The organism is Saccharopolyspora sp. MMCC62 (assembly GCF_057736575.1).
This window is the reverse complement of record NZ_JBYKCM010000001.1, coordinates 794,725-851,717: the sequence shown is the minus strand read 5'-3', so window position 1 is coordinate 851,717 and position 56,993 is coordinate 794,725. Positions and strand designations below refer to the sequence as shown.

Genomic DNA, 56,993 nt, shown 5'->3' with positions numbered 1-56,993 from the left:
GACCTCCTCGGTCACGTCGTGGACCACGGCCGGCATCGGAGCATCGCTGACCCGGTCGACCCGCACCAGCGCCCCGTCCGGAATCCCGGCCGAGCGCAGGCTCTCGGTGAGTTCGACGACCCGGCCGTCGACCAGCGACAACCGGTACGACTCCGGCGTCGGCGGCGTCGGGAAACCGAGGATGCGCACGATCTCGGGCAACAACTCGCCCAACGGCGTCTCCGCGGGCAGCACCAGATCGACCCGGCGCCACGGGGCAGCGAGCGTGAGCCGGGTGAGCGTCCCGGCAGCCGACGGCCCCGTCACCTCAACACCTGGCCGACCGTGCTCTGCTGGCGCACCTGCTGCTGGGTCAGCACGTTCTCCAAGAACGCCCACCCGACGCAGCCCGCGCATCCCACCGCCGCGACGACGACACCGACCGCGAACCGCTTCAGGTTGTCGACCATCCCCAACCGGCGATGCGCCTGCCCCCACAGCAACGACTCGCGCAGCCGACCACGCCGAACCGCGACCGACTCCAGAAGCTGAGCGTCATACTCCCGTGCCACTTCCGGGATGCTACCCAGCAGCACCCCGCCGACGGGGAAGGACCGGCGAAACGGTCGCGGACCTCGCGAGCGATCTCCGCAGCCCGCCTCCCCGCACACGCCAGTGCGCTACCGTCCCGACATGCGCCCCTTCCCAAACGCGCAACAGCGTTCCTAAAACCCCAGCTCGCGAAGGTGCTCTCCACGCACGTGGAGGTGGTCCGGGGAAAAAGACGAGCACGGTCTCGTTCCGGGCGTGCTCTCCACGCACGTGGAGGTGGTCCGGAGGCCGGGTTCACCACGATCATGGCCGCGAAGTGCTCTCCACGCACGTGGAGGTGGTCCGGTCCCCCTTTTTTGCTTATCTCGCTCCGCTCCGGTGCTCTCCACGCACGTGGAGGTGGTCCGATGGTCAAGATCGGCGATGCGACGCAGTGGCGGTGCTCTCCACGCACGTGGAGGTGGTCCGTTCCGGCGGTCGATCAGCCGCCAGCGCTGCAGGTGCTCTCCACGCACGTGGAGGTGGTCCGGTGCCCCGCTGGGTGCGATCGCTGACCCGATTGTGCTCTCCACGCACGTGGAGGTGGTCCGGACGCCGGCAACCGGGCCTCCGTGTACGCGCTGTGCTCTCCACGCACGTGGAGGTGGTCCGGTCGACCAGATCCGTAAGCGGCAGGAGAACGAGTGCTCTCCACGCACGTGGAGGTGGTCCGCCGCCACCGGCAGCAGCTACTGCGTGTGGGGCGTGCTCTCCACACGCGTGGAGGTGGTCCGGCCGCGCTTCGCGGCTACGTCGTCCGCTCGTGGTGCTCTCCGCACGCGTGGAAGTGGTCCGGCGCCGGAGTTCGCCGCGTTCGTCAAACGCCTGTGCTCTCCACGCGTTCGGAACAGTTGGTCAATCAAGCCACTGCTCTTCCGACCATCTACGGGCCGACTGCGCAAAGGAGACGCGCGTGTTCCGGCATGGATGCTGCTGCGATGAATGGTGCAAGACCATGCGGATCGTGGTCTACGTGATCCTTAGTCCTGGTTCACGGGCTGGTGCCGGCTAGTACGGCATTGCCGTACTGACCAGCACCCCGAACGGCTCGGCGGCCGGATGTCGCTGCGGGGCAACCGCAGCGTTGATGACTCCGGTCGTCGAGCCACCTCGTGAGGCGTCAGCTTCGTCGAGTCGACGGATGCCGCTCGCAACGCTCGCTTGACCAGGGACGAGGTTGCAGCGCCGCGCAAGGACACTGGCGAAGCCCGTCTCGTTCGTCATTGCCCAACCATGGGCGAACTGGACTGCGTTGGTCGGCGATCTCGCGCGGCCGAAGCTTGTTCCGGCCGATGCGTTCCGGATCGAGCTCATGCAGACCGTTCTCGGTGGGAGCGCATCGGAACCGGTGACCGGGAGGTGCAACGCGCCATTGCGCATCGTCGTGGCTGATGTCGATGCCATGTACGCCGGAATGCGGTTAGGGTCCGATCATGACGTCTGCTGATGACTTCGGCTGGTTGGACGATGATTCGATCGTCGGCTACAGCGTCTCGTTCGTCGAGGCTGTCGACCCGGGTGAGGCGCTTCGGCGGATCGGTGCGGAGGCGGACACTTACCCCGCGTCGTCCGCGGCCGAAGCTGACGAGCTCGCGGGAGATTCCGGTGGCGCCGCGGTGGTGCGGGCCGGTCGGTGCGGTGGGTGGACCGCGCTCGTCGAGCACGATGCGAACGCCGGAGTGAACGAAGCGACCCTGCCCGCGTTGTCGACGGGCACCCGGGTGGTGTGCGTGTTCTCGTCGGCGTCGGGAATGGACTTGTTCTACTTCGCGGAGAACGGCCAGGTGACGACGGTCGTGGAGACCTCGATTCCCGCGAATCGGTTTGGTAGTGAGCCGGATCGGTTCTTGGCGGAAATGGCCGACGTGGGTCTCGTCGCGGGCGAGATCGCCGAGTCCGTGCGTGCGGCGACCATGGCGCTCGCTCGGGAGGTGTGCGGCGTGGAGCTGACCGAGGAGATGATGTTCGACGCTCGGCTGCAGACCGGGCTGGTCAGCTCACCGAGGTGAGGGCAGTGGCGCCGGGCCGCTGCCCTCACCCGGGCGGTCAGGCTGCCGAAACCCAGTAGGGACCGTTGTCGACGATCCGCTGGGCGGTGACGAACCGTCCGAGATCGCCACCGATGTACGTGTTCTGCGTCAACGGGACGTGGACTCGTGCGCAGGTCGTCTCGGGTGCGGGCGCGTGAACCAGGTCGGCGATCGGTGCACCGTCGGGTCCTGTTTGGACTTCGAAGGGAAGGGACAGGAGGTTGACGTGCGGTTTCAGCTCGGCGCAGTCAGGCCCAGGCATGCTCCCGCCTTCCCGGGTGGCCGCGAAGGGATATTCGTCGCAGCTGTCGGTGGGAACGGTGAGGAGATCCGGCGTCCAGCCGGTACCGCAGACGGTGTTGCGGTTCTTGCTCTGCTGGCTGCGATTCGCCAAGCGGTGCAGTGGTTCCCCGCCGGGAACACCAGGGTGGCCTGCCAGGTTCTCCTGAGCCCAGCGGATGCCGAACGCGCCGACCGGGTTGGTCGAGCTGTTGACCTCGTAGGTGGGGATCGCGTCGGTGACGACGCACCCGGCGCTGCGTCCCACCTGGGCGTCACACCGCAACTGCGGGGTCGCCCACACGGCAGGGGCATCGCCGATGGAACCGGGGGAGAGCAGTTCCAAGGTGTAACCAGGCGCGAAGTGGTCGATGCCGCCGCGAGCCTGCGGATTGGAGAACTCGGTCGTGCCGGTCAGCGTCTGACCCGGGCTCAACCACGTTCCGGGAGCGAAGGGGGCCGGCTGAGTGGCTTGGCAGTTCGAGCTGCAGCCCGCGGTCCACGTCGCGGACAGGCCGGCGGCGACCACGTCGTTCGCGCTGTCCATGCGAAGCGTGTCCGTCTCCACCCACGTGGTCCGGTTGTTCGCGAGCTGGAAGTCCTGGGTGATCGTCACATGGGCGGAGCCGACCGGAGCACCGGTGCGGATGTCTCGCGCCGTGTAGGTCAGTCCGGCATGCCAGCACCCGCGGAACCGGTCGATCTGCCACTGACCATCGGGAAAGCCCGCGCACACCAGGTCTTGCGCGTCTACTTGTGCGGCACGACCGCCCGGGGCGGCAGGTTCGTCGAACGCCACCTCGAGCCGGTACGAGTTCTCGGCTCCTGATGGAGCGCTCGTGACGTCGGTCCGTGCTGCGAATGCGGGGGATTCTCCGAATCCAACTACGATCAAGGTCAAGGCCGCTAACGAAGCGGCACACCGTCTCAGGCGCACGTCGTCCCCTCGGATAGCAAGCGATCTTGCCCCGGCAGGCTAAGAGGAGCGCGCGATGTGACGCTGGAGAATTTTCAAACTGAACGAAAACTATCTCGTTTGGAGCAATGCTGCCCAATCTTGCGGGGACGGGCGTTGAAGCGAGGTGCGGAGCCCACAGCGCGGCGCGAAGGTGGGGGCGTTCCTTAGCGATCTACATGGCCGGCTTCCCGCTGGTGAGCTTCGATCCGCGACATAATCGGCGTCCGGCTGTTGCCCCGGGGAGTCGTGGAGGTGCGTTACCGTCGCGGCATGCGCCCCTTCGAAAACGTGCAACGGCCTTCCTGAAACCCCAGCTCACGAAGGGTGCTCTCCACGCACGTGGAGGTGGTCCGGTAGGCGCGCGGGACGGCGGCGCGCAACTGGCGTGCTCTCCACGCACGTGGAGGTGGTCCACGGGAGTGCCGGGGGAGTTGGTAGACGAGGCGGTGCTCTCCACGCACGTGGAGGTGGTCCGTGGACGGAGCCAGCCTGGTCGATGCGAGAACGGTGCTCTCCACGCACGTGGAGGTGGTCCGAACGTCGCCACGTCGGTGCGGATGTGCGTCGCGTGCTCTCCACGCACGTGGAGGTGTTCCGCACGCGCGTGCCCGGGTCGCCGACATCCGCGAGTGCTCTCCACGCGCGTGGAGGTGTTCCGACGGGATCGAGTGGGACTACCTGACTGACGACGTGCTCTCCACGTATGTGTAGGTGTTCCGGGCGATTACATCCGCGGGCAGGACATGACTCGGTGCTCTCCACGCGTGTGGAGGTGTTCCGATCGAACTGGTGATGCAGAGGTATTCGAGGGAGTGCTCTCCACGCACGTGGAGGTGGTCAACCAGCTGGACGGCGGTCGAAACCGGACTCGCGCTCTCCGTACGTTTGGAACGGACTTGTTCTACTTCGTCGGGCGTGGTCAGGTGGCGGCGGTCTTCGAGAACGACGATGCAGCGCAATTACTTCATGGCCCACAACGCCGGGACGTTGCTGTCGGAGCCCGGGAAGGGAAGTTCGAAGAGGGATGAGCTGTGAGTGCGGATGACTGCTCGGTCTCGCTGGAGACGTTGCGTCAGGTGTTCAACGAAGCGTTGGACAACCTCGAGGAGCGCGTCGGAGACGTTATCGAGATCGAGAAGGACTTCTTCTGGTCCATTCCCCGTGAAGCCCGCTACGACCCCTACAACGCCCCAGCCACTGAACAGCTCAGCCGCCACTGTGACCAGCTGGCCGAGCAGCTCGACGAAGTCGATGGCACCGGTCGCCGGAGCTGTCGACGAGCCACGGGCGGACGTGCCTGTGCGCTACCGTCGCGGTATGCGCCCCTTCGAAAACGTGCAACGCCGTTCCTAAAACCCCAGTTCGCGAAGGGTGCTCTCCACGCGTGTGGAGGTGTTCCGGTCGCGGAAGCGTTCGCGGAGCCGTACGTCAGGTGCTCTCCACGCGTGTGGAGGTGTTCCGTGCGGTTCGTGCTCAAGGCGGGCATCCCGTTCGTGCTCTCCACGCGTGTGGAGGTGTTCCGCCCGCTCGGCCGGGATCAGCCTGGTGCTGTCGGTGCTCTCCACGCGTGTGGAGGTGTTCCGATCGCCATCTCGCTGGCTTCCAACGGCCCGCCGTGCTCTCCACGCATGTGGAGGTGTTCCGCAGTACGAGTACTGGGCCGACGGCAACCCGGCGTGCTTCTCCACGCACGTGGAGGTGTTCCGTGGTTACGCATCAGGCAGGTCCACAGTGGAGTGTGCTCTCCACGCGCGTGGAGGTGAGTCGAGCCGTGTCGCTGCGTTCTTGGGCTGGTGGTGGGTCGAGCTTGATTGACGGGGGTGCTTCGCCGACCTAGGTTTCCTCTATAGAGGAAATCGCGTCTCGCGTTCCGCTAGGTTCGGTCCCGTCTTGTGGTGGGCGGCGGTCGATCTTGCGGATGTCCGGGTGGTCTCGTGGTGACCGATCAACGCTGGTTCGGCGGCCGTCGTGGGTTTCCTCTGGGTCCTGTCGGAGGTAGTGACCAGGAGATCTGGATGGCCATCAAGCTCGATCAGCTCGTGGCGGCGCTTCCGCCGGAGTGGGCCGGGTTCGTCCGCGATTGGGATCGTTCGTTGCGGGCGGCCGGGAAACCGGAGACGACCCGGTACAACTACCTGCTCGCGGTGGTGCAGCTCGGTCGGTACCTGGGCGAGCGCGACGCCGATGCGCCGGGTGCTGTCGACCCGACCGAGGTGGTCCGTGGGCAGGTGGAGGAGTTCCAGGCGTGGATGATCGAGACGCGGTCGCGTTCCACGGCGTTGAACAAGCACAAGTGCCTGCAGCAGTTCTTCCGGTGGCTGGTCGAGGACGAGGAGGAGATCGACCGGTCGCCGATGGAGCGGATCCGGCAGCCGAAGAAGGACGTGAAGTTGATCCCGGTCATGGGGCAGGCCGAGACGAAGAAGTTGCTGGGGGAGTGCAAGGGGAAGGACTTCGTCAGCTTGCGCGATGAGGCGATCATCCGGCTCTACTGCAACACCGGCGCCCGGCTCGCTGAAGTGGCGGAGTTGTCGGTCGAGGATCTGGATTTCGGCACCGATTCGGTGGTGTACCGCGGGAAAGGGGCGAAGAGCCGTCGCGTGCGGTTCGGGCACAAGACCGCTCGTTCCCTGAGCCGTTACCTGCGCGCTCGTGCGAAGCATCCGGGGTCCGGGCTACCGAACGTGTGGCTGGCCGCGCGGGGCGGGCGGCCGTTGGGTGCCAACGGCATCAAGATCAGGCTCAAGAGGCTGGGTGAGCTCGCCGGGGTCGCCGACGTGCACGCTCACCGGTGGCGGCACACCTTCGCGCACGAGTGGAAGCGCGCCGGTGGGGACACCGGGGATCTGATGTTGCTGCTGGGCTGGACTTCGGATGCGATGCCGCGCCACTACGGCGCGAGCGCGGCGGCCGAGCGGGCCCAGGAGGTCCAGCTGCGGATGGGGATCGGTGACGATGTCTGACGGCGAGTTCACCGCTTCCCAGCGGCGGCGCCGGGCGAGGCGGGCCGCGCACATCTCGTGGGCCAACACCTCCGATCGCGCAGCGCGGACACAGCCGGGGACGCAGGCGTTCCTGTCCCGGTTCGAGCACCAGGTCGATGCCGACGGAGTCCTCGCCCCCGAGGAACGAGCCGAACGCGCCCGGCACGCACGCCAGGCCCACATGCTCAAGCTCGCCGAACTCTCGGCGCGGGCGAGACGCAAGCAGCAGGACGACTGACACGTTGATCGAGCTGGTCTTCTGCGGCTTGATGAGCGAGAGGTAGTGACCGCTCGCCGGATTGACGGGTAGTGCAGGCAGTGGGCCTGCTCTGTCACCGCCATGTTGTTACGGAAGCCTGAGATCGCTTTTCCGTACAAGAGTGCTCAAGCAGCGGTATGGTCACCAAGGCGGGCACGAGCAGTCCGGTGGACAAGGGGTATGGCTACTGGATATGTGTTGCTCCTGTCCGTTCCCGCCTTGAGCGCGGTTTCGCTCGTGCTCAAGCTTCGGTTCCTCCGTCATGTCTACGACAAGGGTGGGCCGAAGGACCTGAAGGTTGCGGCCGATGCGCTGGCGAAAGTGCACCGACCACCGGTGCGACTCGTTCGAGGAGACCCCAGACCTTGGCGAGGTGAAGGCGCTTGCTGAATCTGTGCACCCTGACCGTTGAGGACAGGGTGCACAGATGCTTGCCTTCGTTGTCTTGTTGCCGCCGCCGATCAGCCGAGGATCAGGCACCTAGCGCGTTTAACTTCAGCTCTCGGCAAGGTCTGTGATTTCTCCGCCTGGCCATCCGCTCACACGTGATCGCCGATGCCCATGCGCTGTTGGGTTTCCTGCGCGCGTTCGGCGGCGGCGCTGGCGCCGTAGTGCCGGGGCATCGCATCGGAGCTCCAGCCGAGTAGGAGCATGAGGTCGCCGGTGTCGCCGCCGGCGCGCTTCCACTCGTGGGCGAAGGTGTGGCGCCAGCGGTGCGCGTGCAGTCCGCGCAGGCCCGCTTTCTCGCCGAGGCGCTTGAGGCGGATCTTGATGCCGTTGGCGTGCAGCGGGATGCCGCCGCGGTCGGCGAGCCACAGGTTCGGCAGGTCGGCTCCCTTGCGCTTGGCGCGGGCCCGCAGGTAGCGGCTCAGGGCGCGGGCGGTGCGGGCGCCGAGGCGGACGCGGCGATCCTTGGCGCCTTTGCCGTGGAAGACGAGCGAGTCGGTCTTGAGGTCGACGTCGTCGAGGGTCAGGTTCGCGACCTCCGAGAGCCGTGCCCCGGTGTTGCAGAACAGCCGGATGATCGCTTGGTCCCGCAGGCTGAGGAAGTCCTTGCCCTTGCACGCCTCCAGGAGGCGGCCGGTGACGTCGGCCTCGACGACGGGCACGAGCTTCGCGGGGGTCTTGGGGAGCTTGACCCGTTCCATGGGGGAGCGGTCGATCTCCTCCTCGTCGAGCATGAGCCACTTGAAGAACTGCTGGAGGCACTTGTGCTTGTTCACCGCGGTCGAGGCCGAGCGGGTGTCGATGATCCAGGCTTGGAACGCTTCGACGTGGGCCTTGGTGATCTCGGCGGGGTCGTCGGCCGCGTCGGCGGCGTCGGGGTCCGGCGAGTGCTCGGCGACGTAGCGGGCGAGCTGGGAGGCGGCCAGCAGGTAGTTGTAGCGGGTGGTCTCGGGGTGGTTGCCGGATCGCAGTGCGCGGTCCCAGTCGCGCAGGTATCCGGACCACGTCGGGGACAGTTCCCCGGTGAGACGATCAAGATCGAGAATGGGCATCGGAAACCTCCGAAGTCAAGTGGTCCAGCAACGGCGTGCTCGACTTCGAAGAACCGACCAAGATCATGAAAAGAGGGCCTCCGCAGTGTCTGACCTGCGAAGACCCTCTAGACCGTCGGGACGGCGGGATTCGAACCCACGACCCCTTGACCCCCAGTCAAGTGCGCTACCAAGCTGCGCCACGTCCCGGCCACACCCTCTGTCTTGCGGTGTGTGGAAAGCTTAGCGCACCGTCCGCAGAGGATCTTCATCCCCCCTCCGTTAATGGATCTGCGCTGGTCAGGAGCTCTGCGCGGGTGCCGATGAGACGGGTGGGGCGGTCGAGTGCGAATGCGGTGAGCGCTTCGTGGGACGCCTGGGCGAGGGCTCGGGATGAGCTCGTGGGGGCGGTGAGGCCGTGCGCGTGGCTGCGGGTGCGGAAGCGGGAGTCGCGGAGTTTGACGACGACGCGCCCGGCCAGCAGGGCGTGGTCGGTGAGGTCGGCGGCGACCAGGGTGGCGAGGCGGGTGAGCTCGGCGCGCAGTCGTTCGGGGTCGGCGACGTCTTCCTGGAAGGTGATCTCGTGGCCGTAGGAGCGCGGTCGGTACGGCTCGGGGTCGACGGGTGTGGGGTCGTAGCCGCGGGCGACGGCGACGAGCCACGGGCCGTTGCGGGGGCCGAAGGTCTCGGCGAGGGCGGAGCGGTCGGCGGCGCCGAGCTCGCCGACGGTGTGCAGGTCGTGGGCGGCGAGCCTCGCGGTCGTGCGGCGGCCGATTCCGCGCAGGGCGTCCACGGGTAGTTCGTTCATGGTGGTCGCCCAGTTGTGCCGGTCGAGCCGGTGCACGCCGGTTCCCGCCGGGGGTTTGGCGAATCCGGAGGCGGTTTTGGCGCGGAGCTTGTTGTCGCCGATGCCGACGGAGCAGTGCAGCCCGGTGCGCGCGTGCACGTGCGCGCGCAGTTCGGTGGCCGCGCGGGTGGCGTCGTCGGTGTCGAGCTGGAGGTAGGCCTCGTCCCAGCCCGCTTCCTCCACGACGTCGCAGCGTTCGCGCAGTGCCGCGTAGTAGGTCTCGGACGCCGCGCGGTAGGCGTCGGCGTCCAGCGGCAGGAACATCGCTTCGGGGCAGCGCTTCGCGGCGGTGCGCAGCGGTGTTCCGGAGTGCACGCCGTGCTTCCGGGCCTCGTAGGACGCTCCGGCGACGACGCCGCGGCGGGTGGGGTCGCCGGTTCCGCCGACGAGGACGGGCTTGCCGCGCAGTTCGGGGCGTCGCAGCAGTTCCACGGCGACGATGAACTGGTCGAGGTCCGCGTGCAGCACCACCCGTTCCACGGCTCCAGCGTGCGCGCCCGGCGGTACGGTCGCCGGATGGCGAAGCGCAGCGCGGGTGTCCTGCTGTACCGGATGCGCGCGGGTTCTCCGGAGGTGCTGCTGGTGCACCCGGGCGGCCCGTTCTGGCGGAACAAGGACCTGGGCGCCTGGTCGCTGCCCAAGGGCGAGTACGACTCCGACGAGGAGCCGTTGGCGGCCGCGCTGCGCGAGTTCGAGGAGGAGACCGGCTTCCGCCCGCCCGCGGGTGCGCTGCTGGATCTCGGTGAGGTCCGGCAGCAGAGCGGCAAGGTGGTGACCGCCTGGGCCGCGGCGGGTGATGTCGACGTGTCGCTGCTGCGCAGCAACGAGGTGGAGTTGCCGTGGCCGCCGCGTTCCGGGCGGACCGCGACCTTTCCGGAGGTGGACCGGGCGGAGTGGTTCGACCCGGACGCTGCGCAGCGGAAGCTGGTGGCGGCGCAGGCCGAGTTCGTGCCGCGGCTGCTGCGCGCCCTCGGCCTGGCGTGACCGGGTCAACGCTCCGAGAAGTACCCGGCGACGAGCAGCACGAGGTACACCCCGAGCACGGCCAGTGGCGCGAGCAGTAGCAGGCGCGGTTCCTTCGCGGCCATCACCAGAACGCCTACCGCGCCGGCGACGGCGCAGCAGGACACGGCGGCGGTGATCAGGTAGCGGCGGTGCGGGATGGGAGCGGTCGCCTCCGCGGCGGGGAGCACGGTTCCGCGCTGCACCGGAATGGCCTCGCCGAAGTGGGGGCGCGGCTGCGGGAGATCGTGGAACGGAACGAGCAGTTCGGCGCGGGTGCGGGCCTGTTCGAGCTGCACGGCGCGGTCGCCGAACTCCTCGGAGGTGAGGCATCCCGCCGCGACGTGCTCGTTGAGCAGCCGCATGCCCTGCGCCCGGTCGGCGTCCGACAGGCGGATGTCGCCGTCCCGGGCGGGAAGGTCCGCGTGGGTCACTGCGCTCACCTCGAATCCTCGTGCCGCCGGCGGTCGGCGGCTCGGGTGCGACGCTAGGTCGGCGGTGGCGGGTGGCGGATCGGACTTCGAGCCGGGACGACTCGGCCGAGAAGCCGGGCTGTTGCGGCGGAATCCGGCTGAACGACCGACGGCCCCTCCGGTGCGGAGGGGCCGTCGGGACGAGATCGGTCAGTCCAGCGCGGAGTCCCGCGTCTCCCGGCTCAGCAGCAGCGCGATGAACGTCAGCGCGCCCATCGCGGCCAGGTACACACCGACCCAGCCGACGCCGTAGGAACCGGCCAGCCACGTCGCGATGTAGGGCGCGACGGACGCGCCGAGCAGGCTCGCCAGGTTGTACGACACCGAAGCTCCCGTGTACCGCACCGCGGTCGGGAACAGTTCGGGCAGCACCGCGCCCATCGGCCCGAACGTCAGGCCCATCAGCCCGAGCCCGACGATGAGGAAGGTCAGCACCGCCGGCAGCGAACCGGCTCCGAACCACGGGCCCATCAGCAGCCCGAACACGATGATCGCCCCGGTGATGATCAGCAGCGTGGGGCGGCGGCCGAACTTGTCCGCCAGCAGCCCGGCCACCGGCACCGTCAACCCGAAGAACACGACGCCGACCAGCAGGAAAACCAGGAATTCGGAGCGGCTGTAGCCCAGTCCGGACTCCGCGGTGCCGTAGGACAGGGTGAACACGGTCATCAGGTAGAACAGCACGTAGGTCGCCAGCATGATGAACGTGCCCAGCACCAGGCCCCTCAGGCCGGTCCGGAACACCTGCACGAACGGGACCTTGGCGCGCGCACCGGATTCGACGACCTTCGCGAACGCGGGCGTCTCGTGCAGGCTCAGCCGCACCCACAGCCCGACGATGACCAGGATCGCGGAGGCCAGGAACGGCACCCGCCAGCCCCAGGCGAGGAACGTGGCGTCGTCCATCGTCTCGGACAGCAGCAGGAACAGGCCGTTGGCGACGAAGAAGCCGATCGGCGCGCCCAGCTGCGGGAAGGTCCCGAAGAAGGCCCGCTTGCGCGCGGGAGCGTTCTCGGTGGCCAGCAGCGCCGCGCCACCCCATTCGCCGCCGAGGCCGAGGCCCTGGCCGAACCGGCACAGCGCGAGCAACAGCGGCGCGGCGACCCCGATGGAGGCGTAGCCGGGCAGCAGCCCGATGACGACGGTGGAGACGCCCATCGTCAGCAGCGAGGCGACCAGCGTGGACTTGCGGCCGATGCGGTCGCCGAAGTGCCCGAACAGCGCGGAGCCGACCGGGCGCGCGATGAAGGCGATGGCGAAGGTCGCCAGCGACTGCAAGGTGGCGGCGGCCGGGTCGCCCGCGGGGAAGAACAACTTCGGGAACACCAGCACGGCGGCGGTGGCGTAGACGTAGAAGTCGTAGAACTCGATCGAGGTTCCTACGAGGCTGGCCACCACGACTTGGCGAGTGGAATTGCGCGGCGCGGTGCCATCCGCGACGTCACCGGGAACGTGGCCGACCGCCATGGTCCGGAACCTCCCTGTTCACACGTTCAGACCAGAAGTGAGCACACGCAGGGTAACCCCCGCTGCCCATCTATCGGGAACCGAGTCTCATCCGGTGGACGTGGGATCGGACACCGGGCGCGTCCGGGGCGGAATCGAGCCGGGGTGCGGCGGCGTTGGGAGCGGTGTGACGACTCCGCTGCGCTCTTCGGTCCTGGACCGCTCGCTCGTGCTGCGAGGGCGGAGCCCGGCGGAATCCCTGCGGCGCACCGTCCGGTTCGCGGTCGAGGCCGAGCGGCTCGGCTACCACCGGTTCTGGGTGGCCGAGCACCACGGCGTGCCGGGCGTGGCCGGTTCCGCGCCCGCCGTGCTCGCCGCGGCCGTGGCGGGGGCGACGTCCCGCATCCGGGTGGGTACCGGTGGGGTGATGTTGCCGAACCACCCGCCGCTGGTCGTGGCCGAGCAGTTCGGCGTGCTGGACTCGCTGCACCCGGGGCGGATCGACCTCGGCGTGGGCCGGTCGGTCGGGTTCACCGCCGCGGTCCGCGCGGCGCTCGGGCACGGCCGCGACTCCGCGGACCGGTTCGCCGAGCAGCTCGCGGAACTGCTCGGCCACTTCAGCGCCGGACCGGAGGCCGCGGTGCGCGCGGTGCCCGCCGCCGGGACGCACGTGCCGGTGTTCGTGCTCGCCACCGGTGCGGGCGCCGAGCACGCGGCCGCCGCCGGGCTGCCGCTGGTGATCGCCGCGGTGCGCGGGGACGAGGCGTTGCGGCGCGCCGTCGACGGCTACCGCGAGCACTTCCGGCCGTCGCCGTGGGCGGAACGTCCGCACGTGGTGCTGTCCCGCTCGGTCGCGGTCGCCGAGACGGCCGGACGGGCCCGGCGGTTGCTGGTGCCGGAGGCGTGGGCCACCGCGAGTTCCCGCGTGCACGGCGTGTTCCCGCCGCTGGAACCCGCGGACGAGGTGCTGGCGCGGAGCATGGACCGGCGGGAGGCCGAGCAGTTCGAGCGGGCGATGCGCGGCCACGTGCACGGCACCGCGGCGGAGGTCGCCGACCGGTTGCAGGCCCTGCTCGACGACGTGGCCGCCGACGAGCTGCTGATCACCACCAGCGGCCACGACGAGGAGGAGCTGCTGGACTCGTACCGGCGGCTGGCGGAGCTGATGCCGTGACCGCCGCGCTGGAGATCGTCGCGGCCGGAAGTGCTGGGGTGCAACGGTTCTTCGCCCGGCCGCTCCCGTTCGAGTGATCATCGTCCCGCTAGCGGGTGATCAACGGCGCCGATTCCTTGTGCGCCAACGGAATCCTCCGGTCCACTGAGCACCTGCGGGCGGTTTTCCGGGGCCGCCCGCGGGCCGCGGCGTGGGATCGTCGTTCCTGGGGCGCGCGGAGCCGTGAGCGGACGCGCGGGAACGGTGGGTCTCGGGGAGGCGCCGCGGTTCCCGCGCCGGACCAGGGGGCGAATCGTGGTGGAGATATCGACGCGGTCGGTGGTGGCCGCGCCCGACGGTCCGACGTTCGGGCTGACGAAGTTCCTGGATCCGCTGTCGGTCCCACCGGTGCTGCGGCCCACCGCGCACGGCTGCGACGCGGACCTGACGATCCGGGCGATCACCTCCCGCGCGCGGCTGCACGGCGAACTGCCGGAAACCGTGCTGTGGACCTACGACGGGCACTTCCCCGGGCCGACCATCGAAGTGCGCCGGGACCGGATGCTGCGGGTCGCGTGGACCAACGAGGTCACCGGCACGATGCCGTTCGCCGCGGTGCGGATCCCGCAGCCACCGGCCGGGACACCGCCGGAGGACCTGCCGGCGAACCGACCCGGCTACCCGCGGAATCCCGACGGGAGCCCGGCCGACGGCGCCGCGCTCGTCGACGGCGTGACCGAGCTGCCCGCCTGGCTGGTGACGCACCTGCACGGCGCGGACGCGAACGCGGGCAGCGACGGCTGGGCGCACAACGCGGTGCTGCGCGGACATTCGCAGCTCACCGAGCATCCGAACCGGCAGCCCGCCACCGCGCTCTGGTACCACGACCACGCGATGGCGGTCACGCGCTGGAACGTCCACGCGGGGCTGTTCGGCGCGTACTGGATCCGCGACGACCGGGAGCGGGCGCTGGGGTTGCCGGACGGGGACCGGGAGATCCCGCTGCTGATCTGCGACCGGAACCTGGACACCGGTGCGACGGGCGAGCTCACCGGGCGGCTGCTGTTCAAGGTGCCCGCGATCGGCACCGCGATGATCCCGTTCACCGGACCGTTCACGCTGGTGAACGGGACGATCTGGCCGCACCTCGAAGTCGATCCGGCCGCGTACCGGTTCCGCGTGGTCAACACCTCGAACGCCCGCTTCTACCGGCTGAACCTGATCGACGCCGACGGCGCGTCGGAGAACGCCGTGGTGCGCCAGATCGGCACCGACGGCGGGCTGCTGCCCCGGCCGGTCCCGCTGCCCACGGACGGGCTGGTGCTGGCTCCCGCGGAACGCGCCGACCTCGTCGTCGACTTCCGGCGGGCGCGCGACCGGTCGCTGCGGCTGACCAACACCGCGGCCGACGCCCCGCTCGAACCGGACGTCATGCAGTTCCGGGTGCGGGGTGGCCGGGCGAGGGACACCTCCCGGTTGCCCGACGTGCTCTCCGCGGGGCCGGTGCACCTGCCCGGCGACCACGACCAGGTCTGGGTGGGGCTGGTGCCGCCCGGCACCGGCGGCGAGGCGCATCCGCAGCTGTGGGAACTGCGCGAGCTCGCCGAGCACGAGGTCCCGCCGCTGCCCGCCGCGGACGTGGTGCAGGTGACCGATCCGCGCACCGGGCGCACCCGCACCTTCCGCCGGGTGGCGTCGCTGTTCGACGACGCGGTCAGCGTGTTCATCGCGCACGACGCCGTCGTGGAGTGGAACTTCATCGGCTTCGGCGGGCCACCGCACCCGATGCACATCCACCTGGTGCAATTCCAGATCCAGGCGCGCCGCCGCTTCACCCCCGACTTCGACCTGCAGCTCGGCGGAACCCGGACCCCGGCCGCCGGGTTCACCGACGTCCCGCTGCAGGACTTCGAACGCGGCCGCAAGGACACCACGGTCGTCGACGGCGGCGAGTGGGTCAGCGTGCTGGCGCGGTTCGGCGAGTCCACCGGCCAGTTCATGTACCACTGCCACATCCTCGACCACGAGGACGAAGGCATGATGCGCCCGTTCGTCGTGCACCCATCGGAGATCGCCCGCTTCCACCCGCATCCGGGCTCGCACCCGCACGAGCCCTACCGCGGGGCGTGAGCAGGCCGCGGTAGGGGTTCAGGCGGCGCTCCGGGTGGTGGCGGGCCGGCGGCGCCGCGCGGGGTCGGTGATCGCCGGCGGGGCGTAGGCCATGTCCAGGGCGCCGACATCGGTGCCCGGCGGGACGATCGCATCGATTCGGTCCAGGACGTCGTCGGGCAGCGTGCGGTCCAGCCCGTCGAGGAGATCGCGCAGGTGCTCCATGGTCCGCGGACCGATGATCGCGGAGGTGACGCCGGGGTGCGCGATGGTGAACGCGACGGCCAGGTGGGACAGCGGCATGCCCGCGTCGGCGGCGAGCGGGATCAGCTGTTCCACGACGTCGATGCGGCGTTCGTCGGACAGGTGCGCGAAGCCGAAGTTCGCCCGGCGCGAATCGGGGGACGTGCCCTTCCGGTACCGACCGGTCAACATGCCTTGCGCCAGCGGGCTCCACACCAGGGCGCCCATGCCGTACTGCTCGCACACGGGGAGCACGTCGCGTTCGATGCCGCGGTTGAGCAGGGAGTACGGCGGTTGCTCGGTCCGCATCCGGTGCAGCCCGCGCCGCTCGGCGACCCACTGGGCCTGCACGATCTCGTGCGCGGGCGTGGTGGAGGAGCCGAAGGCCCGGATCTTGCCCGCGCGCACCAGGTCGGTGAGCGCGGACAGGGTCTCCTCGACGTCGGTCGCCGGATCGGGCCGGTGCATCTGGTAGAGGTCGATGTGGTCGGTGCCCAGCCTGCGCAGCGAGCCTTCGACGGCCCGGGTGATCCAGCGGCGCGAATTGCCCCGCGCGTTCGGGTCGTCGCTCATGGCCCCGTGCGCCTTGGTGGCCAGCACGACGTCGTCCCGGCGGTGGGCGAGGGCCTTGCCGACGATCTCCTCGGATTCGCCGCGGGCGTAGACGTCGGCGGTGTCGATGAGGTTGATGCCCGCGTCCAGCGCCGTGTGGATGATGCGGGTGCAGTCGTCGTGGTCGGGGTTCCCGAGCGCTCCGAACATCATCGCGCCCAGCGCGTAGGGGCTGACCTGGATGCCGGTGCCGCCCAGCGTGCGGTACTCCACGGGGGTCCTCTCGGTGGGTGCGGCACTTCCGCCGCGCAATCGGAACGTTGTTCCGGAACGACGATACGGAACCTCGTTCCGGATCGCAACGCGGGTGGTACCGGATGGGTGCGCGACGTCCCGATCGGGCTGGTGCGGCGAATGCGGCCCGTCGGTGCCGCGGGAAAATGCCGCATTCGTGGTCGCATGTCCGAGATCGGTGGTGTTCCGGATAACGGATCGGTGGACATCGGGTCGGGTGGGGGCGGTTCCGGGGATAGGTTCAGACCTCGTCGCACCCCCGAGAACGGATTGGCCGCAGCATGAAGCCGACGAGCGCGGAGCACGAACCCCACGTACCGGCGAGCTCGACTCCGCGCGAGATCACCGCCAAGGCCGTGGTCCTGGGCATCGTGCTGGCGGCGATCCTGGCCGGGGCCAACGCCTACCTGGGGCTGAAGGTCGGGCTGACCGTGTCGGCCTCGATCCCGGCGGCCGTGATCTCGATGGCGGTGCTGCGGCTGCTGCGCGGATCGACGGTGGTGGAGAACAACATCGTGCAGACCGCGGCCTCGGCCGGGGAGTCGCTCGCCGCGGGCGTGATCTTCACGCTGCCCGCGCTGGTGCTGCTGGGCTACTGGGACGGGTTCCCCTTCCTGCCGGTGGCGACGATCGCGCTGTGCGGCGGGGTGCTCGGCGTGCTGTTCACGGTGCCGCTGCGGCGCGCGCTCATCGTGGAGAAACCGCTGCGGTTCCCCGAAGGCGTCGCGACCGCCGAGGTGCTCAAGGCCGGTGAGCGGGGCGGGCGCAGCGCGGTGCACATCACCGTCGCGGGCCTCGCCGGTGCGCTGCTGAAGTTCCTGCAGAGCGGGCTCGGGCTGGTGTCGTCCACGGTGACCGGGTCGGTGAAGGCCGGGGGCGTGGTGATCGGGCTCGGCAGCGAGCTGGGCGTCGCGCTGCTCGGTGTCGGCTACATCGTGGGGCTGAACATCGCGTTCCTGGTGTTCCTCGGCGGCGGCCTCGCCTGGTTCGCCGGGATTCCGCTGTACATGGCGTTCACCGATCCGGCGCAGCTGCACGCGATCGTCGGGGGCGCGACCGGCTACGACGCGGCGGAAGCGGTGTGGGACGAGAAGATCCGCTACCTCGGTGTCGGGGCGATGGCCGTCGGCGGGGTGTGGGCGCTGCTGTCGGTGGTGCGGCCGATGATCGCCAGCATCCGGTCCTCGGTGGCCGCGGTCCGCGCCCAGCGCGGCGGAGGAGCGGGGGAGGTGCCGCGCACCGAGCGGGACATCCCGGCGAACTGGCTGCTCTACGGCACGCTGGCGATGGCGGTGCCGGTGCTGCTGGTGTTCCTGTTCGTGGTGGACCGCTCGCGGCTGGAGATCGGCGGTGGCCTGTTCGCCGCGACGATCGCGTTCGGGGTGCTGTTCGCGCTGGTGGCGGGGTTCCTGTTCTCCTCGGTGTCGGGGTACATGACGGGGCTGGTGGGCTCGTCGAACAACCCGGTGTCCGGGGTGACGGTGCTGACGCTGCTGGCGAGTTCGCTGCTGCTGCTGGTGATCCTGGGCGCGCAGATCGACTTCGCGGGTGATGAGGCGAAGGCGACGATCGCCGCGTCGACGGCGGTGCTGATCTCCGGGGTGGTCAGCTGCGCGGCGGCGATCGCGGGCGACAACCTGCACGACCTCAAGACCGGGCACCTGCTGGGGGCGACGCCGTTCAAGCAGCAGGTGATGCTGGTGGTGGGCGTGGTCGTCTCGGCGCTGTGCATCGCGCCGATCCTGTCGGTGCTGTACGCGGCGTACGGGATGGGGAACTCGTTCCCGCGGCCGGGCATGGACCCGTCGGAGTCGTTGCAGGCGCCGCAGGCCGCGCTGATGAGCTCCATCGCGAAGGGCGTCTTCGGCGGTGGCCTGCCGTGGGGGATGATCTGCGCCGGCGGTGTGCTGGCGGTCGCGCTGATCGTCGCGGACCGGCTGCTGGAGCGGCGCGGCGCGTCGTTCCGGATGCCGGTGCTGGCTGTCGCGGTGGGCCTGTACCTGCCGCTGGAGCTGTCCGTGCCGATCTTCGTGGGTGGTGTGATCGCGTACCTGGTGGCCCGCCGCAAGCGCGGTTCGGAGTCCGGCAGCGGCCCGGGGCTGCTGTTCGCCTCGGGCCTGATCACCGGTGAGGCGCTGGTGGGGATCGTGCTGGCGATCCCGTTCGCCATCGCGCAGAGCGCGGACGTGTTCGCGATCAGCCCGGCGGTGCTGGGCCTGTCGGAGTCGTCGTTCTCGGTGCTCACCGACGTGCTCGGGGTGGCGGCGTTCGTGTTCTTCGTGCTGTGGCTGTACCGGACGGCGCGCAGGTCGGAGTGATCCCGCCGGCCGGGTGCGGCCGTCCGGGTGACTGTGCTGGTGACCACGGGGCCTTGTGAGTTAGGCAAGCCTGTCTTTAATGTTCGGCTGTGCCCTCGAACTCATCGCAGCAACCGGCCGGCGTGCGCGCCCGCGAAGTGGACGTCGCCTACGGTCGCGACGTCGTGGTGCACGGCGCGTCGATCTCGCTGGTCGCGGGCGAGGTCACCGTGCTGATCGGACCGAACGGCAGCGGGAAGTCGACGCTGCTGCGCGCGCTGGCCCGGCTGCATCCCCCGGTCGCCGGTGCGGTGTCGTTCGCCGACGGCGCCGAGCTGCGCGCGCTGTCCGGGAAGGACCTGGCCCGCCGGATCACCCTGCTGTCGCAGCAGCGCACCGCGCCGGGCGGGTTGAGCGTGCGCGAGCTGGTGGAGTTCGGCCGCCACCCGCACCGCTCCCGCTGGGGCGGCCGCGACGCGGAGGGGCCCGCGGCCGTGGAACGCGCGATGGCGCTGACCGGGCTCGCCTCGATCGCCGACCGGCCGGTGCAGGCGCTCTCCGGCGGGCAGGCGCAGCGGGTGTGGCTGGCGAGCTGCCTGGCCCAGGACACCGAGCTGGTGCTGCTGGACGAGCCGACGACCTTCCTCGACCTGCGCTACCAGGTGGAGATCCTCGACGTGATCCGCGCGCTCGCCGACGAGCACGGGGTCGGCGTGGGCGTGGTGCTGCACGACCTCGACCAGGCGGCGGCGGTCGCCGACCGGGTGCTGCTGCTGGAAGACGGGCGGGTCACCGCGGAGGGCGCGCCGGACGAGGTGCTCACCTCCGCGAACCTCACCCGCGCCTACGGCATCCAGGTGGACGTGGAGATCGATCCCGCCGACGGGCACCTCCGCACCCGCGCCGTCGGCCGCTTCAACACCTCCGGCGTTCGCGCCCCCTCGGCCTGACCGGCACCTCCGGTCACCCTCCAGGTAGGAGAATCATGCGCAGGACCAGAGCGATCATCGGGCTGTGCGCGGCCGCCGCGTTCTTCGCGGCGGGCTGCGGTACCACCGAGCAGGCGGGTGGCCGGGAGAAGTCCGCGAGCGGCGGCGATCCGGTGACGGTCGTCGACTCCCGCGGCGAGGAGGTCCGCCTCGACGGGCCCGCGAAGCGGGTCGCGGCCACCGAGTGGAACGGCACGGAGAACCTGGTGTCCCTCGGCGTCATGCCCGTCGGAGCGTCCGATGTGGACGGATATGGCAAGTGGGTGGGCGCCGCGCCGCTGGACGCCGAGGTGAAGGACCTGGGCACCCGCGGCGAACCGAGCCTCGATGCGCTCGGCTCGCTGGACCTGGACCTGGTGGTCGTCACCGACAGCCTCAGCGAAGCGGCGCTGGCGCAGGTCGAGCAGATCGCACCGGTGCTCGTGATCAAGGGCGGCGGCGCGCCGGACCCGATCGGCACCATGTTCCAGAACCTGGACCTGATCGCGAAGGCGACCGGCACCGAGGACGCCGCCGGGCGGTTGCGCTCCGAGTTCGACGCGAAGATCGCCGAAGGCCGCGCCGCGGTCGAGCAGGCCGGTGCGCTGGACACCCCGGTCGCGTTCTCCGACGCCTACGTGACCTCCGGCGAGGTGAGCATCCGGCCGTTCGCGAAGGGTTCGCTGGTCTCCGAGGTGTTCGACCGCATCGGTCTGCGCAACCCGTGGCCGATGGCGGGCGACCCCGAATACGGCCTCGCCTCCGCCGACGTGGAAGGGCTCACCCGGCTGCCGGACGTGCGGTTCTGGTACGAGGCCAACGGGTCGGAGACCGACGCCTACGGCGAGACGCTCAAGGACAACGCGATCTGGAAGAACCTGCCGTTCGTGCGCAGCGGCAAGGTGCAGCGCCTGCCCGATTCGCTGTGGATGTTCGGCGGCCCGAAGTCCATGGAGCAGTACGTCGACGCCGCGATCGCGGCGCTGAAGGCGTAGTCCCGCGGTGACGACGCTCGTCCGCCCGCCCGCCCCGCCGGTCGCGACCGTCCGGCGGGGCGCGCCGCTGGTGCTGCTGGTGGTGGCGCTGGCCGCGCTGATCCTGCTGGGTTCCGCGGTGCACCTCACCCAAGGCACGTCCACAGTGGACTTGGGCGGGCTGCTGCACCTGGTGCTCGGCGGCGGCGCCGAGGACACCGCGGCCGTCGTGCTCGAGTCGAGGCTGCCGCGGCTGCTCACCGCGCTGCTGGTCGGCGCGTCCCTCGGCATCGCGGGTGCGGTGCTGCAATCGGTGGCGCGCAACGTGATGGCCTCCCCGGACACGCTCGCCGTGGACGCCGGGGCGCACCTGGCGATCGTCGCGGTCGCCGCGTTCGGCGTGTCGTTCCCGGTGCTGGGCACCACGGCGATCGCGTTCGTCGGCGGGCTCGGCGCGGCGCTGCTGGTGATCTCGCTGTCCGGGATGGGCGGCACGGGGATCGTGCGGCTGGTGCTGGCCGGGACCGCGATCGCGCTGGCGATGCACTCGCTGACGCGGATGTTGCTGCTGCTGTTCGACCAGGAGACGCAGGGGCTGTTCGCCTGGGGTTCCGGTTCGCTCGGGCAGACCGGGCTGGGTGGGATCGAGGACGTCGCCCCGGTGATGGGCGTGGCGCTCGTGCTCCTGCTGCTGCTGTCGCGGCGGCTGGACCTGGTGTACCTCGGCGACGACCACGCGCGGACCCTCGGCGTCCACGTGGGAGGCATCCGGTTCACCTCGATCGCGCTGGCGGTGCTGCTGGCGGCGGCGTCGGTGACCTTGGCGGGCCCGGTGGGGTTCGTCGGGCTCGCCGCGCCCGCGGTGGTGCGGCTGCTGGCGAACCGGGTTCCCGGTCTGCACCGGCACGTCGCGCTGCTGCCGATCTCCGGGGCGATGGGCGTGGTGCTGCTGGTGGGCGCGGACGTGCTGCTGCGCGCGCTGATCGGGGCGCAGAGCGCGCTGGAGATCCCGACCGGGGTGGCGACCACGCTGATCGGCGCGGTGTTCCTGGTGGTGCTGTGCCGGAACATCCGGGTGTCCGCCTCGGCCGCGGAACCCCCGGCGGCGGGGGTGCGCGGCGGCGTGTCGGCGGCCCGGGTGCGGCTGGTCGTCGGCGGCTTGGTGCTGCTGCTGGTCGCGGTGGTGATCGGGGCGGTGCTTCTGGGCGACGTCCTGCTGCTGCTCGGCGACCTGGCGAACTGGGTGAGCGGGCAGGCGGGGCCGATCGTGAGCAACGTGATGTCGAACCGGGTGCCGCGGGTGGTCGCGGCGGTGCTGGCGGGAGCGGCGCTGGCGCTGTCCGGCGCCGCGATCCAGGCCGTGGCGCGGAATCCGCTGGCCGAGCCGGGGATCATCGGTGTCGCCGGAGGTGCCGGGCTCGGCGCGATCACGGTGATCACCGTGTGGTCCGGCGCCGGGTTCTGGGTGCTGGCCGGTGGTGCCGGGCTCGGTGCGGCGGTGGCGACGCTCGTGGTGTTCGCGATGGCCGCGAAGGGCGGGTTCGCGGGCGAACGGCTGGTGCTGATCGGGTTCGGCGTGCAGGCCGCGGCCCAGGCACTGGTGACGCTGCTGATCACGCTGTCCGATCCGTGGAACGAGACGAAGGCGCTGACCTGGCTGGGCGGCTCCACCTACGGGCGCACCTACGAGCACCTGGTGCCGCTGGCGCTGGCGCTGCTGGTGCTGGTCCCGGTGCTGGTGCGCGCCCGCGGCGAGCTGGACCTGCTGTCGGTGGACGAGGAGACGCCGCGGGTGCTGGGCGTGCACGTGCCGGGGGCGCGGTTGCTGCTGCTGTGCTGCGCGGTGCTGCTGACCGGTACCGCGGTGGCCGGGGTCGGGGTGATCGCGTTCGTGGGGTTGATCGCCCCGCACGCGGCGCGCGCGATCGTGGGCAGGCGGCATTCCCGGATGCTGCCGGTGGCGGCGCTGCTGGGCGGAGTGCTGGTGTGCGTGGCCGACGTGGTGGGCCGCGCGGCGATCGCCCCGGCGCAGCTGCCCGCGGGGATGATGACGGCGCTGATCGGCGCGCCGTACTTCGTGTGGCTGCTGTCCCGCACCCGGACCCGCTGATCGGCACCCGGGCCCGCTGATCCGCACCAGGTGAATGGCCCATTCGACCGGTGAGGGTGGTCGAATGGGCCATTCACCTACGGGGTCAGGCGTCGAGGAGCAGGACCACGTGCAGGGTCCGCGGCCCGTGCACGCCCTCCACCCGGTCCAGTTCGATGTCCGAGGTCGCCGAGGGGCCGCTGATCAGCGTCGTCGGCCGCACCGGGTCGAGCCGGGCCACCGCCTCCGGCACCCCGGCGACCACTGCGGACAGCGCGACCAGGCACACGTGCAGGTCCGGCACCAGCGTCAGCGCCCGGCGGCCCTGGTCGGCCGACGAGTCCAGGAAGATCGTGCCGGTCTCCGCGCAGGTCACCGCCGACCCGGTCACCACCCCGTCCAGCTCGTCCAGCCGCGCGGGCGGCACGTCCGCGGAGTCGACGGTGATGTCGCCGCCGAACTCGGCGACCCACCGGCGGTCCAGCCCGGCGGGGATGCCGATCCGGCGGGCGCCGCGCAGCGCCGTCCCGATCGCCCCGGGCGCGTCGGCGGCGTCGCACTGGTGCACCGCGGCGCCGTAGTCCTCCAGCCGGTCCACCAGCAGTTCCCGCCGCCGGTCCGCGGGCAGCGTCCGCGAGCGCCGGTACTCGCGCGGCACCTGCACCGCGGCGGGCGGGGCGAGCGCGAGGGCGTCGCGCACCCGGCCCAGCACGGTCTCCCGGGCGTTCACCGCGCACCTCCTTCGCGCCGGGCGCGGTCGAGCGCGGCCCGGCCTTCCGCGGAGTTCCACCACTGCCGGAACGTCCGCTTCGGCGGCACCGGCAGGTCGCGCGACGAGGTCCACGCGCTGCCGGGCGGTGGCAGCACCTTGATCCGCCCGCCGCGGCCGAGCAGCCTGCCCAGCTGCGCCGCGCGCTGCGCCGCGGTCCACCGGCCCGCGGAGCCCATCGCCGCCGACGCGGCCTTCATCATCGCCTGCTCGGCGTCGAACCCGGCCTGCTCGACGTGCTGGTGGCGCAGTTCCACCAGCAGCGACGGGATGTCGATCTTCACCGGGCAGGCGTCGAAGCACGCCCCGCACAGGCTGGAGGCGTAGGGCAGCGAGCCGTTCGGATCCCCGGACCCGGCGTTCATCCCGGCCAGCTGCGGCGTGAGCACCGCGCCGATCGGTCCCGGGTACGTCGAGCCGTAGGCGTGCCCGCCGGTCCGCTCGTACACCGGGCACACGTTGAGGCAGGCCGAGCAGCGGATGCAGTGCAGCGCCTCGCGCCCGATCTCGTCGGCGAGGGTGGCGGTGCGGCCGTTGTCCAGCAGCACCAGGTGGAACACCTCGGGTCCGTCGCCGGGCGTGACGCCGGTCCACATCGAGGTGTACGGGTTCATCCGCTCGCCGGTGGAGGACCGGGGCAGCAGCTGCAGGAACACCTCCAGGTCCTCGAACCGGGGGATCAGCTTCTCCAGCCCCATCACGGTGATCAGCGTCTCCGGCATGGTCAGGCACATCCGCCCGTTGCCCTCGGATTCCACGACCGACAGCGTGCCGGTGTCGGCGACGCCGAAGTTCGCCCCGGAGATCGCGACCCGTGCGCGCATGAACCGGTCGCGCAGGAACCGCCGGGACGCCTCGGCGAGGTGCGCGGGATCGTCGTCCAGGTCCGGGTCGACGCCGGGCATGGCGCGCAGGAAGATCTCCCGGATCTCCGCGCGGTTGCGGTGGATCGCCGGGACCAGGATGTGCGAGGGGCGGTCCGCGCCGAGCTGCACGATCAGTTCGGCCAGGTCGGTCTCGATGGCGGTGATGCCCTCGTCGGCGAGGTGCTCGTTGAGGCCGATCTCCTGGGTGGCCATCGATTTCACCTTGAGGACGTCCGCGGAGCCGGTGTCGCGGACGAGCCGGGTGACGATCGCGTTGGCCTCGGCGGCGTCGCGCGCCCAGTGCACCGTGCCGCCGCGCGCGGTCACCGCCTGCTCGAACTGCTCCAGGAGTTCCGGCAGCCGGGCGAGGACGTCGCGCTTGATCGCGGCACCGGCGGAGCGCAGCTCCTCCCAGTCGGGCAGTTCGCCGGTGACGGCGAGCCGCTTGTCCCGGATGGTGCGGGTGGCCTTGCCGACGTTGCGGCGCAGCTGGGCGTTGCCGAGCTCGGTGCGGGCCGCCGCCGGGAACGGTTCGCCGCCGCGGAGGTTGCCGGTGCCGCGCGGCGGGGCGGTGGGCATGCCGAGGAACGTGCCGCTCATGCGAAGGCTCCCTGCTTCGGGGCGATCGTGCGTTCGGTGGCAGCGAGGATCTCGGCGAGGTGCTTGGTGCCGACGCCGGTCTGCAGCCGGGACAGCCCGCCGCCGATGTGCATCAGGCAGGACGCGTCCCCGGCCGTGCAGTACTCGGCGTCGGTGCCGCCGATGTGGCGCAGCTTGTCGGAGAGCATCGCGGTGGAGGTGTCGGCGTTCTTCAGCGCGAAGGTGCCGCCGAACCCGCAGCACTGGTCGGCTTCGGGCAGCTCCACCAGGTCGATGTCGCGCACCGCGCGCAGCAGCCGCAGCGGTTTGTCCCCGACCCGCAGCATCCGCAGCGAGTGGCAGGTGGGGTGGTAGGTCACCCGGTGCGGGAAGGTGGCGCCGACGTCGACGACGCCGAGGACGTCGACGAGGAACTCGGCGAGCTCGTAGGTCTTCGCCCGCGAGCGCACCACCTGTTCGCGCAGGCCGGGCCGGCCGAAGCGCTCGGCGACGATCTCGTGCTGGTGCCGGATGGATCCCGTGCAGGAGCCGGAGGGCACCACCACGGCGTCGATCGAGTCGTCGGCGAAGCAGGCCGCGTGGTTCTCGACCAGCGGCAGCGCTTCGCGCTGGTACCCGGTGTTGACGTGCATCTGCCCGCAGCAGGTCTGCGCCTCCGGGAACACCACGTCCTGGCCGAGCCTGCTCAGCAGCAGGGCGGTGGCCTGGATCGCGTCCGGGAACAGCGTGTCGCCGAGGCAGGTGGCGAACAGGGCTACCCGCATGCGTCGGACTCCCTTCGTGTGTGGTCTGACCACACCGTAACCGGGGTGGGCGAGTTCGGGAACGGGCGGTGTCCGACCGCCTCGGGCCAGCGTTGCGGCAGCGGGCGGCGCCCGCAACGCGCAGCGCGCGGAGCTCGATAGGCTCCCCGGGTGGCGAAGGCTGGACCGCGGGCGTGGGAACGGGTGCTCGCGCAGATCGAGGACGACCTGGTGCAGGGCCGGATCGCGCCCGGGCAGCGCCTGCCCGGGGAGCGGGCGCTGGCCGAGGAGTTGCAGGTCGGACGCTCCTCGGTGCGCGAGGCGATGCGGGTGCTGGAGGCGCTGGGCCTGCTGCGCGCCCAGACCGGATCCGGGCCGGAGGCGGGCGCGGTGATCCTGGCCCGCCCGACCGGCGGCATGAGCGCGCTGCTGCGGTTGCAGGTGGCGGGGCAGGGCTTCCAGGTGCGCGACGTGGTGCGCACCCGGCTGGTGCTGGAGACCGCCTCGGTCACCGAGCTGGCCACCGGCTCGCCCGATCTCGCCGCGGCGCAGGAGCTGCTCGACGCGATGGACGAGCCGGACCTGGCGCCCGCGGAGTTCCTGGCGCTCGACGCCCAGTTCCACCTGTCCCTGGCGCAGGCCGCGGGCAACGAGGTGGTCGCGGCGATGATGTCCGGGCTGCGCGACTCGATCGAGCACTACACCCGCGAGACGGTCCCGCTGCTGGATTCGTGGGCGGCGACCTCGACCCGGTTGCGCGCCGAGCACCGCGAGCTGCTGGCCGCGATCCGGGACGGTGACGGCGCGCTGGCGGGCCGTCGCGTCACCGCGCACATCAAGGGCTACTACGCCGACGGTGGCCTCGCGCTCTGACCTGGCGGCGCGTGCCCGTCCGGTCCGGCGGGCCGTCGGCGCCGCTGCCGCGAGCCGCCGGCCAGGAGCCGCGAGTCAGGAGCTGGGGGGTCAGACGCTGCGCAGGACGGACACGACGACGCCGAGGACGGTGGCGTGGTCGCCGTCGATGACCTCGTAGGCCGGGTTCCGCGGCTCCAGCAGCACGTGCCCGTTCCGCTTCCGGTACACCTTGACCGTCGCCTCGTCGTCGAGCAGGGCCGCGACGATCTGCCCCGAGTGCGCCTCGGGCTGCTGCTTGACGATCACGGTGTCCCCGTCGCAGATCGCGGCGTCGATCATCGAATCGCCGCGCACCCGCAGCGCGAACACGGTGCCGCGCCCGGCGAACTCGCGGGGCAGCGTCAGCGTGTCGTCGAGGCGTTCGTCGGCGGCGATGGGCGTCCCGGCGGCGATGTCGCCGACCACGGGCACCGTCACCGAATCCCCGTCGCCGCGGGCGGCGGCGGTGCCGTGCAGGAACGCGCGCACGTCGATGGGCCGGGACACGGTCTCGCTGCGCCGCAGGAAGCCCTTGTCCTCCAGGCTCGCCAGGTGCTTGGACACCGAGGACGTGGAGCGCAGGCCGACGGCCTCGCCGATCTGCCGGGTGCTCGGCGAGTACCCGTGCCGCACCACCCAGTCGCGGATCGTCGCCATGATCCGCTGCTGGCGCAGCGGCAGGGACGAGGCGTCCAGGTGCTCGAACGGGTCGAGATCGTCGTAGCCGGTCATCCGCCGAATGGTAGATCCCGCCGCGCCGAACCCGATCACCGGCACGCCGACGCGGGGTGATCGGCGCGGTGCGGGGTCAGGAGGTGGGGAGGATGAGGCAGGTGGTGGTGGCGTGCGCGATGAGCTTGCCCGCCTCGTCGTGGACCTTGCCCTCGGCGGTGGCGGTGCGGCGCCCGGCGTGCACGACGGTGCCTTCGGTGGTGAGCACCTGGCCGTCGGTGCGCGCGGCGCGGATGTAGTTCACCTTGAGCTCCAAGGTGGTGTAGCCGACGCCCGCGGGCAGCGTGGTGTGCACGGCGCAGCCCATCGCCGAGTCGAGCAGGGTCGCGGCGATCCCGCCGTGCACGGTGCCGAGCGGGTTGGCGAAGTCGGGCCGGGTGTCCAGCGAGACCACGATGCGCCCGTGCTCGACCACGTCGAAGCGCATCCCGAGCAGGCCGCCGATGGACGGGGTGTCCGCGAAGGCCCCGGACTGCACCCGGCGCAGCAGTTCCAGTCCGGACGGGGCGGTGGATTCGGTGGTGGACATGGGCCTCTCCTCGGACGGCGGCGTTCCGGCCGGCTCTTGACTACCGGTCGGTAACTTACGTTATCCGAGGTGGACGGCGCGGCGGAGCCCGATGTGGCGCGGATCGCTCGACCGGACGTCCGGACCGGGCGCCCGGTCCAGGCGTCGTGCCGGACGCCCGGTCCGGACGTCGTGCCGGACGGCGATCCGCGGCCGTCGCCTAGATCGTCCCGAGCGGCGGTCCCGCGGGCGCCACCCGAGGCCCGGTCTCCCGAGCCTCGTTGGCGCCCGCGGCCTCACCAGGTGACCGGCAGCGACTCCACGCCGTAGACGAGCTTGCCGAACTTGAACGGGATCTCCGCCGGGTCCACGGCCAGCGCCAGCGACGGCACCCGCCGGTGGAGCGTGCCGAACACGACCTGCAGCTCCACCCGCGCGAGCTGCTGGCCGATGCACTGGTGCACGCCGAACCCGAACGCGTTGTGCTGCCGGGCATCGCGGTGCAGGTCCAGCCGGTCCGGTTCCGCGAACGCCGCGGAATCCCAGTTGCCCAGCGGCAGCGCCAGCACGATGCCCTCGCCCGCGCGGATCGTCTCGCCCTCGACCTCGATGTCCTCGTGCGCGACGCGGCGCAGCCCGTGGTGGGCCACCGACAGGTAGCGCAGCATCTCCTCGACCGCGCCCGCGACGACCTTCGGGTCCTCGGCGTCGCGGAACACGGCCAGCTGCGCGGGGTCCTGGAGCAGCTTCGCGGTGCCGAGCCCGATCATGTTCGCGCTGGTCTCGTGCCCGGCGATGAGCAGCACCATGCCCATCTGCGCGGCCTCGGCGACCGTGACGTCCCCGGCGGTGACCCGCTGCGCGAGGTCGGACACCCAGCCCTCACCCGGTTCGTCGACGCGAGCCGTGATCAGGTCGGCGAGGTAGTCCTGCAGCGCGCCGCTGGAGGCCGCGCTCTGCTCCGGCGTCGCGTCCCGGTCGATGGCGAGCACGCTGTGCCGCTGGAAGAACTCGTGGTCGGAGTAGGGCACGCCGAGCAGTTCGCTGATCATCAGCGACGGCAGCGGCAGCGCCAGCGCGGCGACCAGGTCGGCGGGCTGCGGCCCGGCGAGCATCGCGTCGATCAACTCGTCGGTGGTGCGCTGGATGAACGGCCGCAGCGCGGCGACCCGCTTGGCGGTGAACGGGAACGTCATCATCCGCCGGAACCGGCTGTGCTCGGCGGCGTCGGAGTTGAAGATGCTTGGCGCGCGGTCGGCGGCGTGCGCCTGCGAGGCCGCGCTGATGTGCGGGAAGTCCGGCTGCTTCTCGTCGGTGCTGACGCGGGCGTCGCCCAGCAGCGCGCGCTGCGCGGCGTGCCCGGTGATCACCCACGGGGTGCTGCCGTTCCACAGCCGCACCCGCGACAGCGGCCGCTGCGCGGCGGCCTCGCGCAGCGCGGGCGGGGGAGCGAACGGGCAGGACGGGGCGCGTTCGGACGGGAATTCCGCCGTCGCGGCGAGTCGTTCGGTCATGGTGGCCTTCCGGGGGAGCGGTTCTCGGGAATGTCCGAAGTGGACTTCAGCGGGCAGGTGCGGCCTCGGCAGCGTCGAGGATCTCCTGGCGGCGCAGGCGGACCTGCTTGGGCATGTTCCAGCCGAGGACCGCGGTGGTGCGGCCGTCCTCGCGGTAGCGCACCACGAACCGGCCGTCGGCGGGGTCGCCGTCCACCACCTCCGCGTCGGCGGCGGGTCGCACCGTCCCGTGCACCTGGATCTTCACGTCGTACTGGTCGGTCCAGAAGAACGGGATCGGCGAGAACGCGCGGTCGGCGCCCAGGGCGTTCGCGGCCACCGCCCCGGCCTGCTCGGTGGCGTGCGTGCGGTTCTCCAGGCGCAGCAACGAATTCGTCCGCTCGTCGAGCCACCGGCACACGTCGCCGACCGCGTAGATCCCGGGCGCGGCGCGGCACCGCGAGTCGCACACCACGCCGTCCGCCAGCCGCAGCCCGCTGTCCGCGAGCCACTCGGTGTTCGGCACGGCGCCGACGGCGACCACCACCGCGTCGGCGGGCAGCTCCTCGCCGGAGTCCAGCCGCACCCCGGTCACCCGGCCGGACCCGGTGAACCCGGTGACGCCGCGGCCGAGGCGGAGCTCGACCCCGCGATCGGCGTGCAGTTCCGCGAGCCGGGCGCCGACCAGCGGGCCGAGCTGCCCGGCCATCGGTGCCGCCAGCGGCCCGGTGAGGGTGACGTGCGCGCCCGCGGCCCGCGCGGTGGCGGCGATCTCGGAGCCGAGCACGCCCTCGCCGACCACGACCAGCCGGGCCCCGGGGCGCAGTTCGGCCCGCAGCGCCAGCGAGTCCTCGACGGTGCGCAGCACGTGCACCCCGTCCAGCCCGTCCTGCCCGGGCAGGGTGCGCGGCCGCACCCCGGTGGCCAGCACGATCGTCGCCGCGCTGAGCAGCCGTCCCGCGGCGGTGCGCACGGTCCGGGAGCCCGCGTCCAGGGAGACCGCCGCGTCGCCGAGGACGAAGTCGACGTCCAGCGCGGCGAGCGCCTCCTCGGTCCGCAGCCGCGCCCGGTCGGGTTCCCACTCCCCGGCGAGCACCTTCTTCGACAGCGGCGGCCGGTCGTAGGGCAGGTGCGGTTCGTCGCCGAGCACCGCGATCGGCCCGTCGTGCCCGCCCCGGCGCAGGGCTTCCGCGGTGGACAGGCCGGCGGCGGAGGCGCCGACCACCAGCACCGGTCCGGTCACGACTCCTCGCTGAGCGCGATGGCGGCCGCGGGGCACATGTTCGCGGCTTCCCGGGCGCCGTCGTGCAGTTCGGCCGGGGGAGCGGCGTCCAGCAGGACCACCACGCCGTCCTCGTCGCGCTGGTCGAAGACCTCGGGCGCGACCATGACGCACGTCCCGGCGCCGCAGCACTTCTCCTCGTCGATGGTCACCTTCATCGTGTTCGACTCCTGTCGTATCGGGTTCGGCCGTCGTAGTGGGTTCGGGTCGCGGAGCCCGCTCGGCTCCGCGGCCGCCGGGCCGGGCTGCGCATCGCGCGAGCACCGGCGGTCACGGTGCGCCGTCCCGTTCGCCCGGGAGGCTTCCAGCGGTGGCGGGCGCGAGCCAGAGGCCGGTGATCGCGTCCACCAGGCCGGTTCCGGCCTGCTGCCAGGTTCGGCGCGGGGTGGGGGTGCCGTCGGCCAGTGCGAGCTCGCGCTCCGCGACCACGTGCACCACCAGCCGCCGGGCCATGTCGCGGCGTTTCTGCCGCACGGGTTCGGGCAGTTCGGCCAGCAGGCGGTGCAGTTCCTCGCCCGCGCGCCGCAGCGATGGGGAGTTCCACGAGGCGCGTTCGGCGATCTCGCGGTAGGCGGGGTCGGTCATGACCTGCGCGCCGAACCGGCCGTACCAGGTCGGCCCGCCCAGGTCGGCCAAGTGCTGCGCGCTCGGCAGCACCATGCACGCCACCCAGTCCCGCACGGCGGTCGACCCTTCGGCGTCGGCGACCATCCGGGCGCGCAACCGCTCGACCTGCTCGTAGTGCTTGCGCAGGATCGCGGCGACCAGTTCGGCCTTGGTGCCGAAGTGGTAGCCGACGACGGCGTTGTTGCCCTGTCCCGCGGCCTCCCCGATCTGGCGGTGGGACACGGCGGTGATCCCGTGCTCGGCGAACAGGCGCTCGGCCGTCGCGAGGATCAGCTCCCGCGTCGCCCGCACCTGCCGGGACCGCGCCGCGCCCACGGTCACCACCGCACCGGGACTTCGCGCAGGCCGCCGACGACGAGTCCTTCCAGCGGTCGCAGCTGCGCGGCGGGCACCGCGAGCTCCAGCGACGGCAGCCTGCGCAGCAGCACTTCGAGGGTCACCTGCAGCTCGTTGCGGGCCAGCGCCTGCCCGAGGCAGGAGTGCGCGCCGGTGCCGAACGCCAGGTGCGGGTTCGGGGTGCGGGCCAGGTCCATGTCGTCGGCGCCGTCGAAGGCGGTTTCATCGCGGTTCGCGGCGGCCATGTTGCACATGACGGTGGTGCCGCGCGGCAGCTCGGTGCCGGCGATCTCGACGTCCTCGTTGAGGAAGCGGACCATGCCGAGCCCGGAGTTGGCGTCGAACCGCAGCACCTCTTCGACCGCGGAGCGCACCAGCGACGGGTCCGCCAGCAGCCGCTCCCAGCGCCGCCGGTCCGACAGCAGCATCGCCACCATTTTGCCGATCATGTTCGCGGTGGTCTCGTGCCCCGCGATGAGCAGGCCGAGCCCGGTGGCGGCGAGCATCCGGTCCGGCATCCGCTCGCCCTCGGAGTCGGTGGCGGCGATGAGCTCGCTGAGCAGGTCGTCCCCGGGCTCCTGCTGCTTGGCGGCGATGTGCCCGGCCATGTAGGCGAAGAAGTCTGCCTCGGCGGCCTTGAACTCCTGCTCGGAGTACCGGGTGAGATTGAGGAAGGTGTCCGACCAGCGCGAGAACCGGTCCCGGTCGGCGGTGGGCACGCCGAGCATGTCGCAGATGACCCACACCGGCAGCGGGAACCCGAGCGCGGCCTTGAGGTCGGCGGGCTCGCCACCGGCGATCATGTCGTCGACGAGGCTCTCGGCCATCCGCTCGATCTCGGGGCGCAGCGCCAGCATCCGCTTGGCGGTGAACCACCGGTTCACCAGGCGCCGCCAGCGCTGGTGGCCCTCGCCGCTCTGCGGGAGCGCGGTGGACATCTCGCTGTTGAACAACCCGCCCGATTCGGTGTCGGAGATCCGGGCGGCGTCGGGGTCGTCGAGGCTGCGGCCGGAGCGCTGGTCGGCGAGCACGTCCTTGACGTCGGAGTAGCGGGTGAGCAGGGCGACCTCGTCGCCGCTGGGCAGCTTGGCGCGGGAGACGGGGCAGCCGGCGCGCAGCCGGGCCCATTCGGCGGGTGGTTCCAGCGGTCCCGGTGCGGGGATCGGGTAGTCGAGCACCCGTTCGTCAGATGTGGTCACCGCGGTGTCTCCTCAAGTCGGCCTTGCTCGGGTCCGGGGAATTCGGCGCGTCCGGGAACGTCCGGGGATCGAGCTTGGAGGTAGTGAACCGCAGCTGCTAACGTCAGTCAAGCGCCTGCCTTAAAGGCGCGGACCGAACGAGAACGGAGCACCATGACCCACGCCCTCAGCGCGCCGCGGCGCCCGGACGACGCGCCGCCCGCGCGGACGAACGTGGTCGTCCCGGTGCTGGCCTTCGGCGGCATCTCGGTGTCGCTGATGCAGACCCTGGTGGTGCCGCTGGTGCCGAGCCTGCCCCGGCTGCTGGGCGCGTCGGCCGCCGACACCGCGTGGGCGATCACCGCGACCCTGCTGGCCGCCGCCGTCGCCACCCCCACCGTCGGGCGCCTCGGCGACATGTTCGGCAAGCGGCGGATGCTGCTGATCAGCCTCGGGATCATGGTGTGCGGCTCGGTGCTGTGCGCGCTGGCGAACGGGCTGGCGCTGATGGTCGCCGGACGGCTGCTGCAGGGCCTCGCCGCGGGCGTCATCCCGCTCGGGATCAGCATCATGCGCGACGAACTGCCCGCGGAACGGCTCGGCGGGGCCACCGCGCTGATGAGCGCCTCCCTCGGCGTCGGCGGTGCGCTGGGCCTGCCCGCCGCCGCGTTCGTCGCGGAGAAGGCCGACTGGCACGCGCTGTTCTGGGCCGCCGGGGCGCTCGGCCTGCTCGCCGCCGTGCTGGTCGCGTTCCTGGTGCCGGAGTCCCGGGTCCGCGGCGGCGGCCGCTTCGACCTGCCGGGCGCGATCGGGCTGTCCATCGCGCTGCTGTGCCTGCTGCTCGCGCTGTCGAAGGGCGCCGACTGGGGCTGGGGCAGCGGGACGACGCTCGGGCTCGTCGCGAGCGGGCTGCTGGTGCTGCTGGTGTGGGGCTGGTGGGAACTGCGCACCGGGCACCCGCTGGTGGACCTGCGCACCACCGCGCGCCGCCAGGTGCTGCTGACCAACCTGGCCTCGGTGGTGTTCGGGTTCGCGATGTTCGCGACCTCGCTGGTGATCCCGCAGCTGCTGCAGCTGCCGGCCGAGACCGGGTACGGGCTCGGGCAGACCATCCTCGCCGCCGGGCTGGTGATGGCGCCGAACGGGCTGGTGATGATGGCGATGTCACCGGTGTCGGCGCGGATCTCCCGGGAACGCGGACCGAAGGTGACGCTGATGGCGGGCGCGCTCGTCGTGGCCGCCGGCTACGGGCTCGGGCTCGTCATGATGTCCGAGATCTGGCAGCTGATGGTCATCTCCTGCGTGATCGCCGCGGGCATCGGGCTCGCCTACGGTGCGATGCCCGCGCTGGTCATGGGCGCGGTCCCGGTGTCCGAGACCGCCGCGGCCAACAGCCTCAACACCCTGATGCGCTCCATCGGCACCTCCGTGTCCAGCGCCGCGGCCGGGGTGATCCTGGCGAACATGACCATCCAGGTCGGCGGCGCCGCGCTGCCCGCGCTCGGCGGGTTCCAGGTGGTGCTGGGCATCGGCGCCGCCGCCTCGCTGGGGGCGTTCGCGATCGCGGCGTTCCTGCCCGGACGCGCCACCGAGTAGTCCTGCCGGAGACCCCGAACGTCCCGAACCACCTGGAGGAAGTGGAATGTCCACCACCGAGGAGTCCCGGCGCGCCGTGCTGGACCCCGCCGTGCTCGGCTTCGACCCCGAGCAGCTGCGGGCGCGCTACCGGGCCGAGCGGGACCGGCGGCTGCGCCCCGACGGATCCGCGCAGTACCGGTCCACGACCGGCGATTTCGGTTACTACGCCGACGATCCCTACGCCGAGGACAGCACCCGGGAACCGCTGCACGAGCACTCCGAGGTGCTCGTCGTCGGCGGCGGGTTCGGCGGGCTCACCGCGGCGGCCCGGCTGGTGGAGCGCGGGTTCACCGACATCCGGGTCGTGGAGAAGGGCGGCGACTTCGGCGGTACCTGGTACTGGAACCGGTATCCGGGCGTGCACTGCGACATCGAGTCCTACATCTACCTGCCGCTGCTGGAGGAGCTCGGATCGTTCCCGGCGTGGAAGTACTCGCCGGGCGAGGAGATCCGCGAGCACGCCCGCGCCGTCGGCCGCCACTACGGGCTCTACGACCGCGCCTGCTTCCAGACCGAGGTCGTCGACAGCGAGTGGGACGACGAGGCCGAGCGCTGGACGGTGCGCACCGACCGCGGGGACGTGCTCACCGCCCGCTACGTGATCGTCTCCAGCGGTCCGTTCAGCAGGCCGAAGCTGCCCGGGCTGCCCGGCATCGAGACCTTCCGCGGACACACCTTCCACACCAGCCGATGGGACTACGACTACACCGGCGGGGACGCGAGCGGCGGGCTGCACCGGCTCGCCGACAAGCGGGTCGCGGTCATCGGCACCGGTGCCACCGCGATCCAGTGCGTGCCGCACCTCGGTCAGGACTCGGCGCACCTGTACGTGTTCCAGCGCACTCCGTCCTCAGTGGACGAACGGGGGAATCGGCCCACCGACCGGGAATGGGCCGCCGCGCTGCCGCCCGGCTGGCAGCGCGAACGGCGGGAGAACTTCCTGACCCTCGTCTCCGGCGGGCACGCCGAGCAGGACCTCGTCGGCGACCGCTGGACCGACAGCGCCGAGACGTTCCGCTCCATCATGCCCAGCGCGCACAACGAGATCCTCGACGCCGACGACGCGCTGCACGCCGAACTCGCCGACTTCGCCAAGATGAACTCGGTGCGCGCCAGGGTCGACGAGATCGTCGAGGACCCGGCCACCGCCGAGGCGCTGAAACCCTGGTACCACCGGCTGTGCAAGCGGCCCACGTTCAGCGACACCTACCTGCCGACGTTCAACCGCCCCAACGTGACCCTGGTCGACACCGGGGGAGCGGGCGTGGAGCGGCTCACCGAGCGCGGCGTGGTCGTGGCCGGCGTCGAGTACGAAGTGGACTGCATCGTGTTCGCCACCGGGTTCGACCTCGGCGCGGGCGCGATGACGACTGCGCGGACGGTGCGCGGGCGCGGCGGGCGCACCCTCGCCGAGCACTGGAGCGGCGGCCTGCGCACGCTGCACGGGTTCACCAGCCACGGCTTCCCGAACCACTTCCGGCTCGGCGCCTCGCAGAACGCGAGCTCGGTGAACTTCGCCCACGTCCTCGACGAGCAGGCCGAGCACGTCGCCGAGCTCATCGCCGCCGCCCGCGACCGCGGGGCCCGCCGCGTCGAGCCGTCGGCCGAGGCCGAAGCCGCGTGGGTCGCCACGATCCGCGAGAAGGAGCGCTACGACCGGGAATTCCTCGCCGAGTGCACCCCGAGCTACTACAACAACGAGGGCGATCCCCGGGCTCGCAGCGAGAGCTACGGTGGCGGTGCCATCGAGTTCTACCGGTTGCTGCGCGACTGGCGGGCCGCGGGTGGCGCGGACGAGGTGCTGGTGGAAGGGGAACGGGCGTGACGCGCAGTGGTGTGCAGCCGGTGCTCGGCGAGCGCTGGAGCGTCGGCAGGGAGAACGAGCCGAACCCGCTGCGCGGCTCCAACGGCATCGCGTTCGGCCCGGACGGGCGGCTGCACGTCGCCCAGTACCTGGCCGGGGGGATCAGCGCGGTCGACGTCGACTCGGGCGAGGTGGAGCCGGTGCTGCCGCTGGGCGGGCCGGTGCGCTCGCCGGACGACCTCGCGTTCGCCGCGGACGGCTCGATGTACGTCACCGACCTGAACCCGGGCCTGGTGTGGCGGCGCTCGCCGGACGGCGGGCTCACCGTGGTGGCGCGGGAGTTGCGCTGCCCGAACGGGATCACCTGCGTCGGGGACCGGGTGTTCGTCAACGAGATGTACCGGGACGGGCGGGTGCTGGAGGTGTTCCCGGACGGGCGCGCACCGGTGGTGCTCACCGGCGGGCTCGCGATGGGCAACGCGATGCAGCTCGGGCCGGACGGCTCGCTGTACTACCCGCACATGATGACCGGCGAGGTGTGGCGGGTCTCCCCGGAGGGCGGGGCGGCGGAGCTGGTCGCCGAGCAGGTGCACGAGCCGGTCGCGGTGCGCTTCGACCGCGGCGGCGCGCTCGTGGTGCTCTCCCGCGGCGTGGCGGGCATCGTCACCCGCTTCGACGGGGACGGCTCGCGCACGATCACCCGCACCGGCATCGCCGGGATGGACAACGCCGCGTTCGACGCGGAGAACCGGATGCTGGTCTCCAGCTACGGCAGCGGCGGGCTGACCAGGATCGATGCCGAGGGGCCGGTGCGCCCGGTGGTGGCGCGCGGGTTCAACGGCCCGTTCGGCGTCGCCGCCGACTCGGACGGCCGCTGGTACGCGGCCGACCACTTCCGGCTCGGCACCGCCACCGATGAGCTGGGAGCGGAGGCCGGCGGGCCGCTGCTGTCGGAGGTGGGCGGGTTCGTGCACGGCATCGCCGCCGAGGACGGGCTGCTGCACATCACCTCGCAGTTCGGCGACGTCCGCACCGCGGGCGAAGGCCGGGTGCGGGTCCGCGCCGCCGGGCTGGACGGGCCCGGCGGGATCGCGGTCGCCGCGGACGGTGCGCTGGTGGTCGCCGAGACCGGTGCGGGCCGGGTGCTGCGCATCGACTCCGCGGACGAGGTGACCGCGCTCGCCGAGGACCTGCACGCACCGGTGGACGTGGCGCTCGACGAGGACGGACGCTGCTTCGCCACCGAACGCGGCGGCCGGGTGCTGCGGATCGACGGTGGTGCGGTGGACGTCCTCGCCGAGGGGCTGGCGGAGCCGCAGGGCATCGCGTGGCTCGGCGGCGAGCTGTTCGTCGTCGAGGTCGGCGCGCGGCGGCTGCTCTCGCTCGACCCGGGCACCGGCGCGCAGCGGATCGAGCGGGCGGACCTGCCGGTCGGCGTCCCGCCGGGAATGCGCGACCCGGAACCCGTTGCGGCGCAGGGGGTTCCCGGCCAGCCGCGCGCGTTCGCCGGGATCGCCGCCACCGCGGACGGCGAGCTGCTGCTGACCGCCGCGGCGGAGGGAACCGTCCTGCGCCTCACCCGCGGCTAGCGGACACCCCCGTCAGGTGCCGAAGACGCGTTCGTCGAGGAACTCGTTGCGGAAGCGGTGCTGCGGGTCCCAGCGCTCGGCGAGCGCGCGGAAGTCGGCGAGCCGCGGGTAGCGCTCGGCGAGCACGTCGGCGCCCATCGCCCACACCTTCCCCCAGTGCGGGCGGGCGTCGAACGGGGCGAGCGCGGCTTCGAGCGCGGGCAGCGCCGCCGCCACCCCGGCCTGGTCGCGGCGCCAGGTGAAGTGGACGGCCAGCGAATCCCGCCGCCACGCCGGGCTGAGCCACAGCTCGTCGGCGGCGACCGAGCGGAGTTCGGCGACCAGCAGCACCGGGGCGAACGCGGGCGCGGCCCGCTGCAACGCCTCGACGGCCGCGGCCGCGTGCCGCGCGTCCACCAGGTACTCGCTCTGGATCTCCGCGCCGCTGCTGGGAGTGCGGCCCGCCCGGAAGTGCGGGAGCCGTTCGTGCGCGGGGCCGGGCGCGGCCTGGGCGGTGACGTTCTCGGTCGGCCCGCCCGCCATCGGGTGCCGCGGCCCGTCGACGAGCGCGCTGCCGAGGCGGGCGAACAGCGCGGCGTCGTGCCCGCCGCGCTCCTTCACCACCACCTGCCGGACGCCGGTGCCGTCGAAGTCGGTGAACAGGCTGACGCTGTACCCGGACGCGAGCAGCGCGTCCAGTTCGGCCCCGACCACCGGCCACGGCAGGCCCGCGTAGACGTGCTGGGTGACGTCGAACGCGGGCTCCACCGCGAGTTCGAGCCGGGTGAGGACGCCGAGCGCGCCCAGCCCGACGACGGCTCCCGGGAAGTCGGGATCGCCGTCGCGCAGCCGCCGGATCTCCCCGTCGGCGGTGAGGAGCTCCAGCGCCCGCACCGCGGAACCGAGCCCGCGGGTGCGGCTGCCGGACCCGTGCGTGCCGGTGGAGATGGCGCCCGCCACCGACAGGTCCAGCAACGACGCCAGGTTCGCCAGGGCGAGCCCGTGCTCGTGCAGCACGCGGGTGAGCTCGGCGTAGTGCACCGGCCCGGAGATCGCGACGGTCCCGGCCGGGTCGACCTCGATCTCGGCGGGCAGTTCCGCCAGCGACAGCTGCACGTCGGGGCTGTCGGCGATGCCGGTGAAGGTGTGCCCGGTGCCGAGCACCCGGACGCGGTCGGCGCCGGTGACGATCTCGGCGAGCTCGTCGAGCGTGCGCGGCCGCGCGAAGCGGGGTGCCCGGTAGGTGACGTTGCCGGACCAGTTGGTGCGGGGCGTGCTCATCCCCGGGCGCCCATCAGGTGTTCGGTGGCGAGCTGCTGCAGCCGCACGAACCCGTAGCCGCGGCCGTCGTAGTGCGCGGCGCTGTCGAAGTCCTCGAACGCGGCCCGGTCGGCGAGCAGCGCGGCGGCCCCTTCGCCGTCGGCGAGCGTCGGCACGGCCAGTTCCGGCACCTTCGCGGTGGCGAGCGCCTCCTGCACCTCGGGGTCGGCGCGGAACGCGGCCGCGCGCTCCGCGAGCAGCAGGTAGTTGGCCATGTTGGCGCGCACCGAGTCCCACACGCCCGCGTCGTCCTCGGTGCGGGCGGGTTTGAAGTCGAAGTGCCGCGGCCCGTCGTAGGCGGGCGTCCCCCCGGGACCGCCGTGCTCCAGCAGGTCCACCAGGGCGAACGCGTTGTGCAGGTCGCCGTGCCCGAACACGAGGTCCTGGTCGTACTTGATGCCGCGCTGCCCGTTGAGGTCCAGGTGGAACAGCTTGCCGTGGTAGAGCGCCTGCGCGACCCCGGCGGCGTAGTTGAGCCCGGCCATCTGCTCGTGCCCGACCTCCGGGTTGACGCCGAACAGCTCGGGGCGCTCCAGCGAGTCGATGAACGCGAGGGCGTGCCCGAGAGTGGGCAGCAGGATGTCGCCGCGCGGCTCGTTCGGCTTCGGTTCGAGGGCGAAGCGCAGGTCGTAGCCGCGTTCGGTGACGTGGTCGGCGAGCAGGTCGGCGGCTTCCCGGTAGCGGGCGAGCGCCTGCTGCACGTCCTTGGCGGCGTCGTGCTCGGCGCCTTCCCGCCCGCCCCACATCACGAAGGTGCGGGCGCCGAGCTCGGCGGCCAGGTCGAGGTTGCGCAGCACCTTGCGCAGCGCGAACCGGCGCACCGCGCGGTCGTTGGAGGTGAACCCGCCGTCCTTGAACACGGGGTGCGAGAACAGGTTGGTGGTGACCATCGGGACGGTGATCCCGGTGTCGGCGAGGGCCTGCTTCAACCGGTCGATCTCGGTGCGCCGCGCCGCGTCGGTGGCGTCGAACGGGAACAGGTCGTCGTCGTGGAAGGTGAGGCCCGCGGCACCGAGCTCGGCGAGCTTCTCGACCGCGTACCGGGTGTCCATCGTGGACCTGGTGGGGCCGCCGAACGGGTCGATCCCGCGGTAGCCGATGGTCCACAGCCCGAAGGAGAACCGGTCGGCCGGGGTGGGGGTGCGGCTCATCTGGGGTCCCTCCCACGAATTTGTTCTTGTGCAGAACATACTAGGGTTCCGGTTGATCGACGGGCAAGATCCAGGTGGGGGAGCGGATGCGCGGCAGCAACTCGGACCGGGTCCGGCGCGCGAACCTCGCGGCCGTGCTCGACCTGGTGCACCGCACCGGGCCGCTGTCCCGCGCCGGCATCACCCGCGCCACCGGGCTGAGCCGTTCCACGGTGGCCGCGCTGGTCGCCGAGCTCACCGGCATGGGCCTCGTCGCCGAGTCCGGTCCGCAGAGCACCGCCCGCGTCGGCAGGCCCTCGCCGGTGGTGCACCCCGACCCCGACTGCGTGGCGATCGCGGTCAACCCGGAGCTGGACGCGATCACCCTCGGCGTCGTCAGCCTCGGCGGAGAGGTCCGCAGCCGCCGCCGCGTCGAGGTCGCCCGCCCCGGCGCGGCGCAGACCGTCGAGGTCGTCGCGGCCGAACTGGGTTCCGCCGAGCTCGCGGGCAAGCGCATCGCGGGCATCGGCGTCGCCGTGCCCGGCCTGGTCCGCGGCGACGGCGTGGTGCGGTGGGCGCCGCACCTGGACTGGCGGGAGGAACCGATCGCCGCCGAGCTCACCCGCGCCACCGGGCACCCCGCGTTCGCCGCCAACGACGCGACCCTCGGCGCGCTCGCCGAGCAGCTGTTCGGCGCGGGCGTCGGCGTGCCGGACCTCGTGTACCTCAACGGCGGGGCCAGCGGCATCGGCGGCGGCATCATCGCCGATGGGCGCCCGCTCGGCGGGATCGGCGGCCACGCGGGCGAATTCGGGCGCAACCGGCCGGCGATCCACGACCCGGACGACCGCGCGGTGCCGGGCGGGACGCTGGAGGACGAGGTGAACCGGGCTCGGCTGCTCGGACTGCTCGGGCTCGGTTCCGCCGACCAGCTCGCGCTGTCCGGTGCGCTGGCCGCCACCACCGATCGGCGGGTGCGCGGCGAACTGGCCCGGCAGGCGCGGGTGCTCGGCGGCGCGGTCGGTGCCGCCGTGAACGTGCTCAACCCGCGGCTGGTGGTGCTCGGCGGTTTCCTCGCCGACGTGCTCGGCGCCGATCCGGCGGGATTCGCCGAGCTGGTCCGCGAGCAGTGCTCCGCGCCCGCCTTCGAGGAGGTGCGCATCGTGCCCGCCGCGCTCGGCGCCGACCTCCTGATGATCGGCGCCGCCCAGCTCGCGCTGCACCGGCTGCTCACCGACCCGGCGGCCACCCGGACCACCGCCGCGCGGGCGGAGTGAACGGCCCGCCCGTCCGATACCGCTGGGCGAACGGTCCGTTCACTCCGGCCGGTCTCAGCCAGGTGGTCGCGGCGCCGGGGTGAGTTCGCCTGCGCCGACGTACTCGCGGGCGAACCGCTCCGCCTCGGGCCCGGTGCCCGCCAGGTGCCGCACGCGGGTGCGGCGGGACGCCAGCTCGGCGACGGGATCGGCGGCGTCCGGGGGCAGGTGCAGCAGCTGCAGCAGCTCTTCGGAGAACGCGAGGGTGTGCTCGGCCTGCACCCGCCGCCGTTCCCCGTACCCGTCGAGCGCGGCCGGGTCGTCGTCGCGGTAGCGCCGCACGAGCGCGTCGGCGAGGTCGGCGGCGTCGGCGATGGCGAGGTTCATGCCCTTGGCGCCGGAGGGGGTCAGCACGTGCGCCGCGTCCCCGGCCAGGAACGCCCGCCCGTGCTGCAGCACGCCCGCGATGCCGCTGCGCATCCGCAGGACGTCGGCCTCCCGGATGCGCACGATGCCGGGCCGCCCGTCGTCCGTGCCCAGCCGCCGGTCCAGCGCGTCGCGCATCCGCGCGGAGTTCCAGCGGGCGAGGTCCTCGTCGGCGGGGACCTGCAAGTACAGGCGTCCGAGCGTGCCCGCGCGCGGCATCATGCCCGCGAAGCCGTCCGCGTGGACGGCGTACCGGATTCCTTCGACGGGCGCGGTGAGGTGCGCGAGCATCGTCAGCCAGTCGTAGGGGTACCGCCGTTGCACGTTGCCGCCGGTGCCGTCCGGGAAGGCGCGGGCGACGACGCTGCGGGCGCCGTCGCACCCGACGACGTAGTCGCTCTCCACCTCGAATCCCGCGCCGCGCAGCCGCGGCCGCCGCCCGGTGAGGTCGACGCCGAGCACCGGACGCTGGAACGAGGGGGTGCGGTCGAGCGCGGCGAGCAGGTCCTGGACCAGCCGCTGCTGCGGGTAGACCCAGTGCCGATCGCCGCCGGAGAGCGCCGCGTAGTCCAGCCGGAACGGTTCGCCGTCGACCACGACGTCGCACCAGCCGTGCCGGGTGGCGCCCGCGAGCAGCCCACCGGCGAGCCCCCACCGCCGCAGGTGCGCGACGACGCGGTGCTCGACGAGCCCGGCGCGCGGCAGGTTCTCGACGTGCTCGCGGGAGTGCTGCTCGTACACCCGCGCGTCGATCCCGGACCGCTGCAGGACGTTCGCGAGCACCAGGCCCGCCGGTCCTGAGCCGACGATCGCGACCTGGGTGTGCTGCACGTCGGTCATCGCACCGCTCCCGGGTTCGCGAGGTCGGCAGGGATGAACTCGGGGCTGAACAGTTCGCTGATGGCCACGGCCGGGATGTCGCGGTGCCAGAGCAGGTAGGTCTTGAACACCGCGGGCGGCCGCCCCGGATCGGGGTGCCAGGCGCGGCGGCCGATGTGCAGCACGGTGCGCCGGAATCCGGTTCCCGCGGCGTGCAGGGCGAGGCCGAGCGGAGCGGCGGCGTCGGTCAGGCAGCGTTCGGCGCCGGGGATGTCGGTGCGCGCCACGACCTGGTTGAGCGCGAGCGCACGCCCGTCGTCGGTGGCCGTCGTCGAGCGCCGCACGAGGATCGCGTCGTCCAGCGGGACGTGCAGCAGCTCGGCGGCGCCGCGCGGGGCGGCGTCCGCGGGAACCCGCTCGTGCTCGGCGCCGAGGATGTGGGTGCGCAGGCCGGTGGCGGATTCGAGCAGGGTGGTGGTGAGCCCGTCGCTGCTGAGCAGCATCCGGGTGATCGGGGAGGCGAATGCCGCGGTGTCGCGTGGATTCACCGCGGTTCGGGGGAGGGCGAAGGGGTTCTCGTGCAGCACGAGCGGCCCGTTGTCGAGAAATGTCATGTGCCTTGAGGGGGATCGTCCCTGGATGCAATGCGGTGAGGGGTGGAATAGGGGTCTCGGGGGCCCGCTTCCGTTCTCGTTCCAGAGGAGTGAATGTGAGCGTCGAGGACCCTAGCATGATCAACTTTGGGGTTTTCATGGCCGTTGATCATGATGTTGACCAGCGGTGATGTCACTTCTGGGTGCGCTGAAGCCGAAATGGTGCATTTGTCTCCGCGCCTCTTCGGGTGTCTTCCCGTTGGCTCGGGCAATCCGGAGTTCGCTTTCAGGGTAGCCGCTTGGACCTCTTGGTCGAGTGGGTTTCTCGCTGTTTCCGGCAAATCCGGACCGGAGACGATGTCATTTCCCGCTCAAGGAAGATTTCTCGGGGTGGGCGATCTTGCAGATGCGATCTCCGTGGAGTCCGGGACCTTCTCTCCGCTCAGCGGGGAGGGCGGGAGACAGGTCAGTGCTCGCTGTACTGTTCAGCGAGTGCTGACGAGTGAGGCGAGAGAAGCGGCGCTCGCCCGGGTGGGGAAGGCGCTCGCCGACCCGACCCGGTGCCGGTTGCTGGTGGCGCTGCTGGACGGCCCCGGTTACCCGGGCAGGCTGGCGGCCGAGCTGGGGCTGTCCCGGTCGAACGTGTCCAACCACCTGGGGTGCCTGCGCGGCTGCGGCCTGGTGGTGGCGTCCCTGGAGGGGCGGCAGACGCGCTACGAGCTGGCCGATCCGCACCTGGCCGCCGCGCTCGCCGAACTGGTGCAGGTCGTGCTCGCGGCGGAGCGGTCGCAACCGTGCCTGAACGACGCGCCGGAGGCGGTGCGCGATGAGTGCTGAGGCGGAGTGCTGCGCGGGCTGCTCGGCGACCGCGGCACCCCCGGCCCCGGCGCGGCGGTCCCTGCTGCAGCGGCGGATCCGCCGGCTGGTCGCCGCGACGATCACCTACAACGTGGTCGAAGCGGTCGTCGCGATCACCGCGGGGTCCCGGGCGTCCTCGGTGGCGCTGATCGGGTTCGGCCTGGACTCGGCCATCGAGGTCACGTCGGCGGCCGCCGTCGCCTGGCAGTTCAGCGCGCGCGACCCGGAGGCGCGGGAGCGGGTGGCGCTGCGCGTCATCGCCGCGTCGTTCTTCGCGCTGGCCGGCTACGTCTCGGTGGAGGCGGTGCGCGGGCTGCTCGGCGGGGTGGCGGCGGAGCACTCCGCGGTCGGGCTGGTGCTGGCGGCGGTGAGCCTCGTGCTGATGCCGGGGCTGTCGTACGCGCAGCGCAGGGCCGGGCGCGAGCTGGGCTCGGCGACCGCGGTGGCCGACTCGAAGCAAACCCTGCTGTGCACCTACCTGTCCGCCGTGCTGCTGGCCGGGTTGCTGCTCAACGCGCTGTTCGGCTGGTACTGGGCGGACCCGCTGGCCGCGCTGGTGATCGCGGCCGTGGCGGTGCAGGAGGGGCGGCAGGCCTGGCGGGGCGAGCACTGCTGCTGAACCGCCGCGCGGACCGGTCCGGTTCCGGTGCAGGCCGGACCGGCGGAGCGGATCGGGCGCTCGTCGTCCCGTCGGGTACCGGACGGCACCGCATCGGATCGGATGACGCCGTCGCGGAGCGGGTGGTGAACGGACCGTTGGTCCCGTCCGCTCGGGCGAACGGTCCGTTCACCGGGGCCGAGTGCGAGACCGCTGCGTTGGGTGCCCGCGTTCGCCGGGAGGTGAACCGGGCGGTGGCTGGAATAGATCGGCCGGGCGGTCCGTTCACCCGAGGACGTGGCGGACACGTCGGGTGATCGGAATGGGGGAGCGGCACGACGCCGATTTCCCGGTGGGGCGCGAGCGGGCGGCTGAAGACGACTGCGCGTGCGCACCGGTGCAGCGGACGTCACCGAAGAATTCAGCGGCATCACCCGAACGGGCCCTCTAGACTGGGGCGGCTGGGCGTCCGCGGTGCTGCCGGGGCGCGCGGCCCGTGCGCGGGGGCGCACGACCTGGGGGAAGTGCCGAGGCCACCGGTTCGCGGGGGCGTTTCGGCGGCATCGCGACACCTGATCCTTCGAGCCCGCTCCGACGGCGCACCGCCGCGGGGCGGCGCCCGGCTCCGCCGCGCGGGTGGACCGACCGAGTTCTGCGAGAGGTAACGAGAACCATGACCGACTCCACGAGGACCGTGGACGCGGGGACCGAGCGCGAAGCGGCACCGCCGCGGGCGAACGTGCTGCTGAGCGTGCTCGTCGTCTCCGCGTTCGTGATGATCCTCAACGAGACGATCCTGAGCGTCGCGCTGCGCGACCTTACCGTCGACCTCGGTGTCTCCACCACGACGGTGCAGTGGCTGACGAGCGGCTTCCTGCTGACGATGGCGGTGGTCATCCCGATCACCGGGTTCCTGCTGGAGCGGTTCACGCCGCGCCAGATCTTCCTGGCCTCGCTGACGATGTTCAGCATCGGCACCCTGCTCAGCGCGCTGGCGCCCGGTTTCGCGGTGCTGCTGGTGGGCCGCGTGGTGCAGGCCTGCGGTACCGCGGTGATGATGCCGCTGCTGATGACCTCGGTGATGCGGCTGGTGCCCATCGCCAAGCGCGGCGCCACCATGGGCACGATCACCATCGTGATCGCGGTCGCCCCGGCGGTGGGTCCGACGATCGGTGGCGCGGTGCTGTCGTCGCTGGGCTGGCGCTGGATGTTCGGCCTGGTGCTGCCGCTGTCCCTGGTGGCGCTGGGGATCGGTGCGGTCTGGATGCGGCTGGACAGCGAGACCCGGCGGGTGCCGCTGGACGTGCTGTCGGTGGTGCTGTCCGCGGCCGGTTTCGGCGGGCTGCTCTACGGGTTGTCCTCTGTCGGCGAGGCCGGTGGCGGGGGCAACGCGGTGGCGCTGTGGCTGCCGCTGGTCGTGGGCGTGCTGTCGCTGACCGCGTTCGTGCTGCGCCAGCTGCGGTTGCAGCGCGAGGACCGGGCGCTGCTGGACCTGCGCCCGTTCGGGCTTCGTTCGTTCGTGGTGGCGCTGGTGCTGACGGCGCTGCTGTTCATGTGCCTGCTGGGCGCGGGCGCGATCATGCTGCCGCTGTACCTGCAGACCGTGCTGGGCGAGTCGACGTTCGTCAGCGGGCTGGCGGTGCTGCCCGGCGGCCTGGTGCTGGGGCTGCTCGGCCGACCGGTGGGCCGGTTGTTCGACCGGTTCGGCGCGCGGCGCCTGGTGATCCCGGGCGCGGGCGCGATGGCGGTGGCGTTGTGGCTGTTCGCCTCGCTGGACGGCCAGTCCTCGCTGGGCGAGGTGATCGCGATCCACGTGGTGATGATGATCGGGCTGGGCCTGATGATGACGCCGCTGATGACCGAGTCGCTGAGCGCGCTGCCGGACCACCTGCACTCGCACGGCAGCGCGATCCTCGCGACGTTGCAGCAGGTCGCGGGCGCGTTCGGCACGGCGGTGTTCGTGACCGTCGCGTCCGTGGGCAGCGCGGCCCCGTCCGGTGCGCCGGACGCCGCCGGGCTGCGGACCGCGTTCGTGGTGGCCGGGGTGATCGGCGTGCTCGCGTTCGGCACCTCGCTGTTCGTGCGGTCGAGCGCCCGGAGCACCGACGAGTCCGATCCGGCGTCCGCCGGTGCGGAACCGGTGCGCGCGGGCCACTGACCCGCTGGTGAACTCGGCGCGATCACTCCGGTGGTCGCGCCGAGTCGCGTTTCCGGCCCCCGCGGCAGGGCGCGCCGGTGTTCGGGGGCTGCGGCGCGCCCTGCCCGCCTCCCACTCGCGGGGTCGCGGCGGCGGGAGGCGTCCCGGTCCCGGTGCGCGGGGGAGGGCGTGGGGCGCACCGGCCGGGAGGTTCACGGGCGAGGGGCGATCTCCTCGTCGAGCAGGTGCGCGGGTGCGCGCGCCGGATCGTCGGCGCAGGCGACCAGCGCCGGTCCGGTCACCCAGATCTCCAGTCCGCTGTCGCAGACGACCTCGCGCACCGTGCTGCCCGCCACGGCACCGGATGCCCGCGCCAAGGCGTCCGCTTTTCCTTCGAACACCCGATCGGGCGTTTTCCGCTGCGACAAAGCCGTTCCTCCGAATAGACGCGGGTGCGGTGCGACAGAATCGGATTCACGCCATTCCGGCGTCCCCGCGATCCCGTCCCGCACAACGGTGGCCGGTTGCGCACCGGGACCACCAGAGCGCCGATCGCGTGATCGTGGAGAACAGCGACGACAGGTAGGTGTTGCATGGTCGCCACCGCAGGTACGCCCCGGGCCAGAGCCCTTTCCGCCGCGCTGCGCGATGCGCGGGAAACGCGCGGAGTGGGCCTCCGGGTGTTAGCGCGGCAACTCGAGATCTCGCACACCCAGATCTCGCACTGGGAGACCGGGCACCGGGTCCCCGGCGTCGAGGTGGTCGCGATGATCCTCGCGGCGCTGCGGGTGCCGCCGGGGGAGCGGGAACGCATCCTCGACCTCGCGCGCAACCTCAGCGAGCCGAGCTGGCTGACCGTCGGGATCTCCGGCATCCCGCAGCAGCTGGCAGGCGCGATCGAGTGCGAACGGGCGGCTTCGGGGATCGTGGAGTGGTCGCCGATGGTCGTGCCGGGCCTGCTGCAAATCCGGGACTACAGCAGGGCGATCCTGGAGAAGGTCGATCTGCCCGCGACGGACTTCGACACCCGCGTGCTGGTGCGTGCCGGTCGCGGCGACGTGCTGCTGCGGCAGGATCCGCCGCGATTCGAGGCGTTGATCAGCGAGGCGGTGGTGCATGAGCCCGTCGGTTCCGCACACGTCATGCAGGCGCAGCTCGCTCACCTCGTGACGATGGCCGCGAAGCCGAACGTCACCATCCGTGTCGTGCCGCTGCGGGTCGGCTGGCACCCCGGCTGGTCGGGTCCGTTCGTGGTCTACGAGTTCCCCGCCGCCCCAGCCGTCGTCCATTTCGAGCACTACAGTTCCGGCGCGTTCGTGCCGGTCGAACACGACGTCAAGGAATACGGCACCGCCTCGCAGCGCATTCGCGACGTGGCCCTCGGTGCGGTCGACTCGCTAGACTATCTCGCGAAGGCTCTCCGGGAATGGGAGGTACGTCCGTGAGTGGAATCGTGTGGCGGAAGTCGAGTCGTTCCAATCCGAACGGGAATTGTGTCGAGTTGTCGAATCCGCGGGGGTTGGTCCGGGATTCGAAGGATCCGCGCGGTCCGGTGCTTCGGGTGGACGTGGCGGGTTTCGTCGCGTCGGTGAAGCGCGGCCGCTTCGACCCGAGCTGACGAGCCCGGCCGGTGCCGTTGAGCCGTGGTGCGACCGACCGGGCCGTACCGGTGCCCCGCAGCCGGGCCGGGACGCCCGTGCGCGACTCCGCTTCGAGGGTGCCGCCGCGGCACGGTGTTCACTGATCTCCTGATCGCGAGCGGAGGAGTGGGCACCGATGGAACCGCACCGTCCGGCGTGGCGGCCGATCGCGCTCATCGCCGGGGTCGTCGCCCTCGCGCATCTGGGCGTGGCGGCCGTGCCGCGCCGCTGGTTCGACGAGGACCTGGTGGTCGCGATCGGCCGCCACCACCTGGACTGGGGCGCGGTGGACCAGCCGCCGCTCACCCCGCTGCTGGCGCGGCTCGCCGACGCGATCGCCCCGGGCGACCCGGTGGTGCTCGCGGTTCCGGCGGTGCTGGCCACCGCGGCCGCGGTCGTGCTGACCGCGCTGATGGCCCGGGAGGTCGGCGGGGACGCGCGGGCCCAGGTGCTCGCCGCGCTCGGGTCGGCGACCTGCGTGGCCGCCGCCCAGTTCGGGCACTGGCTGACGCCGTACTCGCTGGAACCCGCGCTGTGGGCGGTGCTGTTCCTGCTGCTGCTGCGGTGGATCCGCACCCGGGACGACCGGCTGCTGCTCCTGCTCGGCGTCGCCGCCGGGATCACCGCGCAAACCAGGCTCCAGGTGCTGGCGCTGGGCGTCGCGGTGCTCGTCGCGGTCGCCGTGGCCGGGCCGCGCGACCTGCTGCGCCGACCCGCGACCTGGGCGGGCGTCGCGCTCGCGCTGCTGATCACCGCGCCGACGCTGGCCTGGCAGGCCGCCCACGGCTGGCCGCAGGCCGCGATGGGCGCGGTGGTGGCGGCCGAGAACCAGCTGATCTACGGCGGACGGGTGCTGGTGGTGTTGCACGGGCTCGCGGTGATCGGGCCGCTGGCGCTCGGGCTCGCGGGCTGCGGGCTGGTGGCGCTGGTGCGGGACCGGCGGTGGCGGGAGCACCGGTTCCTCGCGGTGGTGTTCGCGGTGCTGTTCACCGCGTTCGCGCTCGCCGCGGGACGGCACTACTACCCGTTGCCGCTCTACAGCGCCGTCGTCGCGATCGGCGCGGTCGCGTTGCAGCACCGCCGGGAGTCGGGTCGGCGGCGGGCCGCGTGGCCGGTCGTGCTGCTCAGCGCGGTGCTCGCCGCCGGAGCGCTCGGGTTCACCTCGGTCATGGCCGCGCCGAGGTTCGCGGACGCGCTGGTCGCGGCGACCGCTCGCGCCTACCGGGACGTCCCGGCCGCCGAGCGTGACCGCACCGCGCTCGGCGCCGGACCCTACGTGTACGCGACCTACCTGGACACCGCGGCGCCCGAGCTCGGCCTGCCGCCCGTGGTGAGCACGAACCGCGCCTACGGCTGGTTCGCGCCGCCGCCGGGACGGCAGGACCGGATGCTGTTCGTCGGAGACCCCGGCCGGTTGCGCGACCGGTTCGCCGCGGCGCGCCGGGTGGCGGTGGTGGACGCGCCGACCCCGCTGGGCACCTACGGCGGGATGGTTCCGGAGAGCACCGAGATCTGGCTGCTCACCGGCCGCACCGCCCCCTGGTCCGAGATCTGGCCGGAGCTGCGGAACCTCACCCTCGACCCGCCCTGACCGCCTGCCTCGCGACTTCTGCTTCGGAGCGCTCGGATGCCGGAACCGCTGAGAACCCGCCGGTGGTCGCGCTGGATAGGGGATCGGCGGCTCAGCGGCCCCGCCGCTGACAGGGAACAGGCGAAGAACCATCGGGCCGGTTCGAGGACGGGCAGTGATCCCGGCCGCCCGGACGCGCTCGCGCTGGTGCCGACCCGCCGCGACCTCGCGGGCCGCGCGGATGCCCGAACCGTCGCTCGACGCGGTGCCGTCCCACACGGTTCCCGCCGCCCGATTCCGCGGACCGGCAAGCGGATGAGCATCGGGACGGCCAGATGCAGAGTCAGTCCTAAGTGGACTCAAGGAGATTTCTCATCGGCCGGACCACCCCGACCCGGCCCGCTCCGCCCGATGGCGATGCGGACCGGGTTCGGAATCGCACCCGACCCCGAGAACCGGACCGGGATCGGTGCCGGCCGGCCGCCGACTAGCGCGGCCCCGGCGCCACGTCCGAGCGGGTGTTGGAGTCCGGAACGTCACCGGGCAGCACCACCGGGTTCGGCGTCGGGCCGGGGCTCCACAGGCCCCAGTGGTCCTCCTCGTGCGTGTGCGCGGCCGCCGACGCGGGCAGCGCGTCCGGCTCGTACGGGTGCACCGCGTACAGCGAACCCCAGTCGTTGCCCAGGTCGTTGCGCAGGTACGTCGGCAGCTCCGTCATGCTCGTCGCCACGTTCAGGTAGCCGAACGGGCCGCCCGCGTCCGGCGCCGACCAGCCCTGCCCGGTGCCGCGCACGTCCCCGCCACCGGAGACGCGGAACTCCGGCAGCTCGGCGATGCCGTGGTGGATCGAGGTCATGCGCAGGCACGGGTGCACCATGGCCGCAGGCCACTCCACGAACGCCGGGGCGTCGCCCACCACGTCCGTCATCCGGGTCAGCCGCGGCGCGCGGGGAGCGCTGACCGCCAGCCAGCCCTCCTCGCCGAGCGCGCGGTCCTCGGCGACGACCCGCACCCGGGTCGCCTCGGCCGGGGCCGCGACGCGGTGGTCGCGCCAGCGCTGCTCGTCGTCCTGGCCGATCGGGTCGCGGCGCAGGATCTCGAAGCCCTCCGGGGTGTCCCGGCCGAACTCCACGGACAGCGCGTTCGCGCCTGAGGTGCGTCCGGCAGAGCTCACCACGATCGGCACCTCGCCGCTGGTGGCGCGCTCCGGCAGGTCGTACCAGGCGGTGCGCAGCTTCCCGGTGCTGGTGGGGGAGCCGTAGCTGCCCCAGACCGGGGCCTGGTCGCTGCCGAAGCGGTACGGCGGCGTCCACATGGGCTGCCCGGTGTCGATGTTCCGGGTGCCCGGCAGCCCGCCCCGGACGAATCCGGCCTCGCTGCCGCGCAGGTACTCGTCCGGTGTCTCGTCCTCGTCGGTCTTCCCGTCCGGGACCGCGCGCCCCGGCTGCGGCGCGGGCGCGAGGATGCCGGACGCGGGATCGGTCTCGGCGTACACCGAGTCCGACAACCCGCAGCTCGCCCCGGCCAGCTGGCGCACGTTGTCGGTCGCCAGGTTGTAGGTGTCCCAGCGCTCCGGGATCACCTTCGCCAGCGACGCCAGCTCGGCGAGCATCAGCAGCGCGCACACGATCGACAGCGGCGCCGTGCCCAGCCGCAACGCCCGCGACCGGTCCTCGGTGCGGGCGGGCGGGTTCCGGTCGTCCAGCTTGAGGTGCTCGCGCAGCGCCACGCCCAGCGCGATCGCCGCGATGATCAGGAACCCGGTGCTGAACTCCCAGCCCTTGATCGACGGCGGCTTGTCGAACCACGGCACGCCCCACCCGGAGGCGTACCACCAGGCGTTGGTGCCGGTGAAGGTGAACGCCAGCACCACCATCAGCCCGCCGAAGAACACCGCGCGGTTCCGCTTCGACCGCAACACCGTGCTGCTCGTCGCCAGCGCCGTCAGCGCGGCCACCGCGCCGCCGACCGCGGCGAGGATGCCGAAGTGGTGGGTGTGCTTGGTCGGCGTCAGCGCCAGTGCCACGAAGTACAGCCCGGCGACCGTGAGCAGCCGCCGGCTCGGCCCCAGCGCGGCACCGCGGATGCGGCCGCGGCGCAGCAGCACCACCGCGCACATCGCCAGGCACAGGATCAGCAGCAGCACCGGGAACCGGCGGGTCAGCGACCCGTCCGGGGACTGGCTGAACAGCAGCTCGTAGCGGCTCAACTCCTGGTACCAGGCCTGCGACGGCCCGATCTCGGAACGCACCGCGGTGGCCTCGGCGACCGTCTTCAACGACTGGTCCCCGAACGAGGCGACCAGCACCACCAGTCCCGCGGCCGCGATCGGGCTCAGCACCGCGGCCCAGCCGAACCGCTCCGCGCGGTCCCGCACCAGGTGCAGCAGCGGCTTCGCGGCCGCCAGGAACGGCAGCACCGCGACCATGCCGTGCGGGTTCACCGCCACTGAGAACGCCGCCACGATCAGCCCCACGGCGGCGGGCGCCAACCGGCGGGTCGCCACCGCGTACTCCACCGCGCACAGCGCCAGCAGCGCCAGCACCACCACGACCGGTTCCGGGCGCAGCCCGTTGTCGTAGGGCAGCCAGCAGGCGAGGAACACCGCGGCCGCCGCCCACCCGGCCGCGCGGCTGCGGCGGACCCGCTGGCCCAGCCGCGGCAGCACGAACCGGCTGATCAGCGCCCAGCTCAGCAGGCCCATCAGCAGCGCGGGCACCCGCAGCCACGGCGTCGCCGTGGACACCGACACCCACGCCGATTGCAGCTCCACGAACCAGCCCATCGGCGCGACCGGACCGGAGAACCACCGGTAGAAGTCGTTGACGTACCCCAGATCACCGCTGACCCGGGCCATCGTCAGGAAGTAGCCGTCGTCCGAGGTCATCGCCCCGATCAACCACCACGCCAGCAGCGCGGCCGCCACCGCCGCGTCCCGCCCGGTCGGCTTCCACCGGCTCCGGCCGAGCCGCACCGGCTTGCGCCCGGCGAGCCCGTCGATCCGGTGCAGCGCGACCAGCGCCCCGGCACAACCGAGCACCGCGACCACCATCGCCGCGACCTTCAACGGCGTCGGGTGGCTGTCGTAGCGGTCGTCCACCTGCGCGGAGAACGACAGCCCGCGCACATCGTCGACCGCACCGTCCACATCGGAGTAGATGCCGGTCAGCTGCGGCCGGGCGTCCCCGCGCACGTGCGCGAAGGATTCGTCGCCGACCTCCGCGTCGGTGCCGTGGCCGTCGGCGTGCACCCGGACCGTGCAGTCCCCGGCGGGCAGCGGCGCGGTGCCGAGCTGTTGGCCCTGCGAGATCAGCCGCAACTGCCCGTCGTGCACGTCCAGCCGCAGACCGGTCAGGTCGCCGTACTCCGCCTTCGGCGGATTCGTGCTCAGCAGCACCGCCGGGTCCGGGCTGCGCTCGTCGAGGCCGCGCGCCGTCGCGCACGGCACCTCCAGGTCCAGCCGGATCGGCTCGTACGCCGACAGCGGCGCCGACACCGCCTGGGTGCCCTGCGGGGTCGGCCAGCGCAGCTCGGTGATCTCGAACCGGACGGGCAGGAACGGCAGCAGCACCGCCGCGACCGCACCGATCAGGCCGCAGACCACCGCGATCCACCGCAGTGGTCGTTCCCGTGTGGACACCGGGTTCACCTTCCTTCTGCCGGAGACGGGCCGCGCACGGCCGAAGCGGTGAGCGCCGCGCAACCGACGAGCACCAGTACCACGATCATCGCGTACCGCAGTCCGAAGTGGTCACCGAGGGAACCGAGCAGCGGCGGCCCGACGAGGAACGCCAGGTAACCGGCGGTGGCGACCGCGCTGACCCGAGCGGTGGAATCCCCGCCGCCATCTCCCGCGGCCGAGATCGCCAGCGGGAACCCGAGCGCGGCGCCCAAACCCCACAGCACCACCCCGGCGGATGCGGCGACCGGACTCGACGTGAAGATCACCGCGACCAGCCCGAGCGCCGCCAGCCCGGCGCTCGCCCGCACCACCGCGGCGCGCCCGAACCGGACCACCAGCGCGGAACCGGCGAAGCGCCCGGCCGTCATCGACGCGGCGAAGGCCGCGAACAGGACCGTCCCCGAAGTGGGGTCGAAACCGTGCGCGTCCACCATCAGCAGCGGCAGCCAGTCGTTCGCCGCGCCCTCCGCCAGCGCCATGCCCAGCACGACGCAGCCGATCAGCGCGATCCGCGGCTGCGTCCACAGCGCGAACTGCTCCCGCGCGGCGGCTCCGGCACCGCGGCGCCGGCCACCGCGCTCCTTGCCGAAACCGGTCGGCACGGCCGGGACGACCGCGGTCGTGATGATCCCGGCGAGCACCGCGACGCCCAGCAGGTGCCATTCGACGGCTACCTCGGCCCGGGTGAACAGCATGCCGAGCACCGCGCCCGCCACCGTCCCGGCGCTGAACGTGCCGTGCAGCAACGGCATCAGCGGGCGACCGGCGAGGCGCTCGACCTCGGCGCCCTCCACGTTCGTCGCGATCTCCGAACACCCCATGCCCAGGCCGAACAGCAGCAGCCCGGTGAACGCCCCGGCCGCGGTGGCGAGCGCCGTCGCCGCGCCGAGCGCGGCGAGCCCCGTCACCGCCAGCGCCATGCTCACCGCGATCACCGGCCGGGTGCCGAACCGCCGCACCAGCGGTCCGGCGGACAGGATGCCGGTCATCGATCCGACGGAGAGGCCGAACAGCACCAGGCCCATCTCGCCGGTGGATGCGGCGAGCGCGTCGCGGATCGCGGGAGTGCGGGTCACCCAGGAGGCCAGCGAGACGCCCAGCAGGAAGAAGATCCACTGGAGTGCGCGGCGGCGGGCGGGCGCGGGGACGGCCGGCGGCGCGCCGCAGCCCGGTTGCTCGGTCATGGTTCCTCTCGGTCGCGGTGTGCACGCAAGCCGTTGCGTACGAGCGTACGCAGTGATGCGTACGATCGTACGCGAGCAGCTTCCGGGGACGGCCGGGCGCCGTCGTACCGGACCCGCACCGGACGCGACGTCGCCCATCGACTACCGTCTGTCGAGGTGACGCGGGAAATGCCACCGAAGAGCCGCCGGTTCGACCCGCAGCGGCGGGCGCGCATCATCGACGCCGCACTGGCGCTCATCGCCGACGAAGGCGTCGCGGGGACCTCGCACCGCAAGATCGCCGCCCGCGCCGACGTGCCGCTCGGCTCGATGACCTACCACTTCGCCAGCATCGACGAACTGCTCCGCGAAGCGTTCTCCCGGTTCACCGGCGCCGTCATCGCCCGCTTCGAACGGCGGCTCGGCGCCGCGCACGACATCGACGAAGCACGCCTCGCCGTCGCCGACCTCATCCACGAAGACCTGTTCGCCACCCGGGCCGACCTGGTGCTCACCCACGAGCTCTACGCGCTCGCCGCCAGGGAACCCGCCTACCGCGAACTGATCGATCAGTGGATGCGGCGCAGCCAGGATGCGCTCGGCAGCCACTTCGGCGCGGACACGGCCCGGCAGCTGGACGCGCTCATCGAAGGGCTCACCATCCACCGCGCGCTCGGCACCAGGTCCGGCGACGACCGCGCACTCACCCTCGACGCGATCCGGCGCATCACCGCGGGAGCCGACGGCGCGGCGTAGCGGTGGGCTCGGCGGTGCGATGCGGTGAGAGTGGTGTCGCGCCGGCCGGCTCGGGTGACCGGGACCGGTGCCGCGTACACCGGGTGGTGCTGCGGAAACGGTCCAGCGGTGGGAAATCGGGCTCGCGCCGGGAAAACGGGCCGGTGGCGCGGAATCGGGTCCGTCGTCCGGAACTGCTGGCGAAAACTCGGTCTGGCGGCGGAAACTCGGCCTGGCGGCACGGAATCGGGCCGGTGGCGGACGGCGTTCCGGCGGTGGGAGATCAGGCCACCGACCCGGTGGGAGCGCTCGGCCGCGGCAACGCGACCGAGCGCCGCCACGTCACTTCGGGTCGAGCACGAACACCGGGATCAGGCGGTCGGTCTTCTCCGCGTAGTCCGCGTAGGACGGGAACGCGGCCACGGCCCGCTCCCACCACTGCGCGCGCTCCTCGCCGGACACCTCGCGGGCCGAGTAGTCGCGGATCGTCGTCCCGTCCTGCAACGAGATGTCCGGGTGCGCCTTGATGTTGTGGTACCAGGTGGGGTGTTCCGGGGCGCCGCCCTTGGAGGCCACCACCGCGTAGCTGCCGTCGTGCTCCACGCGCATCACGGGCGTCGGGCGCAGCTTGCCGGACTTCGCGCCGCGCAGCGTCAGCAGCACGATCGGCGCGCCGCGCACTTCGAGGCCTTCGGTGGTGCCGGTGCGGCCGATCTGTTCGACCTGCTGCCGCACCCAGTCGGGCACGTTGCCGTTCTCGTCGCTCATACCCGGCCGCAACCACGCCGGGCCGTGATTCATTCCCCGCTCACCCGATCGAGAGGACCGTCCGAGGTGAATGGCCCATTCGCCCAGCGAGACAGGTCCGATGGGCCATTCACCCGGAAACCGCCGTGCAACAGAACGACCCACTCGCCCGGGGAGAACGGGTGAGCGGGCCGTTCACCCGGTGATCAGCGGGGGAGCGGGGCGGGCGGGGCGTCCGCCGGGTCGGTGGCGGCGGCGAAGGCCCAGAAGAGGAGG

General features: G+C 72.2%; 49 protein-coding genes, 1 tRNA gene and 2 CRISPR repeat arrays (2 of these 52 only partly in view). Of the genes, 22 read left to right on the top strand and 28 right to left on the bottom strand.

From position 1 onward, the window contains the following. Both AC29IT_RS03815 and AC29IT_RS03810 read right to left on the bottom strand, forming a co-directional pair. On the bottom strand, positions 1-306 hold the start of the coding sequence (locus tag AC29IT_RS03815; protein WP_488217834.1) for an EsaB/YukD family protein. Its footprint begins 1,014 nt before the window's first position; 306 of the gene's 1,320 nt are visible here — the first part of the coding sequence; the start codon lies at positions 304-306; the stop codon falls past the left edge of the window. After that, positions 303-551, bottom strand: coding sequence for a hypothetical protein (locus tag AC29IT_RS03810; protein WP_344926901.1), 249 nt, complete (start codon positions 549-551; stop codon positions 303-305). Before AC29IT_RS03810 ends, AC29IT_RS03815 begins: the two co-directional genes overlap by 4 nt. Positions 552-725: 174 nt before the next feature. Next, positions 726-1,365: direct repeats of the CRISPR family, unit length 29 nt; unit sequence GTGCTCTCCACGCACGTGGAGGTGGTCCG. A gap of 638 nt (positions 1,366-2,003) precedes the next feature. Between AC29IT_RS03810 and AC29IT_RS03805 the strand changes: the two genes are divergently transcribed. Further along, positions 2,004-2,579 carry a DUF6461 domain-containing protein gene (locus tag AC29IT_RS03805; protein ID WP_488217833.1) on the top strand — a complete coding sequence of 192 codons (576 nt, stop codon included), beginning with the start codon at positions 2,004-2,006 and terminating at the stop codon, positions 2,577-2,579. A 37-nt stretch (positions 2,580-2,616) separates the two neighbouring features. On the opposite strand, the gene AC29IT_RS03800 is transcribed toward AC29IT_RS03805, so the two are convergent. Beyond that, entirely contained in the window at positions 2,617-3,678 is a 1,062-nt protein-coding gene (locus AC29IT_RS03800) for a NucA/NucB deoxyribonuclease domain-containing protein (RefSeq protein WP_488217832.1), read from the bottom strand. 1,529 nt (positions 3,679-5,207) lie between these two features. Beyond that, positions 5,208-5,481: direct repeats of the CRISPR family, unit length 29 nt; unit sequence GTGCTCTCCACGCGTGTGGAGGTGTTCCG. 371 nt (positions 5,482-5,852) lie between these two features. On the opposite strand from AC29IT_RS03800, the gene AC29IT_RS03795 reads away from it, so the two are divergent. Continuing rightward, the gene (locus tag AC29IT_RS03795; RefSeq protein WP_488217831.1) at positions 5,853-6,800 is read left to right on the top strand and encodes a tyrosine-type recombinase/integrase; all 948 of its coding nucleotides are present in this window, start codon (positions 5,853-5,855) and stop codon (positions 6,798-6,800) included. Next, a complete protein-coding gene (locus AC29IT_RS03790) occupies positions 6,787-7,059 on the top strand; it encodes a hypothetical protein (RefSeq protein ID WP_488217830.1) in 273 nt (90 codons plus the stop codon). The genes AC29IT_RS03795 and AC29IT_RS03790 overlap by 14 nt, the downstream gene beginning before the upstream one ends. A gap of 560 nt (positions 7,060-7,619) precedes the next feature. Here AC29IT_RS03790 and AC29IT_RS03785 read toward each other — a convergent pair. The 3 genes from AC29IT_RS03785 to AC29IT_RS03775 all read right to left on the bottom strand — a co-directional run bounded on the left by AC29IT_RS03785 (position 7,620) and on the right by AC29IT_RS03775 (position 9,885). Further along, positions 7,620-8,579: a tyrosine-type recombinase/integrase gene (locus AC29IT_RS03785; protein ID WP_488217829.1), complete on the bottom strand. Its 960-nt coding sequence runs from the start codon at positions 8,577-8,579 to the stop codon at positions 7,620-7,622. Positions 8,580-8,694: 115 nt separating this feature from the next. Further along, positions 8,695-8,768, bottom strand: a tRNA-Pro gene (locus AC29IT_RS03780). A 58-nt stretch (positions 8,769-8,826) separates the two neighbouring features. Continuing rightward, positions 8,827-9,885, bottom strand: a complete 1,059-nt coding sequence (locus AC29IT_RS03775; protein ID WP_488217828.1) for a DNA polymerase IV — start codon at positions 9,883-9,885, stop codon at positions 8,827-8,829. 36 nt (positions 9,886-9,921) lie between these two features. Here AC29IT_RS03775 and AC29IT_RS03770 point away from each other — a divergent pair, with 36 nt between their 5' ends. After that, positions 9,922-10,389 carry an NUDIX hydrolase gene (locus tag AC29IT_RS03770; protein ID WP_488217827.1) on the top strand — a complete coding sequence of 156 codons (468 nt, stop codon included), beginning with the start codon at positions 9,922-9,924 and terminating at the stop codon, positions 10,387-10,389. A gap of 5 nt (positions 10,390-10,394) precedes the next feature. On the opposite strand, the gene AC29IT_RS03765 is transcribed toward AC29IT_RS03770, so the two are convergent. Together AC29IT_RS03765 and AC29IT_RS03760 are read right to left on the bottom strand one after the other, a co-directional pair. Continuing rightward, the gene (locus tag AC29IT_RS03765; protein ID WP_488217826.1) at positions 10,395-10,850 is read right to left on the bottom strand and encodes a DUF1707 SHOCT-like domain-containing protein; all 456 of its coding nucleotides are present in this window, start codon (positions 10,848-10,850) and stop codon (positions 10,395-10,397) included. Positions 10,851-11,030: 180 nt separating this feature from the next. Further along, the gene (locus AC29IT_RS03760; protein WP_488217825.1) at positions 11,031-12,347 is read right to left on the bottom strand and encodes an MFS transporter; all 1,317 of its coding nucleotides are present in this window, start codon (positions 12,345-12,347) and stop codon (positions 11,031-11,033) included. A gap of 166 nt (positions 12,348-12,513) precedes the next feature. Here AC29IT_RS03760 and AC29IT_RS03755 point away from each other — a divergent pair, with 166 nt between their 5' ends. Beyond that, complete coding sequence (locus AC29IT_RS03755) at positions 12,514-13,500, top strand: MsnO8 family LLM class oxidoreductase (RefSeq protein ID WP_488217824.1); 987 nt, start codon at positions 12,514-12,516, stop codon at positions 13,498-13,500. A 294-nt stretch (positions 13,501-13,794) separates the two neighbouring features. Continuing rightward, entirely contained in the window at positions 13,795-15,609 is a 1,815-nt protein-coding gene (locus AC29IT_RS03750) for a multicopper oxidase family protein (protein ID WP_488217823.1), read from the top strand. A gap of 18 nt (positions 15,610-15,627) precedes the next feature. Here the strand turns inward: AC29IT_RS03750 and AC29IT_RS03745 are convergent, their stop codons facing one another. Next, positions 15,628-16,656: an aldo/keto reductase gene (locus AC29IT_RS03745; RefSeq protein ID WP_488217822.1), complete on the bottom strand. Its 1,029-nt coding sequence runs from the start codon at positions 16,654-16,656 to the stop codon at positions 15,628-15,630. Between the two features lie 302 nt (positions 16,657-16,958). On the opposite strand from AC29IT_RS03745, the gene AC29IT_RS03740 reads away from it, so the two are divergent. The 4 genes from AC29IT_RS03740 (at position 16,959) to AC29IT_RS03725 (ending at position 23,026) form a co-directional block, all read left to right on the top strand. After that, on the top strand, positions 16,959-18,995 hold the full coding sequence (locus tag AC29IT_RS03740) for an OPT family oligopeptide transporter (protein ID WP_488217821.1): 2,037 nt from the start codon (positions 16,959-16,961) through the stop codon (positions 18,993-18,995). Between the two features lie 89 nt (positions 18,996-19,084). Next, entirely contained in the window at positions 19,085-19,924 is an 840-nt protein-coding gene (locus tag AC29IT_RS03735) for an ABC transporter ATP-binding protein (RefSeq protein WP_488217820.1), read from the top strand. A gap of 35 nt (positions 19,925-19,959) precedes the next feature. Next, complete coding sequence (locus AC29IT_RS03730) at positions 19,960-20,937, top strand: iron-siderophore ABC transporter substrate-binding protein (protein WP_488217819.1); 978 nt, start codon at positions 19,960-19,962, stop codon at positions 20,935-20,937. Positions 20,938-20,944: 7 nt separating this feature from the next. Further along, on the top strand, positions 20,945-23,026 hold the full coding sequence (locus AC29IT_RS03725; protein ID WP_488217818.1) for an iron ABC transporter permease: 2,082 nt from the start codon (positions 20,945-20,947) through the stop codon (positions 23,024-23,026). An 85-nt stretch (positions 23,027-23,111) separates the two neighbouring features. Here the strand turns inward: AC29IT_RS03725 and AC29IT_RS03720 are convergent, their stop codons facing one another. From AC29IT_RS03720 to AC29IT_RS03710, 3 genes are read right to left on the bottom strand one after another with little or no spacing between them, the layout of a single operon-like run. Next, positions 23,112-23,735 carry a LutC/YkgG family protein gene (locus tag AC29IT_RS03720; protein ID WP_488217817.1) on the bottom strand — a complete coding sequence of 208 codons (624 nt, stop codon included), beginning with the start codon at positions 23,733-23,735 and terminating at the stop codon, positions 23,112-23,114. Then, positions 23,732-25,240 carry a lactate utilization protein B gene (locus AC29IT_RS03715; RefSeq protein WP_488217816.1) on the bottom strand — a complete coding sequence of 503 codons (1,509 nt, stop codon included), beginning with the start codon at positions 25,238-25,240 and terminating at the stop codon, positions 23,732-23,734. Before AC29IT_RS03715 ends, AC29IT_RS03720 begins: the two co-directional genes overlap by 4 nt. Further along, on the bottom strand, positions 25,237-26,004 hold the full coding sequence (locus AC29IT_RS03710) for a (Fe-S)-binding protein (protein ID WP_488217815.1): 768 nt from the start codon (positions 26,002-26,004) through the stop codon (positions 25,237-25,239). Before AC29IT_RS03710 ends, AC29IT_RS03715 begins: the two co-directional genes overlap by 4 nt. A gap of 150 nt (positions 26,005-26,154) precedes the next feature. On the opposite strand from AC29IT_RS03710, the gene AC29IT_RS03705 reads away from it, so the two are divergent. Further along, positions 26,155-26,856 carry a FadR/GntR family transcriptional regulator gene (locus AC29IT_RS03705; RefSeq protein WP_358441084.1) on the top strand — a complete coding sequence of 234 codons (702 nt, stop codon included), beginning with the start codon at positions 26,155-26,157 and terminating at the stop codon, positions 26,854-26,856. Positions 26,857-26,946: 90 nt separating this feature from the next. On the opposite strand, the gene lexA is transcribed toward AC29IT_RS03705, so the two are convergent. The 7 genes from lexA to AC29IT_RS03670 all read right to left on the bottom strand — a co-directional run bounded on the left by lexA (position 26,947) and on the right by AC29IT_RS03670 (position 33,054). Next, positions 26,947-27,609, bottom strand: coding sequence for a transcriptional repressor LexA (gene lexA, locus AC29IT_RS03700; RefSeq protein ID WP_488217814.1), 663 nt, complete (start codon positions 27,607-27,609; stop codon positions 26,947-26,949). Between the two features lie 76 nt (positions 27,610-27,685). After that, the gene (locus tag AC29IT_RS03695) at positions 27,686-28,138 is read right to left on the bottom strand and encodes a PaaI family thioesterase (protein WP_358441090.1); all 453 of its coding nucleotides are present in this window, start codon (positions 28,136-28,138) and stop codon (positions 27,686-27,688) included. A 275-nt stretch (positions 28,139-28,413) separates the two neighbouring features. Next, entirely contained in the window at positions 28,414-29,631 is a 1,218-nt protein-coding gene (locus AC29IT_RS03690; RefSeq protein WP_488217813.1) for a cytochrome P450, read from the bottom strand. Between the two features lie 46 nt (positions 29,632-29,677). Beyond that, complete coding sequence (locus tag AC29IT_RS03685; protein WP_488217812.1) at positions 29,678-30,853, bottom strand: NAD(P)/FAD-dependent oxidoreductase; 1,176 nt, start codon at positions 30,851-30,853, stop codon at positions 29,678-29,680. Next, on the bottom strand, positions 30,850-31,050 hold the full coding sequence (locus AC29IT_RS03680) for a ferredoxin (protein ID WP_358441098.1): 201 nt from the start codon (positions 31,048-31,050) through the stop codon (positions 30,850-30,852). Before AC29IT_RS03680 ends, AC29IT_RS03685 begins: the two co-directional genes overlap by 4 nt. A 112-nt stretch (positions 31,051-31,162) precedes the next feature. Beyond that, positions 31,163-31,840: a TetR/AcrR family transcriptional regulator gene (locus AC29IT_RS03675; RefSeq protein WP_488217811.1), complete on the bottom strand. Its 678-nt coding sequence runs from the start codon at positions 31,838-31,840 to the stop codon at positions 31,163-31,165. Continuing rightward, the gene (locus tag AC29IT_RS03670) at positions 31,837-33,054 is read right to left on the bottom strand and encodes a cytochrome P450 (protein WP_488217810.1); all 1,218 of its coding nucleotides are present in this window, start codon (positions 33,052-33,054) and stop codon (positions 31,837-31,839) included. The genes AC29IT_RS03675 and AC29IT_RS03670 overlap by 4 nt, the downstream gene beginning before the upstream one ends. 153 nt (positions 33,055-33,207) lie before the next feature. Between AC29IT_RS03670 and AC29IT_RS03665 the strand changes: the two genes are divergently transcribed. From AC29IT_RS03665 to AC29IT_RS03655, 3 genes are read left to right on the top strand one after another with little or no spacing between them, the layout of a single operon-like run. After that, positions 33,208-34,629, top strand: a complete 1,422-nt coding sequence (locus tag AC29IT_RS03665; RefSeq protein ID WP_488217809.1) for an MFS transporter — start codon at positions 33,208-33,210, stop codon at positions 34,627-34,629. 46 nt (positions 34,630-34,675) lie between these two features. Further along, a complete protein-coding gene (locus tag AC29IT_RS03660; RefSeq protein ID WP_488217808.1) occupies positions 34,676-36,496 on the top strand; it encodes a flavin-containing monooxygenase in 1,821 nt (606 codons plus the stop codon). After that, entirely contained in the window at positions 36,493-38,064 is a 1,572-nt protein-coding gene (locus AC29IT_RS03655) for a hypothetical protein (RefSeq protein ID WP_488217807.1), read from the top strand. Before AC29IT_RS03660 ends, AC29IT_RS03655 begins: the two co-directional genes overlap by 4 nt. A gap of 12 nt (positions 38,065-38,076) precedes the next feature. On the opposite strand, the gene AC29IT_RS03650 is transcribed toward AC29IT_RS03655, so the two are convergent. Next, on the bottom strand, positions 38,077-39,324 hold the full coding sequence (locus tag AC29IT_RS03650) for an FAD-binding protein (RefSeq protein WP_488217806.1): 1,248 nt from the start codon (positions 39,322-39,324) through the stop codon (positions 38,077-38,079). After that, entirely contained in the window at positions 39,321-40,514 is a 1,194-nt protein-coding gene (gene xylA / locus AC29IT_RS03645; RefSeq protein WP_358442480.1) for a xylose isomerase, read from the bottom strand. Before xylA ends, AC29IT_RS03650 begins: the two co-directional genes overlap by 4 nt. A gap of 86 nt (positions 40,515-40,600) precedes the next feature. On the opposite strand from xylA, the gene AC29IT_RS03640 reads away from it, so the two are divergent. After that, positions 40,601-41,770 (top strand): ROK family transcriptional regulator, encoded by a 1,170-nt coding sequence (locus AC29IT_RS03640; protein ID WP_488217805.1) that lies wholly within the window; start codon positions 40,601-40,603, stop codon positions 41,768-41,770. Positions 41,771-41,824: 54 nt separating this feature from the next. Here the strand turns inward: AC29IT_RS03640 and AC29IT_RS03635 are convergent, their stop codons facing one another. Next, positions 41,825-43,015: an FAD-dependent monooxygenase gene (locus tag AC29IT_RS03635; protein WP_488217804.1), complete on the bottom strand. Its 1,191-nt coding sequence runs from the start codon at positions 43,013-43,015 to the stop codon at positions 41,825-41,827. After that, positions 43,012-43,608: a hypothetical protein gene (locus AC29IT_RS03630; RefSeq protein ID WP_358442489.1), complete on the bottom strand. Its 597-nt coding sequence runs from the start codon at positions 43,606-43,608 to the stop codon at positions 43,012-43,014. The genes AC29IT_RS03635 and AC29IT_RS03630 overlap by 4 nt, the downstream gene beginning before the upstream one ends. Before the next feature lie 471 nt (positions 43,609-44,079). Here AC29IT_RS03630 and cmtR point away from each other — a divergent pair, with 471 nt between their 5' ends. The 3 genes from cmtR to AC29IT_RS03615 all read left to right on the top strand — a co-directional run bounded on the left by cmtR (position 44,080) and on the right by AC29IT_RS03615 (position 47,201). Next, the gene (gene cmtR / locus AC29IT_RS03625) at positions 44,080-44,424 is read left to right on the top strand and encodes a Cd(II)/Pb(II)-sensing metalloregulatory transcriptional regulator CmtR (protein WP_488217803.1); all 345 of its coding nucleotides are present in this window, start codon (positions 44,080-44,082) and stop codon (positions 44,422-44,424) included. Continuing rightward, positions 44,414-45,064, top strand: coding sequence for a cation efflux transmembrane domain-containing protein (locus AC29IT_RS03620; protein ID WP_488217802.1), 651 nt, complete (start codon positions 44,414-44,416; stop codon positions 45,062-45,064). The genes cmtR and AC29IT_RS03620 overlap by 11 nt, the downstream gene beginning before the upstream one ends. A gap of 652 nt (positions 45,065-45,716) precedes the next feature. After that, on the top strand, positions 45,717-47,201 hold the full coding sequence (locus AC29IT_RS03615; RefSeq protein WP_488217801.1) for an MDR family MFS transporter: 1,485 nt from the start codon (positions 45,717-45,719) through the stop codon (positions 47,199-47,201). Positions 47,202-47,392: 191 nt separating this feature from the next. Here the strand turns inward: AC29IT_RS03615 and AC29IT_RS03610 are convergent, their stop codons facing one another. Then, positions 47,393-47,608, bottom strand: a complete 216-nt coding sequence (locus tag AC29IT_RS03610) for a hypothetical protein (RefSeq protein ID WP_488217800.1) — start codon at positions 47,606-47,608, stop codon at positions 47,393-47,395. 165 nt (positions 47,609-47,773) lie between these two features. Between AC29IT_RS03610 and AC29IT_RS03605 the strand changes: the two genes are divergently transcribed. The 3 genes from AC29IT_RS03605 (at position 47,774) to AC29IT_RS03595 (ending at position 50,411) form a co-directional block, all read left to right on the top strand. Beyond that, positions 47,774-48,625, top strand: a complete 852-nt coding sequence (locus AC29IT_RS03605) for a helix-turn-helix domain-containing protein (RefSeq protein WP_488217799.1) — start codon at positions 47,774-47,776, stop codon at positions 48,623-48,625. After that, positions 48,607-48,798: a DUF397 domain-containing protein gene (locus tag AC29IT_RS03600; protein ID WP_488217798.1), complete on the top strand. Its 192-nt coding sequence runs from the start codon at positions 48,607-48,609 to the stop codon at positions 48,796-48,798. Before AC29IT_RS03605 ends, AC29IT_RS03600 begins: the two co-directional genes overlap by 19 nt. A gap of 158 nt (positions 48,799-48,956) precedes the next feature. Next, positions 48,957-50,411, top strand: a complete 1,455-nt coding sequence (locus AC29IT_RS03595) for a glycosyltransferase family 39 protein (RefSeq protein ID WP_488217797.1) — start codon at positions 48,957-48,959, stop codon at positions 50,409-50,411. Between the two features lie 466 nt (positions 50,412-50,877). Here the strand turns inward: AC29IT_RS03595 and AC29IT_RS03590 are convergent, their stop codons facing one another. Both AC29IT_RS03590 and AC29IT_RS03585 read right to left on the bottom strand, forming a co-directional pair. Next, on the bottom strand, positions 50,878-54,030 hold the full coding sequence (locus AC29IT_RS03590; RefSeq protein ID WP_488217796.1) for an arabinosyltransferase domain-containing protein: 3,153 nt from the start codon (positions 54,028-54,030) through the stop codon (positions 50,878-50,880). 5 nt (positions 54,031-54,035) lie between these two features. Next, positions 54,036-55,256: an MFS transporter gene (locus tag AC29IT_RS03585; protein ID WP_488217795.1), complete on the bottom strand. Its 1,221-nt coding sequence runs from the start codon at positions 55,254-55,256 to the stop codon at positions 54,036-54,038. Between the two features lie 168 nt (positions 55,257-55,424). Between AC29IT_RS03585 and AC29IT_RS03580 the strand changes: the two genes are divergently transcribed. Then, a complete protein-coding gene (locus AC29IT_RS03580; protein WP_358444704.1) occupies positions 55,425-55,991 on the top strand; it encodes a TetR/AcrR family transcriptional regulator in 567 nt (188 codons plus the stop codon). A 321-nt stretch (positions 55,992-56,312) separates the two neighbouring features. Here AC29IT_RS03580 and AC29IT_RS03575 read toward each other — a convergent pair whose 3' ends face one another. Next, positions 56,313-56,738 carry a nitroreductase family deazaflavin-dependent oxidoreductase gene (locus AC29IT_RS03575; RefSeq protein WP_358444707.1) on the bottom strand — a complete coding sequence of 142 codons (426 nt, stop codon included), beginning with the start codon at positions 56,736-56,738 and terminating at the stop codon, positions 56,313-56,315. 185 nt (positions 56,739-56,923) lie between these two features. Beyond that, a protein-coding gene (locus AC29IT_RS03570) for a DAK2 domain-containing protein (protein WP_488217794.1) crosses the window boundary here: on the bottom strand, positions 56,924-56,993 show its end. It continues 533 nt past the right edge of the window; the window shows 70 of its 603 coding nt (coding positions 534-603); its start codon lies beyond the right edge, outside the window — the gene reads right to left on this strand; it ends in the stop codon at positions 56,924-56,926.

Coding starts and splice junctions, on each gene's coding strand:
- AC29IT_RS03805 (WP_488217833.1), top strand. CDS start 2,004: ATGACGTCTGCTGATGACTTCGGCTGGTTGGACGATGATTCGATCGTC.
- AC29IT_RS03795 (WP_488217831.1), top strand. CDS start 5,853: ATGGCCATCAAGCTCGATCAGCTCGTGGCGGCGCTTCCGCCGGAGTGG.
- AC29IT_RS03785 (WP_488217829.1), bottom strand. CDS start 8,579: ATGCCCATTCTCGATCTTGATCGTCTCACCGGGGAACTGTCCCCGACG.
- AC29IT_RS03770 (WP_488217827.1), top strand. CDS start 9,922: ATGGCGAAGCGCAGCGCGGGTGTCCTGCTGTACCGGATGCGCGCGGGT.
- AC29IT_RS03760 (WP_488217825.1), bottom strand. CDS start 12,347: ATGGCGGTCGGCCACGTTCCCGGTGACGTCGCGGATGGCACCGCGCCG.
- AC29IT_RS03740 (WP_488217821.1), top strand. CDS start 16,959: ATGAAGCCGACGAGCGCGGAGCACGAACCCCACGTACCGGCGAGCTCG.
- AC29IT_RS03730 (WP_488217819.1), top strand. CDS start 19,960: ATGCGCAGGACCAGAGCGATCATCGGGCTGTGCGCGGCCGCCGCGTTC.
- AC29IT_RS03715 (WP_488217816.1), bottom strand. CDS start 25,240: ATGAGCGGCACGTTCCTCGGCATGCCCACCGCCCCGCCGCGCGGCACC.
- AC29IT_RS03710 (WP_488217815.1), bottom strand. CDS start 26,004: ATGCGGGTAGCCCTGTTCGCCACCTGCCTCGGCGACACGCTGTTCCCG.
- lexA (WP_488217814.1), bottom strand. CDS start 27,609: ATGACCGGCTACGACGATCTCGACCCGTTCGAGCACCTGGACGCCTCG.
- AC29IT_RS03695 (WP_358441090.1), bottom strand. CDS start 28,138: ATGTCCACCACCGAATCCACCGCCCCGTCCGGACTGGAACTGCTGCGC.
- AC29IT_RS03690 (WP_488217813.1), bottom strand. CDS start 29,631: ATGACCGAACGACTCGCCGCGACGGCGGAATTCCCGTCCGAACGCGCC.
- AC29IT_RS03680 (WP_358441098.1), bottom strand. CDS start 31,050: ATGAAGGTGACCATCGACGAGGAGAAGTGCTGCGGCGCCGGGACGTGC.
- AC29IT_RS03665 (WP_488217809.1), top strand. CDS start 33,208: ATGACCCACGCCCTCAGCGCGCCGCGGCGCCCGGACGACGCGCCGCCC.
- AC29IT_RS03660 (WP_488217808.1), top strand. CDS start 34,676: ATGTCCACCACCGAGGAGTCCCGGCGCGCCGTGCTGGACCCCGCCGTG.
- AC29IT_RS03650 (WP_488217806.1), bottom strand. CDS start 39,324: ATGAGCACGCCCCGCACCAACTGGTCCGGCAACGTCACCTACCGGGCA.
- xylA (WP_358442480.1), bottom strand. CDS start 40,514: ATGAGCCGCACCCCCACCCCGGCCGACCGGTTCTCCTTCGGGCTGTGG.
- AC29IT_RS03640 (WP_488217805.1), top strand. CDS start 40,601: ATGCGCGGCAGCAACTCGGACCGGGTCCGGCGCGCGAACCTCGCGGCC.
- AC29IT_RS03635 (WP_488217804.1), bottom strand. CDS start 43,015: ATGACCGACGTGCAGCACACCCAGGTCGCGATCGTCGGCTCAGGACCG.
- AC29IT_RS03630 (WP_358442489.1), bottom strand. CDS start 43,608: ATGACATTTCTCGACAACGGGCCGCTCGTGCTGCACGAGAACCCCTTC.
- AC29IT_RS03620 (WP_488217802.1), top strand. CDS start 44,414: ATGAGTGCTGAGGCGGAGTGCTGCGCGGGCTGCTCGGCGACCGCGGCA.
- AC29IT_RS03615 (WP_488217801.1), top strand. CDS start 45,717: ATGACCGACTCCACGAGGACCGTGGACGCGGGGACCGAGCGCGAAGCG.
- AC29IT_RS03605 (WP_488217799.1), top strand. CDS start 47,774: ATGGTCGCCACCGCAGGTACGCCCCGGGCCAGAGCCCTTTCCGCCGCG.
- AC29IT_RS03600 (WP_488217798.1), top strand. CDS start 48,607: ATGGGAGGTACGTCCGTGAGTGGAATCGTGTGGCGGAAGTCGAGTCGT.
- AC29IT_RS03595 (WP_488217797.1), top strand. CDS start 48,957: ATGGAACCGCACCGTCCGGCGTGGCGGCCGATCGCGCTCATCGCCGGG.
- AC29IT_RS03585 (WP_488217795.1), bottom strand. CDS start 55,256: ATGACCGAGCAACCGGGCTGCGGCGCGCCGCCGGCCGTCCCCGCGCCC.
- AC29IT_RS03580 (WP_358444704.1), top strand. CDS start 55,425: ATGCCACCGAAGAGCCGCCGGTTCGACCCGCAGCGGCGGGCGCGCATC.
- AC29IT_RS03575 (WP_358444707.1), bottom strand. CDS start 56,738: ATGAGCGACGAGAACGGCAACGTGCCCGACTGGGTGCGGCAGCAGGTC.